This window comes from Enterococcus sp. LJL90 (genome assembly GCF_056924355.1).
Window position 1 is genome coordinate 56479 of the sequence record NZ_JBXPBQ010000005.1, and the last position, 57671, is coordinate 114149.

The window sequence follows — 57671 nt, forward strand, 5'->3', positions numbered from 1 at the left end:
GTTAATACCGGTCGTTCTAACAACAGCTACTACAATTCAATCAATATGATTGAGGTTTGACTCTGATAATTGTGCTCGTTTAGCACCTATTGTAAATAACAATGTCGCTCTTAAAATCATAAATCATACTTCTTTTTCATAAAAATTCTTCCGCTTATTTGGGGAGTAGATGCCAACGTCCTTAAAATATTATTTTAAAGAAAATTCCTCAGTAAAATGTTTACCATGGAATTAAGCTTGATATATAAAGGTCTGTAAATTTTTTCTAGTTACTGTAAAATAAAAAAAGGAAGTATTTTTCCTGGTTTTTGAAATATATTGGATGGAAAATGGGTTCAAGGATGTATTATCATGGGGGACGAATAATATGAATATTCATAACGTGTTAAAAGAAAAGAGAAAAGAATTTTCACTTACTCAAGAAGAACTAGCTGAAAAAATATCAGTATCACCAAAAACTATATCCAATTGGGAAAACGGAAAAACGAATCCGGATTTGGAAAGTCTCATTCTACTAGCCCAATTATTTCACTTATCTTTAGATAACTTATTATTGGGTGATTCCCAAACAGTCGCTGAAATGAATAAGGATTTAAAAAAAGGCAGAAAAATCTTGAAAATTATTGTTACTTCTATATTAGTGACGATATCTGCTTTTTCGATTGGGCTTCTGATATATGAAGAAAGCACTAAACACTATCGACAAGCCTATGAGGAATATGTTCGCAATCAGTATACAGGGGATAGTGTAAATGATGAATCGGCAAATAGTGACTAGGAAGCGAAATCGACAGTTAATTGAATCTTGATAAGAGTAAACAGCCTGTCTGACGAAAGTTTGGCGGATGCTTACTTTTGAAAATTCTCATCCGAAAGTCGTTCAGGTACTGAACGACTAAGATGATTAACTATATATCCAAAACTTTTCAGATAAATTTTTTAAGTTGTTTAAATATGATTTGATTGAATCAATAAAATTAGATAAACCAGAGGTCTGAGTGGAGGAACTCTGAGGGAAATAAATCGACTATTGATAGCTAAGGCTACCTAAAATTTCCCTTTATCTAAATGCAAGGAGCGCTGTAACCAATTTGCACAAAGCTCTTTTTTTGATTCATTTAAATGCTTTTTATACAACGAAGGTTTATTTAAGTGAGGATAAATAGCTGAAAAATCATTTTTATAAGAGGTGAGGATAATGTATTCGAGATTAAAAAAGACTATATATTCGAAATTGAAGTCACATCCAGTAATTTTTCTAGTGCTAATCACGCTTGTCTTGCTCTTACCACAACTAGTATCACAAAATATGATTAGCGGTTCAGATTCAGTCTTTCACTTTAATCGCTTCTACGATGCAGCAATGCAAATCAAAGAAGGCAATTACCAACCATTTATTAGCTTATATGGATTTCAGCAATCAGGCAGAATTGTCAATGCTGTCTACAGCCCCTATCTAGCTTATTTAATGGGTGGAATATTGCTATTATCACAAACGTGGTTTATTTTTCAAGTGGTCTCCAATTTAATACTCTATTTAGTTTCAGGGTTCTCCATGTATTATTTATTAAGGCGATTAGAAACACGTATACCAATCAGAGTAACTATTTCCTGTGTTTATTTAACGACCTTTGCCGTTCAATATTGGATTACTAGACAAGGATTTAGTAGTTGGGGAGCCGCAATCTTACCTCTTTGTTTGATCCCCATAATAAAAATGGTTAACGATTACGATATCAATGTCTTGGAATTAGGTTTTTTTACGGCATTGATGTTCCAGGTTCATTTTTTATCGACGCTTTTTCTAATGATGATTTATGTGCCATTTTTTATATATGCCCTTGTTCATACTCGAGAAAAATTCAAAATGGTTGGTAAGACTATCGTTTCGATTATCATTTTCTTTTTATTGACACTTAATTTGTGGGGAAATCTGTGGCAATTATACTCAAACAATCAAATTCTAGCGCCGTTTATTAATTACAACATGGCAGAGGCTACTATTACCTATCAAAGTTTCTATTGTCTGTTTACACCGTTTTTTCTTTTTTTTATCATGATAACGACGATAAGAATTTTCTTCAAATTTAGAACCAGCCTGACCCCATTTCTTAGAATTACGATATCGACAGGAATTGCTTTTTTAGTTTTGGCTTCAAATCTAATTCCTTGGACTTTTCTGTTAAGTGAAAATGTAAAAATTGCCCAATTAATTCAATTTCCATTTCGATTTGTCATACCAGCAATAGTCTTGTTTTTGCTGGCGGTGGGATTGCTTTTAAATAATTATGACTTCAAAGAATTAAAAATATTTAGTATTTCTAAAATGATAGGTTTCGCTGTTTTGCAAACCTTAATCTTGCAGATTGTCTTATTGACAACTTGGTCAAAACCTGAAGACTATATCTTCTCTGTAACCAATACATACCTTACTGCTGATTCCCCTCAGGAAATAAAAGAGTCCTTTTATAGTAAAGATCTTAGCCTTGCGTTAACCTACATTCAAAAATCGACGCCAGATTATTTACCCGTGTACGAAAACTATGAAGGCACAAAATACAAGTTGTATAAAGCACAAGTCATAGATTTGGAGGAGCATTTTGAAAAAGAAATAAAAAAAGATAAATTATTGGTTAAATGGGTAGGGGAGGATAGTGAACGTACCATGATTCCGATTGTGGGCTATAAAAATACGAGCTTAATTCTTAATGACGAACGCTTGACTGCAGATGAGGTTCAGCATAGTCAGATTGGAATTATCAAAGTGTTACAGCAGAAGGGACCCAATGTTCTTGAGGTTTCTTATCAAACACCTAGGTTCATTGCAATTGCTATCTTTTTACCGCCAGCTGTTATTGTATGTTGTCTCATTTTTTTATTATCCAAAAAAATTTTTTATAAAGTGCCGGCTAGCTATACGAGAGGTTTAATTAATAATTGAAACAACTAGAAAAATACGTGAATACCAGCATAAAAGCGATTTGAAAATTAGAAGATTCAAAAAATTCATGGTTCATCAGAGCTAATTTGTACTATCAGCTTGGATTTTTTTTTAGATTTTTTCATAGGAGTAATGTGTCAAATTTCCACACTAATTTTCTCCAGTTAGTAGCGCTTCTTGAAACATATTTCAAAGTATGAATGATTTATCCCAACAAAGTAACCTAAATGAAACACTTTTCCTTTTTTGCTTCTTGGCCACTAGTCTCTCCTAGTGGCCTTTTCTTTGTAGGTTACATAAATCACGTTATACCAAGTAATTAATTTGGCCTCGACAGACCAACATATAACGGGATTTTTTTGTAAAAAAGAGACTTGATACATTGATCTAATTCTTTTAGATTGGTTCGTCAATTATTATTCTTATAAGAACAGGTGTTAAAGATATTTTGGAAAAAAGTTGAAAAATTGTTTGTTAAGAGAAAGATTATCTTTCAGTGTAGACACAAGTGATACATAGAAGATAGACATTTCACTTTTATTGGAATAATCCACGAATTTAAGACATACTTATCAATCATTTCAGACTCACTTAAGAAATGTTAAGAAACAGCTAAGATTTTACCTTTAAGATATTAAAATAAAAGGGGGTAAATAGGTGAAAAAGAAGATTATTTTAGTTTTGGTTATACTTAGCTTTTTTATTTGCCCCCAAATTAGTTTGGCTGAAGCTGGGGCTGATACCGGCATTACTTTAACACCTGATTATACCCAGACCAAAGGGGGACAAGTGGACACTGATTTAAACTATTTTCAGGTTCAAGCTTCTCCAAACACAGTTGGTAAGCTGAGCTTTGAAATAACTAATAATTTTGACAGTGATAAGGTTGTTCAGCTAGATGTTAAAAATGCTACCACAGGACCTACAGGAGAGATTTCTTACGTTGACGGGGGTGCTTTAATCACCAACAGTTACCCGTCTTTGGAAAAAGTTTTTCCTGAAGAGAATGAAATAACCTTAGCTGCAGGAGAAAGTCAAACAATAACTTTTGATTATCAATTTCCAGAAGAAAATTTTAATGGAATATTGCTAGGATCAGTAGTTGCAACATATGAGAATCAAGAAGGCCAAACGGAAAAAACACCTTTAGTTATTATCTTTTCTAATGATTTTACCTAAGAGGTGGCACCAGAATTTGAGTTTAGTGACTTGGAACTGGAACCATTGGATACGAATAATCAGCAACTAAATCTAATAATTAATAATAATGCTGCCACGGCTACCGCCAATCAAGATATGTTTGTTCAAATCACTAGCATGGATGGTAGCCAGGCTTATTACCAAACAACAATTAGCCAATTATCTATGGCCCCCTATTCTCAATTAATGATACCGTTGCAGCTTGACAAAGAGACTCTCCAAAGTGGGGATTATAAAGTAGATATGACTATTACTATTGGAGAGTTGAGACAAACTCTCACGAAAAATTTTAATTACGAGAGCACATTAGTGGAAAAGAGAGCTGGTTTTACAGATTTCAGTGACTATTTTATCTATATTGGACTTACACTTTTAGCTATTTTATTTCTATTTGGTTCATACTTTATTGGAAGGAAGGTTCATCATGGGGAGAAAAAATAAATGGGGACTACTTTTCTTAGCACCAGCAATTATTCTTGCTACAAGTCTTAGTGAGATTAACGCTAAAGCGGAAGAGAATAATTTATCGTCAAACGAAATCACAGCTCAATCAGAGTCTTCTGTTGTAGTTGTCGAAGATTCCAGTGCAGCCAATTTATCAAATTCTTCTGAAACAGAAATGACGACATCCAGAGAAGAAACGACAAGTTCTTCGACGGAGCCTTCTGTAGCTACTGAAATTATTGAACCCGCTGTTGAAGATAAGCCTTCAATAGATGCTGCTGGGGAGTTAACTCTGGATGGCGTACCGAATTTTAATTTTGTCAAAAGTGATGGAACTCAGTTAATTGTCCAAGATTTTCTTAACGACAATCTGACTCTAGTTAATAGTTTAACACCAGTAAGCGCTAGTCAAACAGCTTTTGATGGAAATGACAATGGAACGTTATTAATTACTGATGAACGGGGAAGTGGCAGTTGGCGATTGTCCGTCCGTTTAACACCGCTAATCGATATCACGACGAACAATCAAATTGATGGGGTACTGCATCTAACAGTTGGTGAAAATCCGGTTGTAGATGTGGCGACTACTCAATCAGCAGATGTGACTGTTTATCAAATGGAAGCTGGCGGTTCACTATCTACTTCGACAGCTAACTCGACATTTGAAGTTACCCCGAGTCAGCAAGTTGCAGCAGGAACCTATCAGGGGCAAGTCACTTGGACTTTGAGCAACTCGATTCAATAAAAGTTCGAGCGCTTTATTCAATCCGTTTAATCCACCATTAAAGGTGTTTTAATAAAATAAGCAATAGAAAGAGGAGAAGAGAAAATGAAGCTTAACAAATTGTCTTTATTAGGTGTAGCTACTATTTCAACAGTCGTTTTAGGAACTGTTGGTGCAGGGACTGCTTTAGCAGCACCAAACTTCGGTTCTGGTCAAGGAACCGTTAATCCAATGGGACCAGGAACAAGTGATTTAAACTCAATCGCTGTACCAATGACTGGTCAAGGTTTTTACTCAGGAGGAACAAGTTACATTGCACCAACTGTCGGAACTAGTGCAGCTGGAGCGAACTCAACAGCTCAAGTAGCAGTGGCAGAATCTGGCGCACCTTTACGTTTAGATGCTGTACCAAACTTAAACTTCGGAAATACGGAAACTGCTAACATCATCGAGGGCGACACTGTATTGCCGTATGTTGACGGGACTGTTTCTGACAGTAGCAATTTCGATGGAAATGATTCAGGAATGATTCAAGTAACGGACGTTCGTGGCGGTGACAGTGCTGGTTGGACATTAATGGCAGCTGTATCACCATTGACTTCGATGACTAATCCATCGGCTACTTTAGATGGTACTTTAAGCATTACACCAAAAGCAAATACAACAAACAATACAACGACACCAGCAGGAACAACAACTTCAATCTCAACTGATGGTAATGCTCAAGTAGTTTGGGGAACAACTGCAACAAGTGTCGGTACGGGAGTCAACCAAGCAATGGTTGATAGCGAAACAACTTTAACAATTGCTCAAAACGGTGAAGCTGAACAAGGCACATACCAATCGAATGTAGTTTGGACTTTAGCTAATACAATCAATGCTAGTGTATCTGCAGCAAATGCTAATGCAGATCGTCAACCAACACAATAATCATTAAACGAAGGATTGTCGGAGGAAGGAACAAGATGAAAAAATTATTAAGTTTGCTTGCCATTGTTGGGTTTAGTCTGATATTTCAAGCTGAAATAGTTTTTGGATCTAGTAACCAAGCAGGAGCGGGTTATTCCATTACTGCTGAATTACCAGAAAATCAATATGACAATAGCGTCAGTTATTTTGACTTATTAGTGAAACCTGGTGAACAAGAGAGTTTAACCATTAAAATGACAAATTTAACTGCCGAAGATAAAAAAATTCAACTAGGACTGAACAATGGTTACACAAATGACAATGGTGTGATTGAGTATAACTTAGAAAATCTAGATCCTGATCCTTCGGCGGTCTATCGATTAACTGATTTCACTGAAGCTCCAAGCCAAACGGTAGATTTGCCCGCTAACGGTGAAGCTACAGCCACCTTTGAATTAACTACGCCCGAAAATCCATTTGAAGGGATTGTCATTGGTGGAATATATGCAATGGAGGAAGGTCAAGAAAGTACAAGTAGTCAAGATGATTCGATTGCATTGACTAACCAATTTGCTTTAGTGTTAGGAGTTGTTTTAAGAGAGGATACTGAGACTCAGATTGATCCTAACTTGAATTTGGTCTCGGCACAAGTAGCTGAAAAAGACGGGAAATCCGTCATCTCTGGTGTCATTCAAAATGATCAACCGATGATTTTAGGTAATTTAACTATGGATGCGACGGTGACCAAGAAAGATTCTAGTGACATCCTTTTTCAGCAAAGCTCACAAAATCTGCAAATGGCGCCCAATTCTAATTTTAATTATAGTGTGGATGCCAGTGAAGAAAACCTTGATCCTGGGGATTACACATTATCTATAAAAGCTAATGCAAACGATCAAAGCTGGGATTTGACAAAGGATTTTACGATTGAGGCAGCAGATATAGAAAAATTGTCAACCAATGAAAAGTCATCAGAAATTCCTTATGGGATTGTGAGTGCAGTCGTGATTGGTTTAATTTTATTAGGAGCTGTTGGATTCTATTTGGGCCGCCAGCGAGCCCGTAAATGAGGTGAGAAGCATGCATACTCTTAAGAAAAAAATTATTATTTTTCTCAGTTTAACAGCCACCTTAATTTTAGCTGGAAGTTTTAGTTATGCTTCTGAAAGCTTTGCTGAAACTTCAAAAGCACAAATTATTCTGGATGGGCAGAGACAACCGGGTGGTAGCAACGGCAATCAACCAAAACCGCCTATTCCTGACGGTCAATCCCATAACACTGTTGGATCGACTGATTTGTTACAGACCAATGAAATTGCTTCTAGACTAATTTCAAGTATTGGACTAATTGTTTTAACCGTTGCTGGAATAATACTATATCGGCGAAATAAATTGAGAGAATAAATGAAAAAACCAGCGTTATCTGAAGAAGCGAAGCTTAAATCAGGATCACTTCTAGGATAGTCTGGTTTTATTTTTGTATTAAAATTCAGCCATCAAGTACCTAATTTAGGCCATCTGGTATCTCCATTCGATACCCCAGACCCCAAACAGTCTGGATTTTTGGGTATAGGCCAGGATTATTGACTGCATTCATTTTTTCACGAATTCCGTGAATATGAACATTTAACGTATTGGCATCTTCAAAGAAATCCGTTCGCCAAATTTTTTCATAAAGCTCAGATTTTGAAAAAACACGACCAATGTTCAGAGCAAAAAGCTGTAATAACTCAAACTCTTTGTTAGATAAAGGTAATTCAGTGTTATTTAAGTAAGCAGAATGACGATTATTATCGATAGACAAGGCGCCAATGCAACAACTTTTTAGATTTTTATTTTGATAATAGTTGGTCCGCCTTACAATATTTTTAATGCGTAAGGCCAATTCTCGCGGGTTAAAGGGCTTGGTGATAAAATCATCAGCTCCGAGCATCAATGAATAAATTTTGTCTTGCTCGTGCTGTTGATCACTCATAAAGACAAACGGTATTTGTTCATCTAATTGTAATATAGCTTCCATCAGCTCATAACCATCTAACTTTGGCAATAAAATATCAGTCAGCACTAACTCAACTTCAGTTTCTTTAAATAAGTGCAAAGCATCGATACCATTCCTGGCAACAATTACTTCTAAACCTTCTTTCTTTAAATAACGTGTAATCGTATCAATAATTTCATGGTGTTCATCGACCAATAAGATTCGTGACATAGAATCCCTCCAATTAAAAAAAGTATATCAAGGAACAAAAATATGACTAAATAATATGATTTAAATAAACTAGTTTTTAATTCTATTTTTTATTAAAAACGAAAAAATAATTTTCGTTGTAATTTAAGTTAGTATTTTTACAACCCTTAAAAATTAACGAAAATACCTAAATTGTCATCTCTGAAATGTAACAAATAATCCATTTTTTCTATAAAACAATTATAATTTATAGTTATTAAATATATTGGACTTAGTCTTTAATAGAAAAATATTGAACTAGTTTAGAGCTAAATCTCTTATCTTTCATAAAAAGAGCTATTACTTCAATTATTTCTTTTTTTTAAGCAATTTGATTGACACTATATTTTTATAGAAACGAGATTTAATTATCTAAAAAGTTACACAAACCGTAGATGGAGTAAATAGAATTGTTTCTTGGGAAGCGAGAATCCGCCACATTAATTCCGTATATTATTTTGATTGATAATAAAGTAACAAAACTTCTATTTCACTAAAGTGCTGACTAATTATTCTAGAGATTTAAATAGTAATTAAAATAACTAGTAAAATACATAAGTGGCCACTAGGAGAGATTAGTGGCCTTTTCTTTATGTAGAGTCTCATTTTTTGAAGGGGTAGGTTATAAAAATCACGTTTTACAAAGTAAGGAAACTCATCATTAAATAACAATTAGGAGGGGATAAAAAATTGAATTACATTACTCAACAATTCAAATTAATCTAATAGTTATAGAATGTATGTTGATATTTTTTTCAATATCCTTTGAGTGTCCATAAACAAAATATTATCACAATTAGGAAAGAAAATAGATTAGAAAAAATTTGCTTACAATGGCAAACTTTCATCGAGTATTTTATAGCGTTTAAAGGGGTATTTTTTGGATGAAAAATCGTAGTTGATGAAATTTTAAACGAAAAAAATAGATAAATAAATAAGTGGGGAGAATCAAACTACAACCCATACTTATGGCATTCAGTTCTTTCTGAAGAAATTGGAGAAGTTGCTCAGGAGTTAGTGGATTACCATCTAAATGGCAACACTCAAAGACCAGAAGATGCACGGACAGAACTAATACAAGTTGCAGCTGTGGCTTTGTCTTTTGTTGAAAGTTTAGATCGAAACGAGCTTTCATAATGTGTTTTTGATTGGTTAGCTTTTTAGCTACTCTTTTTTATTAAAATAGAGCTGGAGTCTTTCAATAATTCAAAACGATTAGATTAAACTCTTACCTAGTTTACATAATTTTCTTTATGGAAGATAGAAGGCTAAAAAGCTTGCCTAATCTATCTATTCGTATAATACTTTATATAAAGTAATTAAAACTAAGGGGTGACTTCATGAAAAAGATTGTTTGGTTAATATTTGGTATATTCATATTGGCAGGATGTGATTCAATTGATGACAATCAAATAGTTGATGCAATACCACCTAATGTTTCTTCAATCGAATCCAGTTCCATTATTTCAGATGCGGATAAAGTCACAGCAATTTTAGGAGAAGAGGTAACTAATGAAAAAAGATTATCTCAATTTATCAATAATGTTAACCAAAATATTGTTGATAAAATTATTATAGAATCTTGTACTATTGAAGGGGATATTATCTTTGAAACACTAATTTATGATGGAGCACAAATAGAATTGATAGAAGATTATTCCAACGTTAGTAGCATAAAGAGGCCTGCTGTTACTCGCCAATATTTTAATAAAATTATTTTCAAAGACAATAAATATATCTTGCAAAATACGGGGAGTGAAGAGGAGTTCTTACTTATTAATTTAGCTCAAAGCTAAAGATTTATCTAACGTTTGGTGGGTATTTACTTATGAAAAAGGACTCTCAATTTATTGGTCCAAGAAGTAGAATCCAAAGATTACAGACTTTGTAGGAAAAAATAGTTAGTGAAATAAAATTCCCCATAGGTAACCAGGTGTAATTCAATTATCCTGAATCTGCTAAAGACAGTCTAAGTCGTGAGTAGATAAACTCAGGGTTTAACATACTAGCTAAATGAAAAATGTCATTTAGAGATTAGAGTTATTCCCAATAAAAAAGGTTCTTCGAATAGTCACTCGAAGAACATTTTTAGCTTTCAGTTCAGCAATTTACTGAATTTTTCTTTGTTGCTAATCGACATTTGAATCGCAAAATGAATGGTTTCTGCGCTGGCTTCAATTGCTGTTTCGTAATAAGTACATTTTTTTCAATAATATCCATAATGTCTTCGTTGGACATTTTATTTTAAAAGATTTTTTATTAGTCCGCTAATGTAAAGGTTAATAAACTAACTACGGATTTCATCTACTCAGAAAAATTATTGTCCACCAAGAATCTTTGGTGGATTATTTGGTTTTCCTTCTGTATCAAGAACGTTCGTTTCTGATTTGAAATTAAGTGTACTTCAATTTTGCATCCTAAACGACTAATTTATCAATATGCTAGTTCAATAGCATTGTTAAAAATGATTGAGAGAGCACGAGGTAAATTATTTGCATATTGTTTTTATTTATTTATAAATTAAAAAAATATTGCAATGGTTGAAAATAAAGTTTATAATGCCTTTATGAAAGCGCGCGCATTTATGTTGACAGTTTTAGAATGATACACGGTATTTTTTAGAATGAGTAGGTATAACTAAACATATTCGTTTAGGTTATTAAAATTATTTTTGGGGGGGATTTAATTTGAAAAAGGCAAAAACTTTATGGTTTAAAACTACAAAAATCTGCATACTATGTTCAACTTTATTATCAGTGATGATGCTTCCTAATACGGTACACGCAAGTGGAAACAATTTTAGTGCTGAAGAGTATGCTCAAAAGGAAAAAGAAGGATTAGATGCAGGATACTCTTTAGAACAGTTCGAACAAATTATGCAAATTCCTGATTTACCACATGAAGAAAAAATTTCTGATCGTGGGGTAACAACTTTTGCGGCAATGAGTTCAGATCAGACTAAAATCGTTCAAGTTGCAGAGGCCCAACTAGGGAAACCTTATGTAAGTGGAGCTCAAGGTCCAAATAGTTTCGATTGTGGTGGTCTTGTAAAGTACGTATATAAACAGGCGGTGAACATTGAACTGCCAATGGGCACTTATAACCAAGAAAAATACGGTCGAGATGTCAGTATGAGTGCTCTACAGCCAGGAGACTTATTATTTTATGGAAATCGTGGTTCAACATATCATGTGGCAATTTATGTTGGGAATAACCAGATGATTTATGCTCCTCAACCTGGTCAAAAGGTGAAAAGAACTAGCTTAACATACTACTATCCAAGCTTTGCAAAACGAATTCTAAAAGATACTACACCGGCGCCAACAGTAAATGCTTCATTGGACACAGTATCAATGAATACGTATGATTTTTTAATTGATGGCTGGATGACAACGACTGAAAATATTCAAAGTACAACACCATTTGTTTTCTTTATGGATAGTAATACTGGGAAAGAAATTACTCGGTTAAAGATGACTAGAAAGTCTCGTACAGATGTCTCGGCAGTTTACCCTACAGTAAATGGCTCTAATGTGGGATGGATAATAAAAGGCGGTACTCCAGAAGTATTATTAGGTCGGCAGTTTAAAATCCTCGTTCGTTATGCGACAGATAGTCAAGGGAATGCATGGAAACTAGATAAAACATTTCCAACTGTATACTCACTACCTGGAAAAGTAAATGATGGTAATCTAGATGTGATTCAGACAGAAGGCAATTTGCGTAAAGTCATTGGGTGGCATGCGGCGTGGAACTCACCCAAAGGAACGAATAGATTTGTATTCTTGTTAGAAAATGGAAAAGAAGTAGCTAGGGCCAAAATTGATAGTTCAATCACTAGAACAGATGTAGCAAGCTATGTTGGAAAAAATGTTGCAGGGGTTCAGAATAGTGGATTTCAAGCAACTTTTGATGTTACGAAACTAAAAGGGAAAAATCTGCAAATCATGCACCGGTATGCCTCTGACACATTGGGTAATCAAATTATTAATGATTTCTATTTCCCAGGGACATACAAATTCTGATAGTGCATTAAAATCTATACACCTTGTGTTGAATTTTTAATGTGTCAAATAGACAAATAAAGATTAAAAGTAAGCCGTAGATGATTAAACTCTACGGCTTTAATTTTGTACATTTTTAGTGGTTCAGCCCATACTTATATTAATTACTTTTGAGTAGTACAATATCAGGTGATTTTAGAAGGTAATTTCGATTACAAAGAAAAAATTTTTTTATCGTTTTCCTTTATGGAAATTTGAATTTATAACTATTTGTGAAACATAATTTGCTAGGAGAATTTCCATAATTTTGCTGTAAACCACATCACCACTATCATACTAATAGATTAAACAGCACGCCTGTATTGGTTAAACGATTTAGTGGAGACTTATTTATTGAATGAACCCTTACCCAGCTTTAATCAGTAAAATATTCAAGTCTTGTTATGAAATCAACAAAATCGCTTTACAACCTGTGTCTAAAAGTTTGAAAGTAGCTGTGGCTGCTGAATTTTTGAGATATACTAACCGTATTAATAAAAAAGGAGGTTATCCAAATGGAATTTTGCCCTTTCTGCAATCTTGATCGGAACCAGATTCTTTTTGAAAACAACTCTGCACAGGCATTTTTTGACAAAAATCCTGTTTCACCAGGTCACATTCTAATCGTCCCTAAAAAGCATAAAATAGATTATTTTGCATTATCAGATTCTGAAAAGCTGGACATTGAAAAGTTGCTTGAAACCTGCAAAAGTTTTCTTGATGAAACGGAAAGTCCAGATGGCTACAATATTGGCTTTAATTGCGGAGAAGTAGCGGGGCAATCGATATTTCATTGCCACTGCCACCTCATTCCCCGGTATAAGGGCGACACACCTAATCCAAAAGGCGGCATTCGAGGAGCGATTCCCGATAAAATGTTTTATTAGTTATTTGAAAAAAATGAACAGCCGTCCGCTTTACAAAACTAAAAATCCTCGAACTACCACTAAAGACTCTGTGCTATTTCTTTCTCTCCAAAAGCGGGGTTCATTCTTCCCTCACAAATTGGTTCTATGCCACTGGGCTAAAGATTTTTCCATAATCTGCCAGCTTTGGTGGTCGGCGAAGAGGTCGGCTTCCCAATCAGGCCCATCATAAAAGTTATGGATAAAGCTATGCCCGGCACGGGGATAATGAAAGTGCTGAGCATCTTGCGCTCGGTTGGCAATCTTCTGAGCCATGGCAGCGGCAGGCCAGGTCTGATCGAGCCCACCGGAAAATAATAATATTTCACCAGAAAAATTTTCGGCAGGAATTTGATAGTGCTCTAATGCATGGGTTTGAGAAAGTAGTTCTTCAAAAATAGCGATGCTAGGACGTTTCTCTTTAAAATAATTTTTTAAAATGAAACTTCTTGGCATGGGGACATGAGGCAAGGCTTGGCCTGGAAAAAAGTAGTTGCTGGGGGAAATCAAGATTAGCTGCTTGATTTCAGGATAGTAGGCAGACAAAATCAGACACAACTCGGCCCCTCTCGAAAGGCCGAGGAGCGTGATGGGCGCTTGGCGCTGTGGGCCTAAAAAAGCCAGCACTTGTGAAAAAAAGCTGATTTCGATATTGTCCAATGTTGGGGCTAAAGCAGGTCTGCCAAAATAATAAAGGGCTACAACCTGATAGCCACTCTCGCAAATTTTTTTGGCTAAGTCTAGGCGACAGCTGCCTTCAGAACCGCCAAAAATAATGACAGTACCAATCGATAGTTTTTCTTCAGGAGTCAGCTGATAACCGACAACTTGGTCTTGATTTATTTCCGCAATAGTTATATTCATAAGCTTGTCCTTTTTCGATAGTAAATTAATTATAGCAGAAAGAAGTCTGAGAAAATTTTCGTGGAAGATTCTTTTCGATTTGACAAATTTAGGTTAACGGTGTTATCGTTTTTTCGGTAACAACGTTAACCTTTTTTATGGGAGGCTTTTATGGAAGATTTGCGAAAAACAGATACGAAGGAAAGAATTTTACAACAGACCGGTTATCTTCTGCGAAAGAAGAGTTTTCAGGAAATTTCTTTGCGGGAAGTCGCGCAGGCCAGTGGGATTTCAGCGGCCAATATTTATAAACATTTTGCCAACAAAGAGGATTTGTTTCAACAAGTGCTAGATGAGCTGGCGAAGGAGGTTTTACGGGAATATCAAAAAAATTTCCCTGCTGAAAATGAGGGTAAGGCTGGTTTGCGGCAGTTGTCTGAATTTTTATTTCAAAAATTAGCGAGAGAGCCTTTGCAGATGGAGTTTCTATTTTTTAGTCCCTATAGTGAGCAAGTGGCAAACGATACTCAATCACAAACACTTTATACGGTGTTTCTAAAGTACGTCGAGGAGGCCCGTGAAGAATTTAATTTGGCGGAGATTTTGTCCTCGTTGAGTACGCGGCTGTGGGCCTTTTTACAGGGCTACTCATTGTTAGCCAGCCGTGGTGTGCTTATCGTGCAGCCGGAAATAATTGAACGAACTTTGTCGGACTTACTGGATGGAGGAGAGAAAAATGCCTAAAAAGCTAATCGTTTATTGTCATCCCTATGCGGGCAGTTTTAATCACGCTATTTTAGAGAAAGTGCTGGGGGATTTAGAGGCTGCGGGGCAAGAGTATCTGCTGATTGATTTGTATCAAGATCAATTTAATCCGAGCTATACAACTGAGGAATTGAGCCTGTTCAAAACAGGGGGAACTTGCGATCCGCTAGTCACCAAATATCAGCAGATGATTCGGCAGGCGGATCAAATTTTATTGATTACGCCGATTTGGTGGAATGATTTGCCGGCAATGCTGAAGGGCTTTTTCGACAAAGTCATGAAAATGACATTTGCTTATCAAGTCACTAAGACTGGTGTCAAAGGGCTGTTAGATAATATTTCCAGCTTAACAATTATCACGACGGCTACATCACCGACGTGGTATTTAAAATTTGTTTGCGGTAATCCAATAAAAAAAGTTTTTTTAGGAGCGACGGTTAAACAATTGGGCATCAAAAAGCAAAAATGGCTCAGCTTTGGCGGCGTGACAAAGAGCAACGCTGATCAGAGAATAGCGATGCTCAAGAAGTTAAGTATTAAAAAATTATTTCCAAGTTAAGCAGACTATTCAATAGGAAAATCAAAAATTTAGAGCCAGCCATTTTCCTTTGCTTTGGCGGCAGCATCAATGCGATTTTTAGCACCTAGTTTGCTGATAATTTCTGAAATATAATTGCGAATGGTGCCATCGGATAGATAAAGCTGGCCGGCGATGTCCTTAGAGGTTGCGCCTTGGGAAATCAAAGCTAAAATTTCCTGCTCTTTTTGCGACAAGGGATTTTTTTGATTGTTCATATAGCCGGTGATGAGGCTCGGTTCATAAAAAGTTTTGCCGGCCATCGCTGAGCGAATATGCTCGATTAATTCTTCACTGGGGGTATCTTTTAAGAGATAAGCGGCGACTTTAGCAGCGACGGCTCTTTCAAAATAGCCGTCTCGGGCAAAGGTGGTTAAAATGATGACCTTAATCGGACTGTCTTGCAATTCTGCCGCCAAGTCTAATCCTGTTTTCTGGGGCATCTCGATATCTGTCAGCAGGACATCCGGCTGATATTTGGCAAGCAGCAAGCTGGCGTCAACGCCATCTTTGGCGGTTCCCACGACCTCAATATCCTCCTCCAGATTTAAAATCATCGCCAAAGCGGAGGAGAGCACGCCTTGGTCCTCGGCAATCAATACTTTAATCATCTTCAACCTCCCATTTTTTCCGAATAATTTATTGTGATAGCAAGAAATGAAAAAATAGTTTGCAATTAAATTGCGAACTAGTATTTTCTCTAACTTTAAACAGGAGAATGCTTCGCACATGGTGGGAAATTTTTTATGAGCTAAAAACTGTTTTATTCCTCTATGCTGTCATATTCCAGCGGCAAAGAAATTCTTAATAGCGTGCCGTGGTCATCTTGAATGACCAGCGTGCCCTGCAAACTTTGGACTCGTTCCTGCATGCCTGTCAGACCATTTCCAGAAATTAAATTTTTGGCGCCGATGCCGTTATCCTGAATGCTAATCTGCAGCCATTCATCTGCCTGCTGAAAAATAATTTTGCAGTAGGTTGCTTTGCTGTGGCGGATAATATTGGTGACGGCTTCCCGTAAAATGCTACTCAATTCCGTCTGCTGATGGCTGCCTAGTGACTGAGCCAGTTCTTCGTTTTCTGTGGTTAAAATAATTTTGGCTGCGGTCAGCGCTTGGTTGATGTCAACCATTTCTTCTGGAATGGAGCGCCTGCGCATATCGGAAACAATTTCTCGGACAGTTTTCAAAGTGGAGCGGGATAAATGCTCCACCTCCTTCAGCTCGTCTTTTGCCAAGTCGGGCTTTTTACTGAGAATTTTTTGCGTTAAATCCAGTTTAATCGTCATCACAGATAAAGATTGGCCCAAGGAATCATGAAGTTCACGGGCAATCCGGTTGCGCTCTTCACCTTTTATCAGAGACTCCATCCGTTTATTTGCTTGATAAAGCTGTTTGCGTTGTTCCTGTTGTTGATAAAATTCCTGACCAGCCAGTGGCGCCACAGCGGTAAATAAACTAAAGGCAATGCTCATGATGAATTGATTGCCGCCGAAAGCCGGATTTTGCAACGGACCTAAAAGCATCCCGGAAAGCATCAGTGCCAGTTGACTGCCATAAAACAACCAAAATTGTTGTTTGCGTAGCGGGGAAAAGCCCAATTGCCACGCAGGGAACATAAAGAGATAGACATAGCCCAAATTCAAAGTATAAAACCAAGCAATCAGATATTGCAGCAGTAGCCAGTAATAAAAATATTTGCCGTGGAATAAAGTGTTGCGGTAGCACCAAGCAAATAGTAGTAATAAAACCCCGGCAAATTGCCGTTGAAATGTATCATATGGAAATAATGACATAATTGGAATCAGGAGAAAGAGCATCCAGATAATTGAGCTAACAGTTTCGCCCTTTGGGAATAAGTGAAATTTTTGCATAGGCCATCCTTTCCAGCTGATTACTTTAATTAAAAACGAAAAGCCATTTTTTCGCAATATTATTTAAATTTTTCTCCGCTGAAAGACCACTTTGGCAATCAAAATGAAGAGGGCGATGTAGACAAAATTTCCGATAACCAGTTGACCAGTGGATAATAAAGTCATCTGAGACAAGCTGCTGTCTGCCAATTGATTGGCCAAGTTTAGCATATTGAAGGGATTCCATTTGAGCCAAGCGGCCTGATCCAATACTAAGAATTGGACACCTGCTAGCATAGAGGACATGAAATAAGAAATCAGTCCTAACATTCCCGCCAGAGATTCATTTTGTACGATTAATGAAATCATCAAAGACAGGCTGGCAAATAGCCACATGCCGACAAAACCAGCACCGACTGTTGTCAGTAGTGTCTGCCAGATAGCGCTTTGTTCCAACGAAACTTCTGGGAATAAAACCAGACTGATTGCTACCGTCAAAATCATTGCCAAAATGTTTAGGTAAAGGGAATAGCCTACCAGTAGAAAAAATTTGCTGAAAAATATTTTTGAGCGGCTGCCATCTTTTTGCAGCATATTTTTGATTGTTCCAAAACGAAATTCCATCGAAAAGATTTGGCTGGCCAGATAAACCATGGAAAAGACAATCAACCAGCTACTGTTAAATAAAGTTGGGACCAAGTTTTCAGCTGTCAGCAATTCAAAATTTCCAAATTTGGTGACGAGGGCCATGCCAATAATTAAAAGAGTTAATGCAAGGCTTTGTTTTATAATTAGTTGTTGCTTTGCTAGTTTGAATACTTCTTGTTTGATAGTCGTTGTCATAGTCATCCGCTCCTTAAGCTAATTTGGCTAATAAGCCTTCTTCAAAATCATTCAACAATTCTGGATGTTCCACATTTTCGACGAGCACGCCGGCCTTTACCAAAAGCACACGATCGACGATTTGTTCCAGTTCACTTAAAATGTGACTGGAAATCAAAAAGCTGATGCCGGCTTTGCGATAAATCAAAATGGCTTCTTTTAAAAGTTTGACAGAATAAGGATCGAGTCCATTCATCGGCTCATCTAAAATGACCAACTGCGGTTTATTTAATAACGCTAAGGCAATTCCTAAGCGTTGCTTCATGCCTAGTGAGTAATCTTTCGTTTTTTGATTGATAAATTCTGTCAGGTCTAGCAGCTGAATCAGCTGGTCAATTTCCAATTGGCTACGGCTCTGATCAGAAAATAATTCCAGATGCTCAAGGCCTGTCATAAATGGATAAAGGCCAGGTTGTTCAATCAATGAGGCCATCTTTTGTTCTTGGCCTGTGATGCTGCCTTGACTCGTTGGCGTCAGACCTAAGATGGTTTTCATCAAAGTTGTTTTGCCAGCGCCATTGGGTCCAACTAGCCCGACGACTTCGCCGGCGAATAGCTCGCAATCCAAATTGGCTAAGGCCTTTTTCTTTTTAAATGTCACAGTCACTTGCTTTAGTTTGACGATTGTTTTCATTTTCGCTCCCTCATCTCTTGTTGATAAGCTAAGTTTAGCGAAATTCTGCCGCTGAATTAAGAAGCTTTCGTCATGACTATTTATGACATTAGTCATGAAGGAGGATTGTTGAGTCAGATTGTTAGGATTTAATAAGGGAATGAAGAAAGAAACACTGTTCCCCAAACAAAACCATGCATTAAACATTCTCACAAAAATCATATGCTACAATTAAATAAAAATTTGGATAACTAAAAAAGGAGAATTTATGGCAGATTATTTATTAGATTTAAGAAAAGAGATTGGCAGTCGGCCTCTGGTGGTGGCGGGAGCCTGTGGTATTGTTTTGAAGGAACAGCAGATGCTTTTTATTCAACGCAGCGATAATGGTTTATGGGGCTTGCCGGCGGGTTCTGTCGAAATCAATGAGGATCCGAAAACGACCACTTGTCGAGAATTGCTAGAGGAAACTGGCTTAGTGGCAGAGGAAAAAGATTTGACTCTGTTGAATGTTTTTGGCGGGGCGGATTTTTTCTATACTTATCCCAATGGTGACGCCTGTTCTTTTGTGACTTCCAGCTATTTGATTGAAAAATTTAGCGGAGAGATTTTGACAGAAACTGATGAAAGTACCGACTGCCGCTTTTTTCCTTTGGATCAGCTGCCAAAAGAAGTGGCGTTGCATGAGTTGCGTATTATTGAGGATTTTTTAGAAAATAAATAAAAGAGACGTCTGTTTATCAGCATCAATAAAGGACATTAAAAAAATGTCCTTTATTGCGAAGTGACCACCCCGAAAATTTAATTTTGGTGTGGTCACTTTATTGATTTGCTTTTGAACAGAGTCTCTTTTTTATTCGACTGCTGCCTCCATCAAGGCAACCGTCTGTTGGTCACAATCAATTTGGACTTCACAGCCAAAAGGTAAGCTGACAATTGGATCGGCGTGACCAAAATTTAAATTGTAGACAATCGGTAGGTTCGGCAACTGGCATTCATCGCGGATGATTTCAAGGAGAATATCTTTGTATTCTTGGTAATATTCTTCATCTTGAGGCTTACCCATCAAGATGCCGTTAAGCCGATGGAAAATTCCTTGGGCGGCTAGCCCCCGCAGAAAAATCTGCAGCCATTCAGGTGAGATTTTCATCTCAGAGGTTTCGATAAATAAAATTTTTCCCTGCCATTCAGTCGCTGATGGCCAAATTTTTGTGCCCATCATCATAAAAAAAGTTTCCAAACAGCCGCCTAAAAGGGTGCCGGAAACTGTACCACTGCCTTGTAAAAATTCGTGGCCGTGGGTTTCTGGCTGCCAGGTTCTTGGAATCAGCTGATTCTCAGGGTTGTTCCAATCGAGAAAGCCGCTTGTCCAAACCGGCGCGCTTTCAAGCTGCAACGGGACTTTTTTTTCGGCAACTAAATCAAAAAAATGTTGCGTGGTGTAGTCGCTGAGCTGAACATTTTCAGCCCATTGAGTGAAAACGGCAGGCCCATAAATGGAGGTCACGCCAGCATGGTAAAACATAAAATGATTGATGGTGGTGTCAGAGTAGCCGACAAAAATTTTTGGATGGGCTTTGATAACGGAAAAATCAATATACGGTAACAGGCGAATAGTGTCCGCTCCACCGACCATGCAAAATATTGCATCAATCTCAGGATTTTTTAGAGCGGCCATTAAATCAGCTGCCCTTTTTTCTGGGTGAGCCTGCAAAAATTCTGGCGGCTGTAAAGCGTATTCGGTCAACACAACGTGATAACCCATTTTCTCAAGACGTTCTTTGGCAATTTGCCAACGGTACGCCAGCGCCGGAATGCCGGCTAGCCCTGCTGATAAGCTAATAAAGGCGATTGTGTCGCCAATCTTTAATTGTTTTCCTTTAATCATCCAAACACCTCGCTTTTTGTCTATGATAGCAGACTGACGGTGAGGGGCAAGCTTTTTCAGCATAACAAAAGAGGCTATGACATTAGTCTTGTTAACAGATGAAATCCTGAATTATTTTGCATTTGTGAGTGTAGTCTAGTGAATCATCGAGACAGAAAGTACATGTGGGACTATATTCCAGAAGGCCTCGTTGTAAATTCTCAATATTTAGTAGTGCTCATCAGATATTGTTCGGAAAATTCAGTGCTGTTTCAAGGAACATCACAACCTCGTCTGAAAAATTTAAGAAAAATTCAATTGCTTCATCCGCCAGCAGATAATGGCGTCAAAAAGCAGCTTGGCTAATAAGAAAAAGGCTAATAAAAGGCTGATGTTGACAAGGAAATTATCTGTAAAAAAAGTTTCTCCTGAGGCTAAGGTCCGAAAGAATGTTCCGGGGTCGCCATTGTTAATCGGAAATAAGCTTAAAAATTTGGCGATAATGCCACTTTGGATAAATTCCCTCAGCAGCTGTGGAGCAAAAAAGACACCTAAAGCAATGGCCAAAGAATTAAAGGGATTTTTGGCGAAAATAGCAATTAAGCTGGTGAAGCCAACGGTTGCCAAAAGAGCGGCGAGCTGCACGCCATAACTAATCAGTAACACTTGCACTTGATTTAGCAAAATTGGAAAATCAAACAGACGCCAAGGAAAATTGGCTTGAATGCTGACTTGCCAACCAGATAGCCCATAAAGATAGAAAAAGCTCAGAAAAATCACGACCTGAAAAAGCAAATAGACACTGATAGTGATGACGCAAGCGGTGATGATTTTGGCGTAGATCATCTTGGTGGGACCAAATTTAGTAGTGGCCACCACGGGTATGGTATTGCGGGAGAATTCCATGGAAAACAAATTGGCACAAATTAAAATCAAAAATAGAGCTAGCGGTAAAAAAGCCCGGCCGACCGTTTCCAATAGTTCGCCCCAAGGTAAGTTGTTGCCCATTTGTACTGGTGAGGTACCATTTTTAGCACCATAGAAATTTAAATCCTCAATGGAATAATAATTAATATCTGAGAGGCTGAGGGTTTGATGTTCTTCAAAAGCGGCATCAATTTGCAGGGAAAATTCCCGCTTGTCTGAAATAAAAGTGTTTTGAATTTGATAAGGGAAAGCCCCAAAAAAATCATCCCGCTTGTCTTCACCAGCCGCTATTTGCTGTTTGTTTTCTTGCGTAGCTTGTAAATAGGCACTTAAAATATCGGAAATTTTTGCATCCGTTAAATCGCCGGCATAAGCGTTGGCAATTTCTGCATTGCGGTTGGCAGTTTCTTGACCGGCATAACGCTCACCTGCTGTGCCGCTAATTAAATTTGTGCCGTACAAGGTCGCCAAAATCACAGCTAAGACAACAATCAGCATAATCAAAAAGGCGCCGCCAAAAATTTTTTCCTTAGTAATTTTTGCCATTTCAAATTTTATTAAGTCAATCATCGCTTTGCTCCTCTCTAAAATAATAGAGATAAAGGTCTTCTAAGGTTGGCTGGACCGGTTTGGCATTAGTTGCAGGCGCTTTTGTAGTAAGAACCCGTAAAATTATTGTGCCGTCCTCATTTTTTTGATTACTGATGGGATACTTGGCGATGAAATTTTTTAATTCAGCTGGCGTAACAACGACTTCCCAGACAAAATTGTCAACAGAAGCAACCAGCTCCGCCGCTGTGCCGGAGTTTGCAATTTGCCCCGCCTTTAAAATAAAAATTTCATCGGCAATGTATTCAATGTCTGAGACGATATGGGTCGATAACAAGACAATTTTTTCTTGGGAAAAAGAGCTCAGTAGCTTGCGAAACTTGACTCGTTCCTTCGGGTCAAGTCCGACCGTAGGCTCATCCAAGACGAGAACTTTTGGATCATTAATCAAAGCCTGTGCAATACCCAACCGCTGTTTCATGCCACCAGAGTATTTTTTGATTTTTTTATTTTGCATACTGCTGAGGCCAACCCATTTCAATAATTCTAGGCAGCGTTTTTTGGCTACCTTTTTATTAAGACCTTTTAGCGCAGCCAAGTAGAGCATAAATTTCAGGCCGGTAAATTCTGGATAATAATTAAAATCCTGTGGTAAAAAGCCTAACTCACTGTGAAAAGCCGCTAAATTTTCCAAAATATTTTTAGAGTTGTAGAGAACTTCCCCTTGACTGGGCTTGGTTAAGCCAGTTAAAATCTGCAGCAGGGTCGTTTTTCCAGCGCCATTTTCCCCTAAAAAACCGTAGATGCCCGGGGACAAACGCATCGTGATGTCTTTTAAAACGGGCTGGTCGTCGTAGTTTTTACTGATATCGACTAATAATAATTCCATTAATTTTGCCCCCAATTCTTTTTGCGGAAATTTTGATAGAGCAGCAGCCCCAAAACTGCGACTGTCAGCAGATACGCAATACTCCAGAACAACAGTGGCTGTTGATAGATATCCGTGCGGGAAGCGATGATTTGAAAAGCACCGATAAATAAACCAACGACCAGACATTTACCAATAGTGAGAATTTTTTGTCGCCCGATTGTCAGCAGACTCAATAACAACAAAGATAATAAATTAAGAGGCACAAGGAGAAACAGTACGATTTGCCAAAATAGTAACGATAATAAAAATTCAGAAAATAAGGCAATTGCTATAGCCAATAACACATCATAGAGGCCGAAAATGATTAGTTTCATGATTAAATGTTCCCGTAAACTGTATTTTAAAGTTCGCTCTAACGGGGCCATCCCGTTAAGAAAAGGTGTAACCAGATTACCGAAAATCAAAATATTGCTAAAGAGAAACAGCAAGGTCAGCATGCTAATGCTGCTATTAATTGTGACATAGCTGGCAACAAAACCGGATTCATCGCCTTGATTGTTCAGCATTAATAATAGATAAGCCAACAAGATGCCCAAAACCAAAAGCTGGGCCAGCCAAAATTTCAAGCTGATAAAGCGGAAAGTGATTTTGAAGAGCTGCCAAAAGGAAAATCGTGTGGCTTGCTGTTGCGCCAGTTGTTGGCGACCGAGTTCCAGCAGCTGGGATTTTTTGGCTTCATTTATCGATAACTCTTGTGGCTGCAATAATTCAGTTAATTTCTTATTCAAAATGAAACTCCTCTCTATCCAGCATTTTTTTAAGTTTGCTCAGCCCTTGATTGATGCGGGACTGGGCAGTGGGAACGCTGACTTCGGTAATTTTAGCGATTTCCTTGACCTTTAGCTGATGAAAATATTTTAAAATCAAGGCTTCTCTTTGCATATCCGGCAGCTCATCTAAATAAATTTGCAGCTCTTCGGCCGTATCTGCGGCAACCAAATGCTTTAGAGCCGCCTCGTTTTCGGCCTGCTCAGCAATATTTTCATGGAGCTCAGCATAGTCAAATGTTTTCTTTTGATAATAGCTATTGCAGGTATTGACGGCAATCGTAAAAAGATAATTAAAAAACTTGCCAGTAAACTGAAAGCGCTCCAGATTTTTGATTAACTTCAAAAAGATTTCCTGAGTCAAATCCTCTGCCAGTTGCCGCTGCCCATAACAGCGGCGAAAACAATAGCTGTAAATTGTTCCATAATATAAATTGACTAACTCTTCCCAGGCCTCATCATCGCCGGCTCGGATGCGTCTAATTAGCAAATAATCCCGCAGTTGCGTCACATTATTCATCCCCTCAACTAAAAAAAAAGTCTATGCTGAAAAATCATTTAGCTTTTTCTAAAAAAATGGTATTGCCTTGGCGCCTTTTTCGTATATAACCAATTTGCAAAAGCAAGATAGGGATAAAAATCCCCAGAAATAAGCGTGTCCAACCTAAATTGGCTGTGACTTCATTGCCTGTCATGGTTAGTGTATTGAATATTTCAATTGGAAGCAAATGGACAAAGAAAATAAATTGCCCAGCTTTCTTTAACGGCTTGAGGCTTTTCTTGGCTGAGGCTTTTAACAGCAAAGGAAAACCAAAGAACAGCAGCGGCAGTAAAAAGAAGAGAAAATTCTTATCAATCCCTTGGTTGGCGTAAATCAGCGGCCCCTCAATGGCCATCAGGATAAAGCTAGTTAATAAACCAATCGTCAATACGCTTTTTTGTCGTTGGATTTTTTCAAAATGATCGGCGATGAAAAAGCCCATCAAAATAAAAATCGAACTAAAGAAAACCCCATTTCTCGTGGTAAAAAAGAGGGCAAGATAGCCGGTCAAAATATTTTTTAAAAAAGGCACGGTGATAAAAGCAGAATATGTTTCGCTGGCTCCTATTATATATAGCAATAAAAGTAGCCCAGCCAATTTTATATAGCCGAACTTTCGTAAAAGTTTCGGGACGATATAAAGGGAAAATAAAAGTGCCGGGAAATACCATAAATGATAATAAATTCCCGTATAAATTAAGCCAACCAGAGCTGCGGGAATCAGCAGCAGACCGCTGAGCTGGAGTTCTTGTTGGACAAATTGTAGCCCCAAAGGCAGATAAATCAGTGACCAGAAAAGATACGTCTGCAAAATTTTTTTCAGCCAAATTTTGCGTTCCTCAGCATTTTTCTGTCTGAAAAAGAAGGCATTCACAACGAGGAAAAAGGGCACAGTTACCCGGCATATCATCGTTTTAATCACAAAGTGAAGTTCGGGATTCTCCGTCAAAGTCCCACTGTGAACCACCACAATAAATAGCGAACAAATAAACTGCGTCACATACAGCAAATTATAATTCGGCTTCGTTTGCATTTTGACACACCCCTCTCCTTACCTAGATAAACTGGTTAGTTGGGGAAATCATTTAAGGGGAGGGGGATTTTTTTATTTTTTTCTGTTCCTTTTTATTTAAGGAGTTAAGGGATACTGGACATAGCTCAAGCCATTGCCCAATGAGATTTTTCGCAGTATTGAGAGAGGTGAAAATAGGAAGGTGTTGACAAAAGTATCTTTCATTTCTTGTGATAGACAAAAAAACATCAGGCTGCACCACCAGTTTTTTAGCAGATGAAGTCACGAATTACTTTTTATTTGTTTCTGTGGTTGTTTATTTGCTGCGTAAGATAGAAAGTATTTGTGAAATTTGAATCTGCTTTAATTGATGGGCAACCTCATGCTAATTAGTAGTTTTTGAATTTGCTGTAATCGAGAAAGAGAGGCCTAAGCCATACAAAATTCTAAGTAGAGTGTCAATTTTTGGAGTTGTATCCAGAGTCTCAATTTTGGCTAATTGTGACTGGGACATGCCAATTTTTTTTGCCAATTGGCACTGGGTAATTTTTTGCTCCCGTCGTGTACTAACAATTTTGAGAATGATTTCTTGAATTGCGGCATCTTCAGGGGATAAAGGATGTTCTTTGTTAAATTGCTGCCAAGTCATCATGAGGTTGCTCCTTTTCTTCTTAAGTAGTCATGTTTTTCACGGAGAGCTTGTTCTAGCTCCCTCACTGGTGTTTTCTGGGTTTTTTTAGTAAATAGGTGTAATAGAATAAATTTATTCTTGTTATCATGAAAAAAAATAATCCGATCACGATGGGGTCTGAGCTCCCATAATTTTTCTCTATTTAAAAATTTGATGTAAGGCATGCCGGCACTAAGTCCAAGATTTTCCAAAATATTTAGGTAGACTGCAACTTTTTTGTACTGTGTTGGATTATGAAAATACAAGTCCTCTAGCCAGTCTTTGATTTGAGAATGTCCATTGCTTTTTGTATAAAAGATTATCTCACCCATTATCTTCTCCTTAATATAGCAAGGTCTAAAAAATATATCAAGTTTGCTATAAAATTTTAGACTTCTTTACCTAAAATACGTAAGTCGAAAATGAATTCATTAATTTGCAGAGCGCAAATTTTAAAATAATCAGAGCTTTAATACTCTCAAAAAATCCTATCTTATAACCACAAATCCAAGAAAAGAGGTGCGCTATGAAATCTTTTGGCACAAGAGAGCATCGGCTGGAATACAAAAAAAGAGTCGGCGCCTATGGGATTATTCAAAATACACAGCAAAAATTTTTGACTGTTGCCGCAGAGGATGGCTATTTGTTTTTAGTTGGCGGAGGCCTCGAAGAAAAGGAAGAGCCAATTGCTGCCCTTCAGCGGGAAATTTTAGAGGAAACAGGTTTTTCAGCCCATGTTGGTAAATTTTTAGGACAGGCTGAAAAGCATTGGGTATCACCACAATATCCTGAGTGGTCACAGCATAATATCGGTTATTTTTACGCCTGTCAGCTACTGGGAAAAATCGCTGCCCCTGTTGAAAAAGAACCCATTTATTGGGCAAGCATGGTGGATTTGGAAAACAGATTATTTCATGAGCATCACTTGTATATGGTAAAACAATTTGAAAATGGCTGGCAAGGAGCAGACTAGTTACTAGAAGTTTTTTCAAAAAGATTGTTAATTTTGGAAAGTCATTTTTCTTTTGACTAGAGAGTTTAAAACCTGTGATAGCTGCTAAAAACTTTTGAGTCTAGTTACCGTGATTTTAAAAAATAGCAAAGAGTTGGCTCGTTTTGAAGGAGTTCCCTAATAATCATCATCTGCATTAGTTGATAAAAGCTAAAAAGTTTGCAATCTGATTCTCAAAATATGAGAACCAAACTGGCAGACTTTTTTATTTTTTTAAATCTAAAAAAGAATAGTCTCTGACATCATAGCGGTTGCGGCTGCGGGAATATTCAAAGGGTTGGCCGTTTTGCAGATAGACAATTTGGCGAATCTCCAAAACGGGATCATGTTCGCCGCAGTTTAAATATTTTTGATCATAGCTACTGCTTTTGTCCGCGTGAATAGTGCGATAGGCTCCGGTAATTTTAAAGCCCAGCTCATTTAAAATATATTGATAGATAGAGGACTCCAAGGTTTCTTTTTTTAAATTTGGAATCAAGTGAATCGGCATGTAGGTGTGCTCCAAAATAAAGGGCTCGTTTTCAACGATGCGCAGACGAACAATTTTATACACCGGCTCCTCTTCGGTGATATGTAGGCGCTCTTGGACGATGGCATCGGGAAATTCAACGCTGAATTCAATGACTTGGCTAATCAGTTTGCGGCCAGCTTCGGCCATTTCCTGACTTAAGCCGCCGTACTCAGAAAGCGTTGATGTGTCCTTAGTCAAAAAGGGCTGTCGCAAAACAGTCGTGCCCACTCCTTTTTTTGAAGTCAACAATCCCTCCAGAGTTAAAATATCTAAGGCTTTTTGGATAGTCATGCGACTGACTGAAAATTCTTTGACCAAATCAATTTGTTTTGGCAATAGCGAATCAGGCGGATAGATATCACTTTTGATGCGGTTTCTAATTGTATTGGCAATTTCTTCGTATTTTGGCATTTTTTCCACCTCAAAAATATTATAGCTAAATTTGTTTGTCTAGACAATCGTGAAAAAAGCCAAAGCAAAGGGATGAGCTTTGCCTTGGCTTTTAGATTTGAGACTAGATATCACTGACTTCTTGGCGGTCTAGCATCCGCATGAATGGATACCAAAGTGCTGCGACGATGAGGAAATCGACAACTTGCAAGGCGCCACCTAACCAAGAATTAGTTGCTAAAATTCCGCTGGCAATAATCGGTACCGTCCAAGGAACTGAAACGCCGGTTGGTGGCGGTACGATACCGGCCGCCATGACCAAATAATTTAGCGTGGTCACAACTAATGGTGCGAGGACCCAAGGAATAAGAATGGTAGCATTTAACACAATTGGCAGACCGAAGATAACCGGTTCGTTCACATTAAAAATTCCGGGGGCCAAAGCCAAGCGGCCAATGTCACGATATTGTTTTTTCTTCAACACGAAAGCCATAATAATGACAACGGCTAAGGTCATACCAGAACCTCCCAATCCGACGGTAAAAGTTTCCATGAAAGGTTTGGTGATGATGTGAGGTAAATCTTGCCCCGCTTTATAGGCATCCAAATTTTCCAACATTAAAGTATTCCAAATTGGATCCATTACTGAATTGACAATAATTTGTCCGTGTAAACCAAAAAACCATAAGAACTGAACTAAAAATAAAGCAATCAAAGTGGCTGGTAAACTACTGCCTAAACCAGTTAATGGTTTTTGAATGACTTCATAAACAACATCATGCAGATTGGCATTGAAAACGCCAGTCATAATTGCATTGATAATCAGAAAAACAGTTAAGGTGACAACCGCCGGAATTAACGCGGCAAAAGATTTAGTAACAGCCGGTGGCACTCCATCGGGCATTTTAATCTGCCAACCTCTTTTTGTGATGCGGCAGTAAATTTCTGTAGCTAAAAAGGCAGCAAGCATACCAATAAACATCCCTTTAGCTCCTAAGCGATCTAAAGACAACACGCCTGAAACTTCCTCGCCATTTTCTAACACCATGAAGAAGGGAGTTAAAATTAAGAAACTTGCAAACGCAACGGCCCCGCCGAAAATTCCTTCGACATCATAAGATTTTGATAAATAATAGCCGATACCAAATGTAACAAAAACCGTCATAATGCTCATGGTTGCATTTTGCCCATTGCCAAAAAGTGTAGATAGCGTTCCCTTCGTTGCATCGCTGAAAAAAGGTAAATTGTTAATTACTACGACAATTGAGCCGAACATTGTCAATGGAAATGACAACATAAAGGCATCCCTTAAAACGGCTAGATAACGATTTTGCCCAAGCTTATTTGCTAAGGGCATAATTTTTTCTGATAGTTTATCCATAAACCCATTCATTTTCTTCACCTCTAAATTTTTCTTGCAATCGATTACTTTCATAATTTAGCAGAATTTTTCGAGTATGTCTAGTCATAGTTTTAAAAATGATTGATTTAATTCCTTTTGTTAGGTATCATATACTTAAAACATAAGAGAGGAAGAATAGGATGCAATATAAATTTCCAGAAAACTTTTGGTGGGGCTCTTCAGCGAGTGGACCGCAGACGGAAGGACGTTTCCCGAATGATGGGAAAGGAGACAGCATTTGGGATTTTTGGTACCAAGAGGAGCCGAAAAAATTTTTTAACGGCGTAGGACCAGAAAAAACTTCACAGGTCTATAAAAAATATAAAGAAGATATTCAGCTGATGAAAAAAATTGGTCACAATTCTTTTCGGACATCGATTCAATGGAGTCGTTTGATTCCCGAAGGCCGGGGAGCTGTTAATCCTGAAGCTGTAAAATTTTATAACAGCTACATCGACGAACTGATTGCCAATGGTATTGAACCATTTTTCAATTTGTATCATTTTGATATGCCGATGGCGCTGCAAAAAGAAGGCGGCTGGGTCAATCGCAAAACGGTGGATGCGTATGTTGAGTTTGCCAAGACTTGTTTTGAATTATTTGGCGATCGTGTGAAGAAATGGTTTACCCATAATGAGCCGGTTGTACCAGTTGAGGGTGGCTATCTCTATCAATTTCATTATCCAAATGAAATTGATATGCGCAAGGCAGTGATTGTTGGCTATCATGAGAATTTAGCCAGCGCGAAAGCAATTGAAGTCTATCATGCCATGAATTTACCTGGTGAAATTGGAATTATTTTGAATTTGACGCCAAGTTACCCGAGGGATGAAGCAAATCCAGAAGATGTGAAGGCCGCAAAAATTGCCGATGCTTTCTTCAACCGTTCATTCTTGGACCCAGCTGTTAAAGGCGAATTTCCTGAAGAATTGGTGACAATTTTAAAAGAGTTGGATATGCTGCCGGAAATTCAAGCTGGCGATTTAGATACAATTAAAAATAATACCGTCGATTTGCTGGGAATAAATTATTATCAGCCGCGGCGCATCAAAGCCAAGGAAACACCAATCGATCATAGTCATGGCCCGATGCCGGATGATTATTTTGATAATTATGATATGCCCGGCAAAAAAATGAATCCTTATCGTGGTTGGGAAATTTATGAAAAAGGCATCTACGATATTTTGACGAATACCCGGGAAAATTATGGCAACATTCCGTGTTTTATTTCCGAAAATGGTATGGGTGTTGAAGGGGAAGAAAAATATATTAATGCTGATGGCCAGATTGAAGACGACTACCGGATTGAATTTATCAGCGGTCATTTAAAATATGTCTCCCAAGCAATCGCTGAGGGCACTAATTGCTTAGGCTATCATATGTGGACTTGCATGGATAACTGGTCTTGGATGAATGCCTATAAAAATCGCTACGGGTTTATTGCCGTTGACCTTGATCAAGATGGCAAACGGACCATCAAAAAATCCGGCTACTGGTTTAAAGAATTGGCCGAAACTAATCAATTTGAAGCTTAATTAATATCGGTTACTCAAAGAATCAACGCCGTAAAGTTAGAATTTTCTTCTGACTTTGCGGCGCTGATTCTTTTTTATTGGCTCGCATGTTTTCCAGCAAATACCATTACCTGCTGAAGATAATGCAGTAATTTTTCGTCGATAGCTTGTTGACTCTCTATTGTTCCAGTTAAGGAATAGCGCAAATGGTCTAGAATTTTCCGTTGAGCAGTCAGTTGGTGATAATCAATCAATTCTTCAGCAAAATGATAAATTTCGCGGGCCTCATGCCAATGGGCTAAACCTGCCAACTGCATGAAATAGTTCAAAGATAAATTGACCAAGTAAGGAGTTTCCAAAAGTGTCTGTTCCCGCAGATATTTTTTTCTGGCAGCGTAATAAAAAATCTGATTTTCAGCTAAAGCATAAAGATGAAAAAAAATATTATACTGTCTAAAATCCTGACTATACCAGGTGTCATTGCGCAAAAGTGTGTGGCCAGCTTGTTCTTTTATTTCTAAATAGGTCAGCGAGGGGTCCTCTCCAGCAATTAAGAGGACATAATTAGTCAGCAGAAATAAATCAGCAAAATCTAGATTTTTTTCGGCTAAGCTGGAGAGTCGGTGATTGATTTTTTTTATAGTTGCCAAATCCCCCAAAGCTTCAGCGGCGACAATTTGTCTGCGCAAGTTTTGCAGCAGCTGGTAATCAGCCGAACACAAGGCTAAAAATTCTTCCACGCTAATGTTTAAGCGCCGCAATAATTCTAATACCTTATCAAAGCTAGGGATATACAGCTCATTTTCAAAATTAGAGAGGTTTGAACGGGACATAATTCCGGCGGCTAAAGTTTCCTGACTAACTCCTTTAGCTCTGCGCACCGCTTTTAAATTTTTCCCATAATGCATCGGCTTACATCCTGTTTGTTAGTATACTGAAATTTTTAAGCGACCGTCAGCAGTTCTTTTTATACTCAGTGTAGCACAGGTCAGGGAGGTTTTTTTATGAAAGCAAAGCAGCGCAATAGCAAAATATTATTATCTGGCACGTTGATTTCTAGAGTCTGTTACTTTATGAGTGTTCCTTATCTGGCAATTTATTTGAGCCAAAAAGCTGGCTTCACTCCCGCTGAAGTGGGCTTGATTGTTGGCGTCAATCCTTTATTGAGCGTTCTGTGTTCCTTTTTTCTGGGAAAATCGTTGACCGGATAGCCTTAAAAAAGCTGTTGATGGCAGTACCAATTGTCTGGGGTGTAATTTTTTTAGGTATCTCACTGGCAGAAAACTTTTCTCAGTTTCTCCTACTAAATGCAGCAAACGGTATCTGTTATGTTCTCTATGAACCGGCTTGTAAAAAAGCCCTCAGTTTATCCGGCGGAAAAAAACGGCTACTGCTCTTCAATCTACGCTATGGCGCCATTAATCTTGGCGCTGTTTGCGGGCCCTTGCTCAACTCCTTTTTTCATCTGGAACAAACCGTTCAGCCTTATCTTTTTTTAAGCTTGGCTTATCTAGTGGTGGGAATCGAAAATCTTTTTTTAGTAGAAGATAGCTTGCAGATGCCTGCGGAGAAAAATTTTACAAAAGAAAATCCACGACCAAATTTCAAATTGAAAAAATCTTTTATTTGGCTTTTACTGGGCGTGGCCTGTTCTTATTTTGGCTATTCACAGCTCAACTCAACAATCGCCCAATTTTTGACTTGGCGCTCACCCGAAGGCGGAGAGCTATATAGCTTATTGTTATCTTTAAGTGCCATTTTAATCATTTTGCTGCAATTTCCAATTTTGAAAATCAGCAGTCAGCGGTCCTCTTCCAGTGTACTACTCCTGAGCAATCTTTTATTTGCTGGCAGTCTGCTGACAGTTCTGCAATTTCCAAATTTATTCTGGTTGTTGTTATTTATTTCTGGCTACTCACTTGCTGAATTATTATTAGGTGCTCGTTTTGATTATGCGGTGGACCAATTGGCGCAGGAGTATGAAAAAGGTGTTTACTTCAGTATTTCAGAGGTAGTCAAAATCGGCTCTACCCTCGGGCCGATTGTCGGCGGCAATTTGATTAGTCTTTGGGGATGGCACAATTCGCTGCTGATTTTTTTACTCTTAGCCGGATTAACTGTCTGCGGTAGTTTTTTTCTGGGGCGGGTGGAAAGAAAATAAAAAAAGCCTGCTAGTGATTCAGACTTTTTTCGTTTTCCAATAAAGGGCGATTTTTCTGATACTGATGATCATCAAGCTGCCTAACGATAACCAAATTCCATAGCGCTGAATTTCAGTTCCACCATACACGACCTCAATCTTATTTTCTCCAGCAGGTACATCGATACCGATAACGCCATTTTGTTCATAATAATCGGTTGGGGTACCGTTTACTTCAATCTGATAGCCAAGATAATAAAATTTTGGTAATTCTAAGGCTGTGGCGTCTGTAGTTGTGAGCTCGTAAGTATCTTTTTGATAACTGTGGGTGATAAGCGTGCGGTATTGGTGGAAATCATTGATTTTGGGATATGGATTTTGCAACAGATAATTAGCGGGTGTGTCTTTTTTGATGTATTCTTTTCCGTGCCCCAATTGACTGCTATCAAAATCAGTGTAATTTTCGTTATCTAAAAATGAACTTTGATTATATTCCGAGCGGGCATAGACATTGCCATTAAAGCTGATGGTCAAAAAGCAGATTGCCCAGATAGCTAAAATGAAATTGAATTTATTTTCTAAGTTGATTAAGTGGCTGACTAAGAGTGCCGCTAGGAGAGAGCCAAAAAAGCTGACAAAGATTAGTAAGCGCCATGGAAACTGGACCACGGCTAAAAAGGTATCTTTAAAAAGAGACCAGAAAAACAGATTGGTCGATAGTAGGATGAATACGATGGTAATGGCTAGCAGTAGTTTTTCAGTTTTTGATATTGTTTTAAAGAGAAGCAAGCCAGCAATGATAGCGATTAAAATGAGAATGCCGAAATTAGGGTCCAGTCCGTCAGCTGAACGGCCGGCATTTGAGATAGTGTTTTGTAATAACGTCCCCAAAGAAAAATCAAGGCCGGAACTCCACAAGCTGGTTTTAGAGAAATTAAACGCAATAGCTGAAACTTGTTCAAGGTATGGCAGCCAGAACCAAGCAGAGAATAAAAGCGTTGCTACAGCAGCCTTTACTAGCGTGATAAAGGCCAGCTTAATAGCAGTTTTTTTTGCATTTAGAGTCCAGATACCAAAGAAAATAATCACTGCGATGACAGTGTAAAAAGCAGTAATCAAATGGCTGGCGATTAAAAAAGTTAGACTGGAGGCCAACAGCAGCCAGTTATTTTTCTTAGCAAATAGAATTTGGTGTAGGGCATAGAAAACCAGAGGGATAAAAGCAAAGGCGATCGTTTCTCCCAGAGCGCCACGAATATTTTGGTCAATGAGGCGATATGTGGACAGAGTATAAAACGATGAAAAAAGTATGCTGACTTTAACTGGCTGGCCAAATTTTTTACAGCAAAGAAACGTAATTGCAGCTGTTATAAAACTCACAGTGAAATGAAATAAGTAAAAAGCTTGGCTAAAATTACAGCCAAGGAGCCGGAAAAGGCCATAAGGAGCCAATAAAATAGAAGGGTAAAAAAGATCAGCGGCATAACCAAAATTATTTCCCATACTGCTAAAGATTCGCGGGAAAAAATCTAAATGCTTCAGAGCTTCAGCATAACTTTCTAAGCGATTTACATGAAAATGAATGTCGTCTTGCCAGTAGACAAAATTTCCTAAAGCCGCTGGAAAAATAGACAGCAGAGCAATTAGGGCTAAAATCAATAAAATAATTAAATGCTGGTGCTTCAGCTTGGACAAGTATTTGTTCACAGGAGGCCTCTTTTCTATACTGGCAGAGTAATCGTAAAAAATAAGCTGCTAATTATTAGTATAATATAGTTTTGTTGTTGCTGGCAGCTTTTTTCCAGTAATGCACAACTTATTTCTATGGTATGATAAAGAAATATTATTTTGAAAGAAGGCGGAGGAAATGTTTGCAAGTATTTATCAAGACCCGCTTTTGCAGGACCACTATCGAAAAATTGGCGAGTTTGAAGATGCGACTGGTGGCTGGGCTTATCATAATTGGGATCATGTCAACAATGTCACTAAAATGGTGGAGACCATTTTGCAGCAGCTGACGGTGCCCCAAGATTATTTGGAGGCGGCTAAAATTGCGGCAATCTTGCATGATACGGGTGCTCTTCAAGGAAAAGAAGGACATGCGAAAAGAGGTCGAGACTTTGCGAAAGAATATTTCGCAACCCATCATTTGACGCCTCCCCATCAAGAGTTAATCTTGTCGGCAATTGAAAATCACAGCAATGGATTTAATTCAACTGAGTTAATGACTTTGGCTTTGATTTTCAGCGATAAGCTAGATATCACCACGTCTCGCGTGGCGCAGGCTGGCTATCAGGCTGTTGGGATGCGGCAGTTGCAATATATAAAAGAAATTGCGATAGCCATTTCTGAAGAAAAAGTGATGGTTACTTTTAAAGTTTTACCGCAAATAGATTTTGTTGAGTTAGCGGATTTTTATTTTATGAAAAAAGTTTATCGGGCCATTTTAGCTTTTGCTGAAAAAATCGATCGTAGTGGTAGCAATCGTTTTGAGATTTTGTCGTGAAGATGTTGTTAAGATAAAAGCAAATGGTAGAACAAAACATTTTGTGAAAAAAAGCTATAAAAAGGAGTCGTTAGATGAATTTTAGACCAGCAACGCAGCAAGATGCAGAAAAACTAACCGAACTAACTTTTGCGGCTAAAAGTTATTGGCAATATCCACAGGAATATTTGGAATTATGGCGAAAAGATTTGACTATCACGCCAGAATATCTTGAAAAAAGCACTACTGTAGTAGCAGAGAATCAAAAGCAGCTGTTAGGGTATTTTTCAATTGTTTTTGAGGAGGAATATCCAGCAGGGAAATTTTTTCTAGATAATCTTTTTGTCAATCCAACAGTGATTCGACAAGGAATTGGTGCTAAGCTTTTGCAGACAGCTTTTGAGTGGTGCAAAGCAGAAAATGTCGGTGAATTATATGTGGTATCCGATCCCCATGCTCAAGAGTTTTACCAAACATACGGTTTTGAATATCTTAGCGAACGGCCTACAAGTATTCTCGGGCGGACGCTGCCATTACTAGTCTATTCACTTGAAAAGCAGCACTGAGAAATGATTAGCAGAACTTAAACATAGGAGGTCCTCATGAAAATTAACATTCAACCCTTTAGCAATGAAAATGCACAAGAGATTGCTAAATTTATCTGTGACATTCAACGGGAAGATTTCGGCATTGCGATTGGCATAGCAGAGCAGCCGGATTTATTGCAAATTCCGCAGGTGTATCAACAGCCCGGCGGAAATTTTTGGCTGGCTGTTACGGAAGCAGGCCAGCTAATCGGGACGATTGCCCTGGCGAAATTTAACGACCAGCAAGGAGCATTGAAAAAAATGTTCGTGGCTCCAGAGTTTCGCAAGGCGAAGGTCGGAGCAGCTTTGCTGGAGGCGCTGCTGCAATTTGCCCAAAGAGAGCATTTTTCAGAAATTTATTTGGGCACAAATGAAGTTTTTCAAGCAGTCCAGCATTTTTACCAGCGCAATAACTTCATAGAAATTAAAAAAAATGAATTGCCGGCTGATTTTCCAGCTTTGGCAGTCGATAATCGTTTTTATAAACGGCAAGTGATGAAGACATAGAGCTTTCGTTGCTTGCCGCTTATTTTTATGCAGGTTATTTTTAAAAGTTTCGCAGAAAAAAATTTGCGGTTTGCTTGCTATATTTTGCACAAGTCAAGGCATAACAATGGTTCACGGTCGCTTCCCATGCTAAAGTAAAAAACGAGAGAAGAACTTTTAAGAAAAAATTAACAAGAAAGAGTTTTCAATACGACACCTGTCGTAATTTGTCGAAAAAGTGGGTTGCAGCAAGGCTTTGTCAGTTGAGGGATGCTGGGAATTCTGCTACATTTATTGAGCGATAGAATCGGTTGGCTTTTGGCAAAGAAACGTAAAGAGGGAAGACTAGTGAAACACGGAAAAGATGCTTTACAACATATAAAAAATACCTTTACCTTATATATTTTAGACTGGAAACGGATTTTCAAAAATCCGATTGCTACGTTATTAATAATTGCGCTGATGGTCATTCCATCCCTGTATGCTTGGTTCAATATCAAAGCCTTGTGGGACCCGTATTCTAATACCGGAGAATTACCGGTGGCGGTATACAGTGAAGACCAAGATGCGACCTTCAATGACCAGACGATTAATATCGGCGATCAGGTGATTGAAGAACTCCACGACAATGACCAGCTGGGCTGGGTCTTTGTTAAATCAGAAGCGGATTTAGAAGAAGGTGTGAAATCTGGTAAATATTATGCGGGGATTGTGATTCCCAGCGATTTTTCTGAGGATTTATTAAGTTTTACGACTGGCGACATCAAAAAACCGCAAATTGAGTACACCTTGAATCAAAAAATTAATGCGATTGCGCCGAAAATTACCGATAAAGGGGCGACGACGATTCAAACGATGATTTCCAGTCAATTTGTCGGCACCGCCAGTGATACTTTGGTCAAAGTTTTCAATGAAGTCGGCTATGATATTGACGCTAATTTATTAAGCATTAATAAATTAGAAAGTTTGATTTTAGATACAGATGAAAATATGGACACCATTGACGGCTATTTAAATCAAGTGCTGGAGCTGAATGATCAACTGCCAGATATTGAAAATAAATTGGATTTAGCAAATCAGTTTGTTGATTATCTGCCAGAGGTCGATGCCCTTGGGGAAAAATTAATTGATTTAAATGACAAAATGCCCCAGTTAAAACAACAGGCGAGTATTATTTTAACCCTACAGGAAAAAATCCCTGAAATTCAAAGCGCTGGTCAACAGCTGGCAGAAATCGATAGTGATTTTGATTCTGTGGCAAACACGATGACCGAAGGAATTGACGAAGCTAAACAAGGGCTGCAAATAATCCAGCAGGTGCAAACGGCTTTGCCGGAGATTGAACAACTAGGCCAACAGGCAGATGAGTTTGCGACGGCGACTAAAAATGGAGCAGAGCAGCTGCAAAATGCGCTGCCTAGCATTACTAGTAGTGTCAAAGTAGTGGTGGAATCTATCGGCAACATTGCGACTACCACGTCTTCTATTAGCGCAACGATTCAAAGTGCGATTGCCGATAATCAGCTGACTCCTGATGAAAAAGCTGCAATTAAACAAAGTCTGCAGAATTTCTCTGACAGCTTGACGCAACAGCAAACTACTATTGATAACTTAATTAGTTTTTTAAATGATTTGCAAAATGCTGCTGGGAACACAGATTTGGCCACGATTATCAGCAGTCTGCAAAATGCCAAAACTAATTTGGCAACACTGCAAACACGGGTCAATAATTTAATTTCAGCGGTGGACTCAGATGATTTCATCAATCAAGCCAATAGTCTACTGACAGAACTTCAGACAGCGGCTGATGCCGTTGCCAACGTGGCCGCAAGCATTGATGCTGACAGTATCGGCAATACGGTTAGTACAATTTTGACTGATTTAATCACAACGATTGATACCGCGCAGGGCTTGTTGAATCAGGCGCAACAAATTGATTTTAATTCGCTGCTGGCCTCGACTTCGACCACCGTCAGCAACGCCATTTCCATTTTAGAAAAATATCAAGCGCAGCTGCCGGCAATTCGCCAAGAGGTCCACGATGCCAGCACGATGCTTAACGACAACATGGATACCATTGTCGCAGCGATTAATAAAGGCGCTGATTTATATAATAATACCTTGCCAACTTTGGAAACACGGCTAAATACCGCTGCCAATTTTTTGAAAAATGATTGGCCGGGTATTGAAGCCGACATCCAAAACACACTGACGACGGTCAATGAAAAATTACCTGAATTAAAAACGGCGCTAAGCTCGGCTGTGGATTTAATCAATAACGATTGGCCGAGTATTAAAGCCGGCATTCAAAAAGCCGCCGGTGCGATTCGGCAAGGGGAAAGTGAATATGACTTAGGCGAAATTATCAAACTCTTAAAATCAGATGCAACTGCCGAGAGTGATTTCTTTGCCAATCCGGTTGACTTACAGGAAAATATTTTATATCCGATTGACAATAACGGCTCCGCCAGCACGCCGTTTTACACGGCGCTGTGTTTGTGGGTGGGGGCAGTTCTCTTCTCCAGTATCGCCACAACGGAGTATTTCTTAGATAAAAAAGACAAAGGTAAATTTTCTAAACGGGAAACCTACTCTGCCCGACTGTTGACATTTTTAACAATGGGGTTAGCTCAAGGAATTATTGTTGTCTTAGGAAATATTTTCTTACTGGGGGTTGATGTGGCGCAACCAGTATATAGCGTGATTTTTTCACTATTAATTGCCCTCGTCTTTTCAATGATGGTGTATACCCTAGTTGCGTTGTTCGGCAATGTCGGCAAGGGAATTGCGATAATTATTCTCGTACTGTCGATTTCTGGTGGTGGCGGGAACTATCCGATTCAAGTCTCTGGGAAATTCTTCCAATTAATCAATCCGTATCTGCCATTTACCTATGCGGTTGATTTGCTGCGGGAATCCGCCGGCGGTATTTATTGGCCCAATGCTATGACTTATATTGCGATTTTAATCGGCATTTTCATCGTCTTTGCGGTCATCGGCGTTTGGTTCTATCCATATATTGTTGATAAACTAAAAGTCTTAACGAAGAAATCCCATGAAAGTCATATTTTCCATTAAAAATTTATTATCTGGTTTCATGGTTTCTACCTGTAATCAAGATTGAAATTTTTGAGAATCTAAGCAGCTTGTATAAAGTCCTCGTCCAAATTAGGCGGGGACTTTTTTCAGTGGTCGAAAAATCGGCAAAATATTTTTCTGATTTGTGAAATGTCTCTCTTTGTCGCTTTTTTATTTGGTATAATGGGCTGATGAAGAGGGGGCACTTGCATGAATGAACAATTATTTATAATTTGCATTATCTTAGCGGTGATTGTGCTGCTAATTGCTTTTAGTATTTGGAATAGTATTAAACTGCGGCGGCAGGTTCGCTATGGTTGGGGGAAATTACCCAACTCCACCGCTTTTGATAAAGAAAAAAGTTTGAAGGAAGCCTATTTAGAAGCTAGAAAATATCACACTACCGATAGTGAAGTCGATGACATCACTTGGTATGATTTGGATTTAATTGATATTTTTGACCAAATCAATCACACCTATTCCAGTATCGGTTCTGAAGCCTTGTATCAGCGGCTGCGAAGTTTTAATTTCAGCGAAGCCGACCAAGCAGAGCTGGAGGAATTAATCACTTTTTATCAGGAAAATCCCCAGCAGCGGGAAGATGTCGAGTATGCCTTTGCTAAATTAGGCAAACGGGACAAAAACTTTGTTGTGCGCTATTTATCCCAAAGCGCAACTAATCGTTTAGGTTCCCTCTGGTTTTTTATTTTACTGGGGCTGCTGCCGTTTTTTGGTATTTTATTGCTATTCCTTAATTTAGGCATTGGGCTTTTTATTGCTTTAGGGGCAATTATTTTTAATATTGTCTACTACCAGACGAAAAAACAAGAACTCGATATGGAATTAAGCAGCATGTCTTATCTGGTGCAGTCGATTAGCACTGCTAAGAAAATTTCTAAAGTCGCAACGCCAAAACAAGCAGAGATTAAACAATCCCTCAAGCCGTTGCAGAGTATTTTAAAATTTGCCGTCTCCTTTAGAATTAAATCTAATAGCGAATCGGAAATGTTTTTTGAATACATTAATATTATGCTGATGCTGCCGTTTATTTCCTATCATTTTGTTGTCGACCGGATAGCCAAGCACAATCAAGAAGCGATTGATTTGTGGCAGGTCTTAGGCAAGTTGGAGGTAGCCGCAGCCGTCTTGAATTATCGCTCACTGCTGCCAGTCAGCTGTCCGCCGACCTTTCAAAAAGGCGGCATCGAAGGAGAAACAGTTTATCATCCCCTCGTTGAAAATGCAGTAGCCAATCCCGTTGACTGGCAGAAAAATACACTGGTGACCGGCTCCAATGCCTCCGGAAAATCCACCTATGTCAGAGCGATTGCCTTAAATTGTATTTTAGGGCAAACGATTTATACCTGTTTGGCGGAAGAATTTATTTTAGAGCGGGGTCATGTGTTGACCTCAATGGCGGTGGAGGATGATATTTTTGAAGGCGACAGTTATTTTGTCGCTGAAATTAAATCCATCAAGCGGGTTTTAGAAAAGGTGAAAACCAAAGAACGCTGCTATTGTTTTATTGACGAAATTTTAAAGGGAACCAATACAATTGAACGAATTTCCGCCTCCGCCAGCATTGTCAAATGGCTGAGCGACTACCCATCATTAGTCTATGTGGCCACCCACGATATTGAACTAACCGAAATTTTGAAAAACTATTGTACAGATGTCCATTTTGAAGAACAGGTGACAGAAGGCCAAGGGGTCTCCTTTGATTATGTCTTGCGCCAGGGACCAGCCAGAACCCGAAATGCAATTCGCTTATTGAAGGTTCTGGATTATCCAGATGCGATTGTTAAAAAGGCTCAAGATGAAGCTGAAAGTTTTGATACCACCCGCCAGTGGCCGATTTTTGAATAGGTTCGGCGCTGAAATTTTTGGTAAAGAGACAATTTCGTTTCACGGCTAAAAAATTTCTGAGGTGAAAGATGCAGAATAAGGCAAGTATTGAAGTGTGGCTGTATAATTCAAAAATAGCCAGCCTGCTAATTTTGCAAGTAGACAATTTCGATTATACTTTTTGGCAGCCAATCACTGGTGGCATTGAAAAAGGCGAGACCGCTCTGGCAGCGGCCATGAGAGAAGTCAATGAAGAGACAAGTATTCAACTGGCACCAGAAAAATTGATTTCTTTAGGCCATCAAAAAGTGTTAGTTGAAGCTGAGCAGTTGTTGATTCAAAAAGAAGTCTTTTTAGGGATTACTGAAGAAACGTTGGTAGTGATAGCAGCGGCAGAACATCAAGCATATCGTTGGCTACCTTGGCAGTCAGCAATTGAAAAACAGCTTTATTGGCCGAATAATCAAACGAGTTTGCAGTTGGCCAAAAAATATATTTCTAGCTTTTTAAAAAATCAATAAAAGCAATTTTGAAAAAAAGATAGCTGCTAAACCAGCGGAGCAATTTTGTAGTGGCCCCAAAATGTTAGATTTTTGGTCTAACTTTTGGACGTCGGTACATTTATCCGGGTTTAACAGCTATTTTTGTTGTCCATTATTTTTCCGTATAGGGCCTTTCAAAGTTTTGCATCAGCAAAATTCCGGCCATAAAGCCAATTAGCAATTTTTCAAGAGCCAAATCTAAAATAATAATCCGATACCCATTTGGCCAAAGAGGATTACCTTTACTGACCGTTAAGACTTTTCGACCCGCTTGCATGACGTCAAAATTTTTGGTGAGCCAGCCGGGACTGATGCTCAAAGATTCTCCCTGAATTTGATAGCTGGTGCGAAAGGCTTCGATATCTTTTTTGATGCGCACTTGTTTGAAACCGGTCATCTTAATATAGAAACGAGGTAGGAAATTGAAGCGCCGCTGACTAATTTCTCCGATTTTTTTCTCATTATGATACAGGTGATAGCTTTTAGGTGTTGGCAGCAAACTGACTTCCTTTACTTGATAAATAGCATTGCCAAAGCTATCCATAAATTCAAAATCCCGGCTAGTATTCAAAGGTTGATCCTTCACATAAAATTCTTTCATCTTCAATTCCTCCCGTAATAATTGATCGAGGGAAAGTTGAAAGAGGTCGGCAAGTTGAATCAAGCTGGCAATATCTGGTAAATTGCGGCCGACTTCCCAACCAGATAAGGCTGAACGAGAAACATTTAAATGCTGAGCAAGCTGTTCTTGCGTCAATCCATGATGCAGGCGCTGCTCTTTAATTTTTGCCCCAATATCCATCTTTGTCCCCCTGATTTTATTATGACAAGATTCTGCTAAATTACACGATGTATTGTGTGTCATTCTTATTATTCCCTTTGACACGTTGCGTGTCAAAGGGGACAGATAAAAATGGCTGAGTCAAATATCATTAAAGGAAAAAGCAAGCTAATTTTTGAAATACTTTCCTCCTTTCTTTCTTAGTTTTTATCTTTTTTTCGCTGAAACTGCCCGGGGGTAATTCCTTCAATTTGCTTAAAAACACGGATAAAAGAGTTCACGTTTTTAAATCCAACAATTTCAGAAACCTCCTGAATTAAGACATTACTAGAAGCCATAATATTTTTAGCTTTTTGGACTCTTAGATTATTTAAGTAAGTCTTAAAAGTCATATCCAGTTTTTCTTTTATTAACCGGCTTAAATAAGATTCAGTGAGACCAAACTTTTCAGAGATAGCACCTAAGTATAAATCTTCTTGATAATTTTCGTTGATGTAGTGAATAATTTCGTCGATTTTTGAAATACTTGAATTTGAAAGTTCTTGAATACTTTCAATTAAGTGACTAAAAATATTCTCTAAGGCCATATTTACTTGTTCTGGGCTTGTTCCATAACGTAATAACTCAAAGTCATTTTTGTTTTCCTTATAAAAAGTTGCTGAGTCAAGATTTTTTTCAACGATAATTCGTTTGATAGTTAAGCTGAAGGCAGTTGTAAAATCAAAAATGTTTTTTAGTTCAGCATCATGCTGCAAATTTTCGCTGAGAATATGCTCAAATATTTGAGTGGCGTGTCGAAAATCTTCAACCTTCAGGTAATGAATCAGTTGTTGCTCCTCTTCAACCGAATAAGAAAAACTTGTCCCAACATACTCTTGTTCAAAATGCGTCTGTTCAGATAACGATTCTGTGAAGGATTCAATTAACCAATCATAGGATTCAAGAAAAACAGATTTAAACGTTTGGATATTGCTAAAGGGCTTAGATAGAAAATAGTAGATATTCAAGTTTGCAGAATCAGCAATATTTTCCCGGAAATTATCGAGGGCAGATAAAATCTCTGATTGGCGATAACCAGTTATGATTACGGCGAAGTTGTTTTCATTAAAAGAAATTGTTTCAAAATTACTTTCGGGGACAATTTCCTGCAACAGTAATTTTCGAGCCCTACCGATTTCGGCTGTCTCAAGTGCTGCATCTTGAGTAGTACCTTCCAAAAAGGAAAGGAAGACGATAAAACCTTTACTATTTAAATGTTCAAGATGGAAAGATGGTAACAAATTTTTTGTTTGCATAATATCATACTGGTTAAGCAGTAGATTCTTGATAAAGAGTTCCTTGATTTCTTCTGAGACTTTTCTGTGAAAAGAATTGAGGCTGGTGGAACGCTCAATAATTTCATTCATTGCTAACGATAGGTCACTATCAGACAAATTAATACTTGAATTAGATTTTACAGTGTTAAGTGCTTGGAGATACGGTTCATAGGTGCGTTTACTTAATACAAAGAGTAAAAATGAGCCAATTATTCCCAGTAACAAGACTGGTAATAATAAAGAAGAAATTGTAGTAAGGGATACGCCGGAAAAGTTATCTTGAGACAGCAGGGCAAAGGTTAAGAATGGAAATAAATCGGATTCTTTAGTTATCCCAGCAGGTTCAAGGTTTTCGCTAGAAACAGTATTGCCAGTTGAGATATTTTGCAAATTTCCTTCTGGATTAACCGCCTGGGTACTGATTATTTGTAGATTGTTTAGAGGTAAAGTAGTCATCTCATTTTTATTCCAGTATGCCAAAAAGTAAGTTGTTTCATCAGCAATAGCTTTTTTATAAATTAAAATGAATTGATCATTTTGTGTCTCCACGACTGAAACATCGTATTCTGAATTGACAATCTCATTTAATAAAGTATCAACACTGGAATTTTTAGTTAAAAAGTTTAAGAAATCAAACTTTAAAAAATAGCCATCTGAACTAACTACAAGATTGTTCTTCAAATTCATCACAGCAACAGAATAACTAGGAGTCTTCATAAGCACATTATTGGCTTTAATTTCATCGTATACTTTTGAATACAAATCATAGTCTGTCATAGAGGTTTGACTATATTCGACCACGGATGGTTGATCAGCCAGTGAAGTAAATGAACTCATGGCAAAATTCATTTGCTGATCCAGCTGAAATGAAATGTTTTGTAAAAGAAGTTGCGACTTCATATTCTCTTCAGCGTGGTGCTGATCAATTTCATTTTTTGCAAAAATGTAAATCACAAAAATGGAATAAATAGAAATGACTAGTAAAAAAGAAAAGAAAATTTTTCGGTAGGTTTTTGATTTCATAATATTTTACTATTCCTTTCATGGAAACAAGCACAATATTGGTTGCGTTTTCACAATTATCTAAAAAAAGCGAGGGCTTGTCAATGAAGGTTATTTAATAAAAATACTCACTTTTTTACTTAGTCTACAAAAATGATAATATAGTCAAGAAAACGATATTTTTCGAGAAAATACGAATTTACGGAGGGAAGAAAACTGCGTTATTATAAAAGCGCTTACAGAGGGTAGGCTTGTTAAAAATTTAGATTTAGGAGGAAGAAGTAATGGTGTTTAAAAAGAAAATGGCATTTGCAACAGGTTTGTTTTGTGCATCACTAGCATTGGGTGCTTGTGGAGGGTCAGATAATTCCACAGCTGATAGCGGCAGTAGTGGAGATAGTTCAGGGAAAACCGAAGTAAAAATCACTTGGCGTAACACGGGTGATAACGATAAGATGACCAATTATTTAAACGAAACATTTATCCCTGAATTTGAAAAAGAAAATGATGATATTAAAATTGTTTTATCGCCAATCACCGCAAGTGAAGGAGATTATTTCTCAAAAGTTGCTCTATCTATGCAATCAGAAAGTACTGCCCCAGATATAGTAGCAGAAGATACTTTTATGTTAAATTCTGATGCCAATGCAGGTTACTTAACTAATCTAGATTCTTATTTAGCAGATTGGGATCAATGGAGCAATTATACAGAAGAATTAAAAACTGGTGTAACTGCTCAAGACGGCAGTGTCTATGCTGTCCCGGGTACTTCTGATTCGCGGGGAATCTGGTATAACAAAAATGTTTTTGAAGCGGCAGGTTTGCCTACAGATTGGCAACCGGAAACTTGGGAAGATATTATTTCGGCAGCTGAGGCAATCAAATCTTCTAACTCTGATGTGATTCCATTTGCAATGGGGGTTGCTAAAGCCAATGGAGAATCGGTTTCAATGCAAACCTTTGAGATGCTTTTGTACGGAACAGAAGATACTTTATTTGATTCTGAATCTAGAAAATGGATTGTTGATTCGCAAGGTATTATTGATTCCTTGAATTTTGTAAATGAAGTATATAACGAAAAGAGCTTAGGACCATCTCTTTCAATTGCGATTAATAGTAACTATGGTTCTGTAATTTTCCAAGATATGTTCCCTAATGATCAAGTCGGTATGGTCTTAGATGGATTTTGGAGTTCTGGTAACTGGACGGAAACAGGCTCTACACCAGTTGAAAATATGACAGAACGCTTTGGCTTTGCGGCAATGCCAACTCAAGATGGCGGCGAACCACCATTTACAACAATGTCTGGTGGCTGGACTTGGGCTATTCCTGAAAAAGCTAAAAACAAAGAAGCTTCTTGGCGTGTAATTCAAGCATTAGGTGGGGAAGAACAACAAGCCGCCCGTGCGATTGCAGAAGGCAACCTAACTGTTCGTGATGACTCAGCACAGCTACCTGAGTATACTGAACAACCGTTCATTGAAGAAGCAACTTCGTTTTTATCTTACGCACATTTCAGACCAGCTGATGATAAATATCCGAACGTTTCTGTCGAAATTCAAACAATGGTAGAGGCAGTTGCAACGGGTAGTAAAACTCCAGAAGAAGCTGCTGCTGAATATGCAACAAATGTTACAAGAATTGTCGGAGAAGAAAATGTTGAGTAGTTAGCAACGATCGATAAAGTCTGTGACATAAATTTTAAGTGAAATTATTCTAGGCAAAAAATGCATCAAAAGCTACATGCCAACTTATGTCACAGACTATTTATTTGGAGGTGGATCAGATGGAGAAATCGGCACAACTACCCGGCAAAAAGAAGGCATTTTCAGATAATAAGAAGGCAATATTTTTCTTAACACCTTCTTGGATTTTATTATTGATTTTCTTTGTGGGGCCAATTATTTTAACATTTATATTTTCATTTACCAATTTGGCTTTAACTGGTGCAGCGGCAAGTGAGTTGAAATTTATTGGTTTTGAGAATTTTACCCGGATGTTTGGTGATCCGGACTTTAGGACTAGTGTAGTAAAGACAATTGTCTTTGTTTTGTTTTCAGCCGTGATAGGCCAATGTTTTTTAGGCTTTTTAATTGCTTTTATGATGAAAGAAAAAAATAAAACCTTCAGACGAGTTGTCGGCTTAATTATTATCGCAGCTTGGGTGACTCCAGAAGTGGTTGTTTCCTTTTGTTGGGTGGCTTTTTTAAGTGACAATGGAACTGCCAACTGGTTAGTCGGTTTAATGGGCTTTGAGCCAATAGCCTGGTTATTTACTTTTCCAATGGCCAGTGTTGTCATTGCCAATATTTGGCGGGGAACAGCTTTTTCAATGATGGTTTTTCAGTCTGCATTAGATGATATTCCAAAAGAAGTCGAAGAAGCAGCTATTATGGATGGTGCTTCTAGATGGCAAGTCATTCGGAAAATTACTATTCCAATGGTAAAAGGGACTATTTCGACAAATCTAATGTTAGTAACTTTGCAAACATTAGGCGTCTTTACATTGATTTACACAATGACAGGTGGTGGACCGGGTAATCAAACTTCGACTTTACCAGTGTTCATGTATAAGCAAGCCTTTGTCAGTTATCAACTTGGCTACGGAACAGCAATTTCCCTAGTTCTTTTAGCATTAGGGGCGGCTGCTAGCCTAATTTACATGAAAACTCTAAAAGTGAAGGTGTAGGTGAAAGAGATGGTTAAACGCTCTGAAAAAATCGAAACGATTGTTCATTATGTATTACTTTCAGCGTTGGCACTTTTATTTTTATTACCACTATTATGGATGCTTTTTGCCTCAGTTGATACAGGTGCCATCCAGTCATTAAAAATCCCTGAATCAATTACTTTTTCAAATTTTACTTCGATTTTAACTGATCCAAGTATCATTCGCTCTTTTGTAATTGGAATATTAATTTCAGGTTGTCAGGCATTGTTTGTCGTCATCTTATGCGTACTGGCGGCCTATCCGCTATCACGCTATCAATTAAGATACAAAAAAAGTTTTCTGATGACAGTTCTTTTTATGACCTCATTACCAATGACGGCCGTAATTGTGCCAGTTTATCAGCTATTTATTTTCTTAAAATTTCAGGATTCATTGATTGCAGTCACATTTTTCCTAACTGCTTCTTCACTTCCTTATGGTATTTGGATGATGAAAAACTTTATGGATTCAGTTCCTATTGACTTAGAGGAATCTGCTTGGATTGATGGAGCATCTACTTGGCAAGGAGTGAGAAAAGTCGTTGCGCCATTGATGGTACCGGGGATTTTTACAGTCGCCATTTTTACCTTTACAGGCAGTTGGGGGAACTTTTTTGTTCCTTACATTTTAATTCAAACGCCTGATAAAATGCCGGCGTCTGTGACCATCTTCCAGTTTTTCGGGAATTTTGGCATGGTCAATTATGGCAGACTAGCAGCCTTTTCCGTTCTATACACGATTCCGGTTGTCGTGTTATATGCTTTATCGCAAACGTATATGTCTAAAGGATTTAGTATGGGAGGAGCAACAAAAGGATGATTGAACAGTATCTAACGATAAAAAAGCTGAGGAAAAGAATTGATGAGCTTAAGAATTATCGCTATTCACAACTAATTAACTTGCAGGAGTGGCAAGCTCAGGAAGATATTTCAAAAGAAGAGCTTTTCCCACCGAAAGATTTTTCTGGAAAGATTTCATTAGGAGAGCAGTGGCGCGGACGAGATTTATATTTATGGGTTCAAAAAGAGGTTGAAATCCCTGATGATGAAAATTTATGGTTCATCTTTGACTTTGGTCGAACTGGCGGAGGCTATAATGATGGCTTTGAATCTTTAATGTTTATCAATGGTGAGCCTTATCAGGGAGTCGATTCGAATCATAAGGAAGTGTATGTTGACCCAAAATATCGCAACCAAAAAATTAATGTGTCCTTGAAACTTTGGTCTGGACTTGAAGGTGGTGGCCCGGAAATTATTCAAGTACATGAGTTTCGGACAGCCGAATTAGCTAAGCAAAGGCCAACTGCCGACGATTTATTTTTCCTAAGCGACATGGTTTTAAAGACTGCCCAACAGTTAGCAGATGATAATCCAAATAAATATCTGCTAGTTAAGCAGCTAAATAATGCTTTTAACCTAATTGATTGGTCCTCTCCTGGAAGTGAAATTTTTTATCAGTCAGTTAAAGAAAGTGATCATTTTTTAAACCAAGAAATTGATAAATTACCGAAAGACGCCAAAGTAGAAATTACGGCTATCGGACATACCCATATTGATGTTGCATGGTTGTGGCGTTTGAAACATACAGGCGAGAAGGCTGCTCGAAGTTTTTCAACAGTACTTCGCTTGATGGAACAATATCCTGAATACGAATTTTTGCAAACTCAGCCGCAAATTTACAAATATATCAAACAAGCCTATCCTGATTTGTATAAAAAGATTAAAGAACGAATTGCTGAAGGACGTTGGGAAGTCGACGGTGCAATGTGGCTTGAGGCTGACTGTAATATTCCTTCGGGAGAATCACTAACACGACAAATTTTGCATGGTAAAAAATTTGTCAAAGAAGAGTTTGATAAAGACATGCATTATTTGTGGTTGCCTGATGTTTTTGGCTATTCATGGGCTTTACCACAAATTCTGAAAAAATCAGGAATTGAAACCTTCATGACAACGAAAATTAGTTGGAATCAATTTAATCGGATGCCCCATGATACTTTTTATTGGCGGGGGATTGATGGGACTGATATTTTAACTCATTTTATTACGACACCAGTTGTAGGCGAAAATAATGATTGGGCAGAAGAGTGGTTCTATACCTATAATGGCGAGTTGGAACCGGAGTCCGTCTTAGGGATTTATAAAGGTTATGCAGATAAGGAATTGAATAGTAATCTATTGCTTTCCTATGGACATGGCGATGGCGGCGGTGGTGTGACCCGCGATATGCTTGAAAATCGACGGAGAATGGACCGAATACCTGGCTTACCAGCAGTCAAAACAGGAAAAGCAAATGACTATTTTACTAAACTACATGAGACAATTGATCACGCAACAGATCCTGTGCATATTTGGGATGGCGAATTATATCTTGAGTATCATCGGGGGACGTATACCTCTCAAGCCTTTGTTAAAAAAATGAATCGTAAAATTGAATTGGCCTTACGAAAACTAGAAATTTTATATAGTTTTAAAGAAATGCAAGAAGCACAGACTTATCCGAAAACACAACTTTATGATATCTGGGAGGTTTTGCTGCGAAACCAATTCCACGATATTATTCCCGGATCCTCGATTAAAGAAGTCTATCAGGATCACAAAAAAAAATTGCGGAAGTTGTTACAGAACTTGAGCAGTTAACAAATGAATTTACCACTGCTAATCAAGATAAGCTTACGCTAATCAATACAGCTAACTGGCAAAGAAATACTTTAGTGACCATTCCGGAAAAACGAACAGGAATCTACAAAGACGCCACTGGAAAAGTAATTCAGAGTGTGAAAGAAGCAGATGGCTACACGCTGCTCATTGAAAATATTGAGCAGTTTGCTCAAGTAAAGCTTGAATTTGAAGAAGGGACAACAGCCGAAACTCAGCAAAAAGCAGTCAACCAAGTTGCTGAGAACAGTTTAGAAACTGATTTTTATTATCTATCTTGGAATCAAAAAGGCCAGTTGACCAGTATTTTCGATAAAGAGGCAAGTCGTGAGGTTTTAGAAGGTAAAGGGAATGTGCTGCAGCTGTTTGAAGATAAGCCATTAAATTACGATGCTTGGGACATTGATATTTTTTACAAAGAAAAAGTAATTGAACTTGAAGCGGATTCTATCACTATTGTGGAAAATAATTCAATCTACACTTCAATTCTTTTTGAATATAGCTTTGGAAAATCTACTCTGTCGCAAGAAATGAGAATTTATAATCATACAAAACGGATTGATTTTCTGACAAAATCTCATTGGGAGGAGCGGCAGCGATTGCTAAAAGCCCGCTTCAACGTTAATATTCGCAATACCGAGGCAACTTTCGATATTCAATATGGCAATGTTAAACGACCTACCCATAGCAATACCAGTTGGAATTTTGCTCAGTTTGAATCTGTCGGCCATCAGTGGGCTGATTTTTCAGAAAGAAATTATGGAGTCAGTCTATTAAATGATAGCAAATATGGTTATGACATTAAGGATAATGTTATGGGATTGACGCTTCTAAAAGGAGGCATTTATCCAGATCCAACAGCAGATATCGGTGATCACGAGTTTATCTATAGTCTCTTACCACATCAGGGGGATTTTGTTGCCGGGAAAACTGTTGAAGAGGCTTGGGAAATCAATGATTCTTTAGCTGTAGCTAATGGTGTAGATCTTGAGAGTCTGAATTTTAAACTCGAAGCAGCTGACCAATTACCACTTATGGTAGATGCTTTGAAGGTGGCTGAAGATGGTAATGGCTGGATTTTAAGAGTACATGACCATACTGGTGGCTCCAGAAAAGTGAAACTTTCAATACCTGCTAAAGAAATTATTGCTACAAATTTGATGGAAAAAAATGAGGAGAAACTTGGAAATAACGCTATTGAGTTTGATTTAACTCCTTATGAGATTAAAACCTTTAGGATAGTTAAATAATTTTTTTTAACAAATAGTAAAGCCTGTGATTAAGATTGCCGTGAAGGTCTTTAATCACAGGCTTTTAAAATTTCACCAAATAACTCTCATCATTTTGCCACAAGACATTAAAACGAGGCGACAGGCCTTGTGAGATATCTTTTGAAGAATAATTTTGGCTTGAACTGATGCACAGCAAATTAGTTAATTGAGAGTCAAATTTTAACAGGAAGTTCTGTGAATTTACGAATATCGAAAATTTTGGAACAAGAAAAAATTTTTTTCACAAATGAATAGATGCAGGTCTTTTGAATATTGAATTTGTTAGATAAAATAATGAGAATCCGCAACAAGACACAGATATCAATTGACTTTAAACCTCGCTAGCAGTAGTATTAGTCGTTGTTTGAGAATGAAAATTTTTAGAGAGAAAATTTCAGAAAGAGGAGTAAAAATTGGATTACTTGAAACGCCTTTTAGTAGGTAAACCGTTAAAATCAGGCGACAACGACGAGCAGAAATTAAGTCGTTTTGCTGCCTTGGCCTTATTATCGTCCGATGCCTTGTCCTCGATTGCTTATGGGACAGAACAAATTGTTTTGGTGCTGGTCACTTTATCAGCCGCTGCTATTTGGTATTCATTGCCGATTGCTGCCTTTGTTATTATTCTTTTAATTTCGTTGACCTTATCTTATCGGCAAATTATTCATGCATATCCCCATGGCGGTGGTGCTTATGTTGTCAGTAGTGAAAACCTCGGGAAGAATGCTGGACTGATTGCCGGCGGTTCATTATTAGTGGATTATATGCTAACGGTGGCGGTTTCGGTTTCGGCCGGCTCCGAAGCCATAATTTCTGCGATTCCTCCGCTTTTTGCTCATCGAGTGGCGATTTCAATTGTAATTGTATTATTGATTATGCTGATTAATTTGCGGGGCCTACGGGAATCTGCCAGCTTTTTGATGTTCCCAGTTTACGCTTTTATCGCTGTGATCACATTATTGATTTTAGTTGGCCTATTTAAAATATTTACCGGCCAAGAGCCGCTAAATGCAACAGCCATTCCGGGAACCGTGATTCCGGGCATCTCAGTGGCTTTGATTTTACGGGCTTTTTCTTCTGGCTCGTCTTCTCTGACAGGAGTGGAGGCCATTAGTAACGCGGTGCCGTTTTTCAAGAAGCCAAGAGCCAAAAATGCGGCGGGCACGCTAGCAATGATGGCGGCAATTCTAGGCTTTTTCTTTGTCGGTATTACTTTTTTAAATTATTGGTACGGCATTGTGCCTGAAACTGAAGTGACGGTCTTAGCGCAGATTGGCGAAGCAGTCTTCGGCGGTAAAAATATTTTATTTTATCTACTGCAATTTGCGACAGCGCTAATTTTAGCGGTGGCTGCCAACACAGGTTTCTCAGCTTTTCCAGTGCTGTCTTACAATCTATCTAAAGATAAATTTTTACCCCATATGTATCAAGACCGCGGCGATCGCTTAGGCTATTCAAATGGTATTATCACTTTGGCGGCTGGCTCCATTGTGCTGTTAGTTATTTTTCAAGGCGCCACAGAACGCTTGATTCCGCTGTATTCAATTGGCGTCTTCATTCCATTTGCCCTATCGCAAACCGGTATGGTTATTCATTGGCGCAAACAAGGAGAGAAATGGCTGAAAAAATCGATTGCCAATTTAGTTGGTGCATTTATTTCTTATAGCATCATTGTGATTTTATTTGTCTATCGGTTAAATGATATCTGGCCATTTTTCATTATTATGCCAATTTTGATCTTCATATTTTATAAAATTCATGACCATTATAAAAAAGTTGCGGAACAGCTGCGCTTGGAAAAAGAAGTTGGCCAGCTTCATGATTTTGAAGGAAATACGGTGATTGTACTAGTCGGCAACGTCACAAGGGCGAATATCGGTGCGTTGAATTACGCCCGTTCAATTGGCGATTATGTCGTTGCAATGCATGTTTCTTTAAATGAAGACGTTGAAAAGGAAAAAGAAATCGAAGCGGAATTCAAATCACATTTTCCAGATGTACGCTTTTCTGTGGTTCACTCTTCTTATCGTTCGATTGAAAATCCGATTATCCGTTATGTCGATTTTGTCAGCAAGCGGGCTGCCCAGCGGAATTTTACGACAACCGTCTTAATCCCGCAGTTTGTCCCCAATAAACGTTGGCAAAATATTCTCCACAACCAAACAAGTCTGCGGCTGCGCTTGCGGCTAGCTTGGCGGGAAAATATTATTTTAAGTACCTATAGTTATCATTTGAAGAAGTAGTAATTTAGTTGAGAGAGTCAGAAAAGCGGTGAAGGCTTCTGACTCTTTTTTTGTGTTGAAATTTATAAAAATGGGTTTGAAAAACTTAATTTTTTTTCTGCAGATTGAGCTATGATAAAGCTAATAAAACGTGCAGGAGTGACTTGCTATGATTCTAAAAAATGGTGTTTTTTCTATTAATATTTCAGATACAGGGAATGTGAAAGAACTGTACCTCTTAGATGATCCTCGCCGGATGAATTGGGTAATCAGCGATGTGTATTTACAAAGCGTCCAATATAACTCAGTGGATAAACTATTCGGCAATTTTGAAATAGAAGTCGAGAATCGTTGGTTTAAGAGTTATAACAATTCTCCTTCAGTGATTAAGAAGGGAAATTGCTGTAGTCTACGCTATGAATTTGATCTCATTGAGGTGTTAGTCAGCTATGATTTAACTGTAACTGATCAATTGGTTTGGAAAATTCAAGTTGAAAATAAACATGGGCTTCCAATAAAAATTCAAAATTTTATTCTTTGGGCTTCTTTTGCATACGCTATGTTTAGAGATATCAATGTTGAAAAAAACATATTTCATTCGGCTGCGTTTTTTCCATCGATTTCAAAAGATTTTTTCAAAGCAGCTATCATGCGACGTACAACTCAGCTAGCGAGTTTAGGTCTGTATCAGCTAAGTGGCCAGACTTTTTCAGTAGGCTCATACTGTGATTTTTCAAACCAGTTTTTTAAAGCGGTCTCACCTTCTTTAGATGGAGTGATTTACCATAATTTTATTTTGGCCGGTGAGTCAATGAGAGACACTGAAAGTTGGTTATATCCTTTTGAGCAAATTACTATCCCTGTTGCTGGCAGTCACGAATGGAGCTTTTGTTTGAAGGAAGTTCAAAATCAAGAAGATTTCTATCAAACTGCTGAACAATTAGGACAGCCTCGCTACAAATACGCAGCCAGTACTTTAAAAAATCAGGATTTTAGTTTTGATTATTCTGGTTTAGTCAAAATTGAAAGAGCTACAATCGAATGGATGGAAAAAGGTGAAAAACAGAAAAAACTTTTTGAGAAAACAGGAAGAAGTTTATATAAGATTCACTTGAATTATGCAGGGGAACATAAGATCACTATCTTTTTTGAAAATGGTAAACAAGACACACTAATTATTAATGTTTTAGGGGACTTAAAACAAATGATTGAAGAACGGGTGACTTATCTTTGCGAAGTTTCTTATGATGAAGAGAGCGGAGCCTTTAAACCTTTTTCCAATCAAGGTGAATCTTTAGGGAAAATGAGTTTAATTTTGAAGAAAAATTTGCTGGGGGATGTGAACCGAAATCAAATAGAGAAAGTCGAAGGAAGCTTGCAAACATACGTATTGCCTAAATGGTTTAAAGACAATGACTTTTATCAACCCAGACAGGTCTATGGTGATTTTTATAGAGTGATGGATTTTGAATATTTAGGACATCTGTTATATTTGCTTTCTCAATTTCCTGAGGAGTATCTAACTTATGAAAAACCAGATACTTATTTGAAATGGGCAGCTCAAGTTGTCGAAGTTCGAATTAACCCTGAAACGCATGTGGGATTTCGGGAAAAAGAGGAATCAGAAATGCTTGGGGTGTTTTTCCTGTATATTGACGATTTATTGTCAGCTTTAGAAAAAAAAGAGCCAACCGCATATTCCAAGTTGAATCGCTTATGGGAAAATAATCTCTTTAAAATACTAGAGGAGAAACAAAGCTTCTCTGCGGCTAAAACTGAACATTATTTTGATAACGCCGGCTTTGGACCTGCAGCAGCATCTTTAGTAAACGCTGGCTATGATAAGGCAAGTTATATATATAGTGATCTATTGTTAGCTAATATTGGTTTTTCCAATGACTTTAGGATGCAAAATCCAGACCGCTGGTGGGAAGCTTTGTCCTACATGATTCATTCATTATGGGGAGGGATTAGTGCAGCAGCAGCGCTAGATGTTTTCCATGGCACGAAAGACCCACGTTACTTAGAAGCTAGCTATCGTGCTTTTAGCGGGGTGTTATATTGCTATGATACTCATGCGACGGCAACGAACGAACTAAAAAAGGGCGAAGCAGCTTCAACTTTTTCCTGTGTTAATCCTCATATAAATCGACCAGATTTGGCACATAAACGATTTGGCCAAGAAGTATTTGCCAAGGATGGTGGTATTTTCTCAGAGATTTTTTCAGACGATGTAGCGACTGGCGATTGGGATATGGGGGAAGAATTAGTCGCTTATTTAGATTGCTTTGGTCAAGATGCTTATGGATACTTTGATGCAGATAATTATTTGCGCCTAGTCAATTGTCACTTTGAATTTGTTGAAGGGGAGGAATGCATTATTAATGATGCCCCATTCCCACGGCAGATTTACATTTTATTGGATGATGACTTTAAAATTTTTACAACGAAATGTTTACCACTCGCGATAATCCAAAAGGTGCGACAAGATTGAGTTGCTAGGCGTTTGAAAGATGGTTAGCCGGAGTGTGCTTTGCGGTAGCCCATCGGTGAAATATTGAATTTTTTTTTGAAGCAAAGAGAAAAATAATTGCTGCTTTGAAAACCGCAATTAAAAGCGATCTCTGCGATTGATTGGTTGGTTTTAATTAAAAAGCCGGCTGCTTTTTCTAAACGATAATTTGCTAGATACTCTAAAGGAGTCAGATGAAACACTTGCTTCACACAACGGATGATGTAATTTTCATGGAAATGGAAAGCTTTAGCCAACTGCTTATTCGTAATATTTTTTGTGAAATTTTGTTTAAGATACAGCTCGACATTTTCAGCTAACTCAATCACACCAGTCTTAGCATAGCTTTGTTCTTCTAGAGTTTTTAATAGTTGTGTAAAACGTTTTTGGTTATCCCAAAAGACAATCGATTTTTTTTCACCAGTTGTTCCTAAAAGTAGGCGATCAAGTAAAGCGTACACAAATTTTGGATCGGCTAATTTTTGAAATTTGTTGAGATGCAGTGTGTAGTCTTCATTATGATAATGAAGGTCAGGCATGTGAATATTTGAAGATAATACAAGGGGTTGCTTAGCCATCTGCCAGTTTCCTTCATAAGAAAAGTGTAACCAAAAAAAATCTGTCTCACTGGTGCAAGCTTTGGTAGCGAAATGGTGTTGTAGCGGATTTAAAATTAGCATCTCATCTGCTCGAACTTCATACTCTCGATCTTCTTCCGTTAGGTATAGGCAGCCCTTGATGACAAAAAGCAAATCAAAATAAGGTAGACCACTTCTGTTAGGATGCTTTTGATCTTTTAAATATGAAGTGAAATTTCCCTCAACAAAAGTTGGAAAGGGGGGAACAACTATAGATAATACTGCTTCTTGATTCATCTTAAAACTCCTTAGTGTCAAATAATATAAATTGTAGTTGGATTTCTATAATTCATAAAAGCGATTTCATAATATAATATACACAAAGATAAGGACAAAAACAATGTCAAATAATATCCGGGAGGGAGAAATGAAAGCTAGAAT

At 38.0% G+C, this 57671-nt stretch carries 53 protein-coding genes (1 of these 53 running past the window's edge); 32 read left to right on the plus strand and 21 right to left on the minus strand.

Translation table 11 applies throughout. The features are described from left to right. The first annotated feature begins 367 nt into the window (after window positions 1–367). From AC1Z3S_RS12135 to AC1Z3S_RS12170, 8 genes are all read left to right on the plus strand, one after another. On the plus strand, window positions 368–778 hold the full coding sequence (locus AC1Z3S_RS12135; protein ID WP_461740574.1) for a helix-turn-helix transcriptional regulator: 411 nt from the start codon (window positions 368–370) through the stop codon (window positions 776–778). Window positions 779–1198: 420 nt separating this feature from the next. Next, entirely contained in the window at window positions 1199–2941 is a 1743-nt protein-coding gene (locus AC1Z3S_RS12140; RefSeq protein ID WP_461740575.1) for a hypothetical protein, read from the plus strand. A gap of 657 nt (window positions 2942–3598) precedes the next feature. After that, window positions 3599–4120: a WxL protein peptidoglycan domain-containing protein gene (locus AC1Z3S_RS12145; protein ID WP_461740576.1), complete on the plus strand. Its 522-nt coding sequence runs from the start codon at window positions 3599–3601 to the stop codon at window positions 4118–4120. Window positions 4121–4123: 3 nt separating this feature from the next. Then, window positions 4124–4582, plus strand: coding sequence for a WxL protein host-binding domain-containing protein (locus AC1Z3S_RS12150; protein WP_461740577.1), 459 nt, complete (start codon window positions 4124–4126; stop codon window positions 4580–4582). Beyond that, the gene (locus AC1Z3S_RS12155; protein ID WP_461740578.1) at window positions 4566–5330 is read left to right on the plus strand and encodes a WxL domain-containing protein; all 765 of its coding nucleotides are present in this window, start codon (window positions 4566–4568) and stop codon (window positions 5328–5330) included. Before AC1Z3S_RS12150 ends, AC1Z3S_RS12155 begins: the two co-directional genes overlap by 17 nt. Window positions 5331–5414: 84 nt before the next feature. Further along, on the plus strand, window positions 5415–6239 hold the full coding sequence (locus AC1Z3S_RS12160; RefSeq protein WP_461740579.1) for a WxL domain-containing protein: 825 nt from the start codon (window positions 5415–5417) through the stop codon (window positions 6237–6239). A gap of 35 nt (window positions 6240–6274) precedes the next feature. Next, the gene (locus AC1Z3S_RS12165) at window positions 6275–7288 is read left to right on the plus strand and encodes a WxLIP family cell surface protein (RefSeq protein ID WP_461740580.1); all 1014 of its coding nucleotides are present in this window, start codon (window positions 6275–6277) and stop codon (window positions 7286–7288) included. A 10-nt stretch (window positions 7289–7298) separates the two neighbouring features. Then, entirely contained in the window at window positions 7299–7622 is a 324-nt protein-coding gene (locus tag AC1Z3S_RS12170; RefSeq protein WP_461740581.1) for an LPXTG cell wall anchor domain-containing protein, read from the plus strand. Window positions 7623–7722: 100 nt separating this feature from the next. Here AC1Z3S_RS12170 and AC1Z3S_RS12175 read toward each other — a convergent pair whose 3' ends face one another. After that, window positions 7723–8427, minus strand: coding sequence for a response regulator transcription factor (locus tag AC1Z3S_RS12175; protein WP_461740582.1), 705 nt, complete (start codon window positions 8425–8427; stop codon window positions 7723–7725). A 1358-nt stretch (window positions 8428–9785) separates the two neighbouring features. Between AC1Z3S_RS12175 and AC1Z3S_RS12180 the strand changes: the two genes are divergently transcribed. The 3 genes from AC1Z3S_RS12180 (at window position 9786) to AC1Z3S_RS12190 (ending at window position 13375) form a co-directional block, all read left to right on the plus strand. Continuing rightward, window positions 9786–10241, plus strand: a complete 456-nt coding sequence (locus tag AC1Z3S_RS12180; RefSeq protein ID WP_461740583.1) for a DUF4362 domain-containing protein — start codon at window positions 9786–9788, stop codon at window positions 10239–10241. 891 nt (window positions 10242–11132) lie between these two features. Further along, window positions 11133–12470 (plus strand): C40 family peptidase, encoded by a 1338-nt coding sequence (locus tag AC1Z3S_RS12185; RefSeq protein ID WP_461740584.1) that lies wholly within the window; start codon window positions 11133–11135, stop codon window positions 12468–12470. A 533-nt stretch (window positions 12471–13003) separates the two neighbouring features. Beyond that, the gene (locus AC1Z3S_RS12190) at window positions 13004–13375 is read left to right on the plus strand and encodes an HIT family protein (RefSeq protein ID WP_461740585.1); all 372 of its coding nucleotides are present in this window, start codon (window positions 13004–13006) and stop codon (window positions 13373–13375) included. 111 nt (window positions 13376–13486) lie between these two features. Here the strand turns inward: AC1Z3S_RS12190 and AC1Z3S_RS12195 are convergent, their stop codons facing one another. Beyond that, window positions 13487–14257 carry an acyl-CoA thioester hydrolase/BAAT C-terminal domain-containing protein gene (locus tag AC1Z3S_RS12195; protein WP_461740586.1) on the minus strand — a complete coding sequence of 257 codons (771 nt, stop codon included), beginning with the start codon at window positions 14255–14257 and terminating at the stop codon, window positions 13487–13489. Between the two features lie 150 nt (window positions 14258–14407). On the opposite strand from AC1Z3S_RS12195, the gene AC1Z3S_RS12200 reads away from it, so the two are divergent. Together AC1Z3S_RS12200 and AC1Z3S_RS12205 are read left to right on the plus strand one after the other, a co-directional pair. Beyond that, entirely contained in the window at window positions 14408–14980 is a 573-nt protein-coding gene (locus AC1Z3S_RS12200) for a TetR/AcrR family transcriptional regulator (RefSeq protein WP_461740587.1), read from the plus strand. After that, window positions 14973–15560 (plus strand): NAD(P)H-dependent oxidoreductase, encoded by a 588-nt coding sequence (locus tag AC1Z3S_RS12205; RefSeq protein ID WP_461740588.1) that lies wholly within the window; start codon window positions 14973–14975, stop codon window positions 15558–15560. The genes AC1Z3S_RS12200 and AC1Z3S_RS12205 overlap by 8 nt, the downstream gene beginning before the upstream one ends. Before the next feature lie 29 nt (window positions 15561–15589). Here the strand turns inward: AC1Z3S_RS12205 and AC1Z3S_RS12210 are convergent, their stop codons facing one another. The 4 genes from AC1Z3S_RS12210 to AC1Z3S_RS12225 all read right to left on the minus strand — a co-directional run bounded on the left by AC1Z3S_RS12210 (window position 15590) and on the right by AC1Z3S_RS12225 (window position 18946). Beyond that, on the minus strand, window positions 15590–16189 hold the full coding sequence (locus tag AC1Z3S_RS12210) for a response regulator (protein ID WP_461740589.1): 600 nt from the start codon (window positions 16187–16189) through the stop codon (window positions 15590–15592). Between the two features lie 152 nt (window positions 16190–16341). Further along, window positions 16342–17451 carry a sensor histidine kinase gene (locus AC1Z3S_RS12215; protein WP_461740590.1) on the minus strand — a complete coding sequence of 370 codons (1110 nt, stop codon included), beginning with the start codon at window positions 17449–17451 and terminating at the stop codon, window positions 16342–16344. Between the two features lie 63 nt (window positions 17452–17514). Further along, complete coding sequence (locus AC1Z3S_RS12220; protein WP_461740591.1) at window positions 17515–18273, minus strand: ABC transporter permease; 759 nt, start codon at window positions 18271–18273, stop codon at window positions 17515–17517. A gap of 13 nt (window positions 18274–18286) precedes the next feature. Next, window positions 18287–18946 (minus strand): ABC transporter ATP-binding protein, encoded by a 660-nt coding sequence (locus AC1Z3S_RS12225; RefSeq protein ID WP_461738145.1) that lies wholly within the window; start codon window positions 18944–18946, stop codon window positions 18287–18289. 247 nt (window positions 18947–19193) lie between these two features. Here AC1Z3S_RS12225 and AC1Z3S_RS12230 point away from each other — a divergent pair, with 247 nt between their 5' ends. Continuing rightward, window positions 19194–19649 carry an NUDIX domain-containing protein gene (locus tag AC1Z3S_RS12230; RefSeq protein WP_461740592.1) on the plus strand — a complete coding sequence of 152 codons (456 nt, stop codon included), beginning with the start codon at window positions 19194–19196 and terminating at the stop codon, window positions 19647–19649. A 129-nt stretch (window positions 19650–19778) separates the two neighbouring features. Here the strand turns inward: AC1Z3S_RS12230 and AC1Z3S_RS12235 are convergent, their stop codons facing one another. The 8 genes from AC1Z3S_RS12235 to AC1Z3S_RS12270 all read right to left on the minus strand — a co-directional run bounded on the left by AC1Z3S_RS12235 (window position 19779) and on the right by AC1Z3S_RS12270 (window position 26521). Continuing rightward, the gene (locus tag AC1Z3S_RS12235) at window positions 19779–20813 is read right to left on the minus strand and encodes a S66 family peptidase (protein WP_461740593.1); all 1035 of its coding nucleotides are present in this window, start codon (window positions 20811–20813) and stop codon (window positions 19779–19781) included. 282 nt (window positions 20814–21095) lie between these two features. Then, complete coding sequence (locus AC1Z3S_RS12240) at window positions 21096–22289, minus strand: hypothetical protein (RefSeq protein WP_461740594.1); 1194 nt, start codon at window positions 22287–22289, stop codon at window positions 21096–21098. Beyond that, entirely contained in the window at window positions 22282–23157 is an 876-nt protein-coding gene (locus AC1Z3S_RS12245) for an ATP-binding cassette domain-containing protein (protein ID WP_461740595.1), read from the minus strand. The genes AC1Z3S_RS12240 and AC1Z3S_RS12245 overlap by 8 nt, the downstream gene beginning before the upstream one ends. Further along, window positions 23157–23927, minus strand: coding sequence for a hypothetical protein (locus AC1Z3S_RS12250; RefSeq protein WP_461740596.1), 771 nt, complete (start codon window positions 23925–23927; stop codon window positions 23157–23159). The genes AC1Z3S_RS12245 and AC1Z3S_RS12250 overlap by 1 nt, the downstream gene beginning before the upstream one ends. Further along, a complete protein-coding gene (locus AC1Z3S_RS12255; protein ID WP_461740597.1) occupies window positions 23920–24486 on the minus strand; it encodes an RNA polymerase sigma factor in 567 nt (188 codons plus the stop codon). Before AC1Z3S_RS12255 ends, AC1Z3S_RS12250 begins: the two co-directional genes overlap by 8 nt. 34 nt (window positions 24487–24520) lie before the next feature. Continuing rightward, window positions 24521–25540, minus strand: coding sequence for an acyltransferase family protein (locus tag AC1Z3S_RS12260; protein WP_461740598.1), 1020 nt, complete (start codon window positions 25538–25540; stop codon window positions 24521–24523). A gap of 364 nt (window positions 25541–25904) precedes the next feature. Beyond that, window positions 25905–26171 carry a helix-turn-helix domain-containing protein gene (locus AC1Z3S_RS12265; RefSeq protein ID WP_461740599.1) on the minus strand — a complete coding sequence of 89 codons (267 nt, stop codon included), beginning with the start codon at window positions 26169–26171 and terminating at the stop codon, window positions 25905–25907. After that, entirely contained in the window at window positions 26168–26521 is a 354-nt protein-coding gene (locus tag AC1Z3S_RS12270; protein WP_461740600.1) for a type II toxin-antitoxin system RelE/ParE family toxin, read from the minus strand. Before AC1Z3S_RS12270 ends, AC1Z3S_RS12265 begins: the two co-directional genes overlap by 4 nt. Before the next feature lie 194 nt (window positions 26522–26715). On the opposite strand from AC1Z3S_RS12270, the gene AC1Z3S_RS12275 reads away from it, so the two are divergent. Continuing rightward, window positions 26716–27162, plus strand: coding sequence for an NUDIX domain-containing protein (locus AC1Z3S_RS12275; protein ID WP_461740601.1), 447 nt, complete (start codon window positions 26716–26718; stop codon window positions 27160–27162). 244 nt (window positions 27163–27406) lie between these two features. Here AC1Z3S_RS12275 and AC1Z3S_RS12280 read toward each other — a convergent pair whose 3' ends face one another. Then, complete coding sequence (locus tag AC1Z3S_RS12280) at window positions 27407–28123, minus strand: GntR family transcriptional regulator (RefSeq protein ID WP_461738154.1); 717 nt, start codon at window positions 28121–28123, stop codon at window positions 27407–27409. A gap of 103 nt (window positions 28124–28226) precedes the next feature. Continuing rightward, window positions 28227–29495 carry a PTS cellobiose transporter subunit IIC gene (gene celB / locus AC1Z3S_RS12285; protein ID WP_461740602.1) on the minus strand — a complete coding sequence of 423 codons (1269 nt, stop codon included), beginning with the start codon at window positions 29493–29495 and terminating at the stop codon, window positions 28227–28229. Window positions 29496–29644: 149 nt separating this feature from the next. Here celB and AC1Z3S_RS12290 point away from each other — a divergent pair, with 149 nt between their 5' ends. Next, complete coding sequence (locus AC1Z3S_RS12290) at window positions 29645–31039, plus strand: glycoside hydrolase family 1 protein (protein WP_461740603.1); 1395 nt, start codon at window positions 29645–29647, stop codon at window positions 31037–31039. 74 nt (window positions 31040–31113) lie between these two features. Here AC1Z3S_RS12290 and AC1Z3S_RS12295 read toward each other — a convergent pair whose 3' ends face one another. Beyond that, window positions 31114–31926: a helix-turn-helix domain-containing protein gene (locus AC1Z3S_RS12295; RefSeq protein ID WP_461740604.1), complete on the minus strand. Its 813-nt coding sequence runs from the start codon at window positions 31924–31926 to the stop codon at window positions 31114–31116. A gap of 96 nt (window positions 31927–32022) precedes the next feature. Here AC1Z3S_RS12295 and AC1Z3S_RS12300 point away from each other — a divergent pair, with 96 nt between their 5' ends. Together AC1Z3S_RS12300 and AC1Z3S_RS12305 are read left to right on the plus strand one after the other, a co-directional pair. Continuing rightward, entirely contained in the window at window positions 32023–32229 is a 207-nt protein-coding gene (locus tag AC1Z3S_RS12300) for an MFS transporter (protein WP_461740605.1), read from the plus strand. A 17-nt stretch (window positions 32230–32246) separates the two neighbouring features. Continuing rightward, window positions 32247–33179: an MFS transporter gene (locus tag AC1Z3S_RS12305; RefSeq protein WP_461740606.1), complete on the plus strand. Its 933-nt coding sequence runs from the start codon at window positions 32247–32249 to the stop codon at window positions 33177–33179. 18 nt (window positions 33180–33197) lie between these two features. On the opposite strand, the gene AC1Z3S_RS12310 is transcribed toward AC1Z3S_RS12305, so the two are convergent. Continuing rightward, window positions 33198–34865, minus strand: coding sequence for a 6-pyruvoyl-tetrahydropterin synthase-related protein (locus AC1Z3S_RS12310; RefSeq protein ID WP_461740607.1), 1668 nt, complete (start codon window positions 34863–34865; stop codon window positions 33198–33200). Window positions 34866–35025: 160 nt separating this feature from the next. On the opposite strand from AC1Z3S_RS12310, the gene AC1Z3S_RS12315 reads away from it, so the two are divergent. From AC1Z3S_RS12315 to AC1Z3S_RS12340, 6 genes are all read left to right on the plus strand, one after another. Then, window positions 35026–35664, plus strand: a complete 639-nt coding sequence (locus AC1Z3S_RS12315) for an HD domain-containing protein (RefSeq protein WP_461740608.1) — start codon at window positions 35026–35028, stop codon at window positions 35662–35664. A gap of 74 nt (window positions 35665–35738) precedes the next feature. Next, window positions 35739–36209: a GNAT family N-acetyltransferase gene (locus AC1Z3S_RS12320; protein ID WP_461740609.1), complete on the plus strand. Its 471-nt coding sequence runs from the start codon at window positions 35739–35741 to the stop codon at window positions 36207–36209. A gap of 36 nt (window positions 36210–36245) precedes the next feature. Beyond that, window positions 36246–36737: a GNAT family N-acetyltransferase gene (locus tag AC1Z3S_RS12325; RefSeq protein ID WP_461740610.1), complete on the plus strand. Its 492-nt coding sequence runs from the start codon at window positions 36246–36248 to the stop codon at window positions 36735–36737. Window positions 36738–37064: 327 nt separating this feature from the next. Continuing rightward, the gene (locus AC1Z3S_RS12330) at window positions 37065–39794 is read left to right on the plus strand and encodes a YhgE/Pip family protein (RefSeq protein WP_461740611.1); all 2730 of its coding nucleotides are present in this window, start codon (window positions 37065–37067) and stop codon (window positions 39792–39794) included. A gap of 210 nt (window positions 39795–40004) precedes the next feature. Next, window positions 40005–41660 (plus strand): MutS-related protein, encoded by a 1656-nt coding sequence (locus tag AC1Z3S_RS12335; RefSeq protein ID WP_461740612.1) that lies wholly within the window; start codon window positions 40005–40007, stop codon window positions 41658–41660. A 68-nt stretch (window positions 41661–41728) separates the two neighbouring features. Further along, window positions 41729–42160 (plus strand): NUDIX hydrolase, encoded by a 432-nt coding sequence (locus AC1Z3S_RS12340; protein ID WP_461740613.1) that lies wholly within the window; start codon window positions 41729–41731, stop codon window positions 42158–42160. 133 nt (window positions 42161–42293) lie between these two features. On the opposite strand, the gene AC1Z3S_RS12345 is transcribed toward AC1Z3S_RS12340, so the two are convergent. Both AC1Z3S_RS12345 and AC1Z3S_RS12350 read right to left on the minus strand, forming a co-directional pair. Next, the gene (locus tag AC1Z3S_RS12345) at window positions 42294–42983 is read right to left on the minus strand and encodes an LURP-one-related family protein (protein WP_461740614.1); all 690 of its coding nucleotides are present in this window, start codon (window positions 42981–42983) and stop codon (window positions 42294–42296) included. 179 nt (window positions 42984–43162) lie between these two features. Next, on the minus strand, window positions 43163–45301 hold the full coding sequence (locus tag AC1Z3S_RS12350; RefSeq protein ID WP_461740615.1) for a helix-turn-helix domain-containing protein: 2139 nt from the start codon (window positions 45299–45301) through the stop codon (window positions 43163–43165). A gap of 263 nt (window positions 45302–45564) precedes the next feature. On the opposite strand from AC1Z3S_RS12350, the gene AC1Z3S_RS12355 reads away from it, so the two are divergent. From AC1Z3S_RS12355 to AC1Z3S_RS12385, 7 genes are all read left to right on the plus strand, one after another. Beyond that, window positions 45565–46947: an extracellular solute-binding protein gene (locus AC1Z3S_RS12355; protein WP_265459683.1), complete on the plus strand. Its 1383-nt coding sequence runs from the start codon at window positions 45565–45567 to the stop codon at window positions 46945–46947. Window positions 46948–47066: 119 nt separating this feature from the next. After that, window positions 47067–47969, plus strand: a complete 903-nt coding sequence (locus tag AC1Z3S_RS12360) for a carbohydrate ABC transporter permease (RefSeq protein ID WP_265459684.1) — start codon at window positions 47067–47069, stop codon at window positions 47967–47969. A 9-nt stretch (window positions 47970–47978) separates the two neighbouring features. Beyond that, entirely contained in the window at window positions 47979–48809 is an 831-nt protein-coding gene (locus AC1Z3S_RS12365; protein ID WP_461738189.1) for a carbohydrate ABC transporter permease, read from the plus strand. Beyond that, window positions 48806–50629 (plus strand): alpha-mannosidase, encoded by a 1824-nt coding sequence (locus AC1Z3S_RS12370; RefSeq protein ID WP_461740616.1) that lies wholly within the window; start codon window positions 48806–48808, stop codon window positions 50627–50629. Before AC1Z3S_RS12365 ends, AC1Z3S_RS12370 begins: the two co-directional genes overlap by 4 nt. Before the next feature lie 74 nt (window positions 50630–50703). Continuing rightward, window positions 50704–51897: a glycoside hydrolase family 38 C-terminal domain-containing protein gene (locus AC1Z3S_RS12375; protein ID WP_461740617.1), complete on the plus strand. Its 1194-nt coding sequence runs from the start codon at window positions 50704–50706 to the stop codon at window positions 51895–51897. 434 nt (window positions 51898–52331) lie between these two features. Then, entirely contained in the window at window positions 52332–54161 is a 1830-nt protein-coding gene (locus tag AC1Z3S_RS12380) for an APC family permease (RefSeq protein WP_461740618.1), read from the plus strand. A 148-nt stretch (window positions 54162–54309) separates the two neighbouring features. Next, a complete protein-coding gene (locus AC1Z3S_RS12385) occupies window positions 54310–56634 on the plus strand; it encodes a hypothetical protein (protein ID WP_461740619.1) in 2325 nt (774 codons plus the stop codon). Between the two features lie 23 nt (window positions 56635–56657). Here AC1Z3S_RS12385 and AC1Z3S_RS12390 read toward each other — a convergent pair whose 3' ends face one another. Then, window positions 56658–57527 carry a helix-turn-helix transcriptional regulator gene (locus tag AC1Z3S_RS12390; RefSeq protein WP_461740620.1) on the minus strand — a complete coding sequence of 290 codons (870 nt, stop codon included), beginning with the start codon at window positions 57525–57527 and terminating at the stop codon, window positions 56658–56660. 130 nt (window positions 57528–57657) lie between these two features. Between AC1Z3S_RS12390 and arfA the strand changes: the two genes are divergently transcribed. Beyond that, window positions 57658–57671, plus strand: the beginning of a protein-coding gene (gene arfA, locus AC1Z3S_RS12395; protein ID WP_461740621.1) for an arabinosylfuranosidase ArfA. The gene runs 1510 nt beyond the window's last position; 14 of the gene's 1524 nt are visible here — the first part of the coding sequence; the start codon lies at window positions 57658–57660; its stop codon lies off the right edge, out of view.

Coding starts and splice junctions, on each gene's coding strand:
- AC1Z3S_RS12135 (WP_461740574.1), top strand. CDS start 368: ATGAATATTCATAACGTGTTAAAAGAAAAGAGAAAAGAATTTTCACTT.
- AC1Z3S_RS12140 (WP_461740575.1), top strand. CDS start 1,199: ATGTATTCGAGATTAAAAAAGACTATATATTCGAAATTGAAGTCACAT.
- AC1Z3S_RS12155 (WP_461740578.1), top strand. CDS start 4,566: ATGGGGAGAAAAAATAAATGGGGACTACTTTTCTTAGCACCAGCAATT.
- AC1Z3S_RS12160 (WP_461740579.1), top strand. CDS start 5,415: ATGAAGCTTAACAAATTGTCTTTATTAGGTGTAGCTACTATTTCAACA.
- AC1Z3S_RS12165 (WP_461740580.1), top strand. CDS start 6,275: ATGAAAAAATTATTAAGTTTGCTTGCCATTGTTGGGTTTAGTCTGATA.
- AC1Z3S_RS12170 (WP_461740581.1), top strand. CDS start 7,299: ATGCATACTCTTAAGAAAAAAATTATTATTTTTCTCAGTTTAACAGCC.
- AC1Z3S_RS12175 (WP_461740582.1), bottom strand. CDS start 8,427: ATGTCACGAATCTTATTGGTCGATGAACACCATGAAATTATTGATACG.
- AC1Z3S_RS12180 (WP_461740583.1), top strand. CDS start 9,786: ATGAAAAAGATTGTTTGGTTAATATTTGGTATATTCATATTGGCAGGA.
- AC1Z3S_RS12190 (WP_461740585.1), top strand. CDS start 13,004: ATGGAATTTTGCCCTTTCTGCAATCTTGATCGGAACCAGATTCTTTTT.
- AC1Z3S_RS12195 (WP_461740586.1), bottom strand. CDS start 14,257: ATGAATATAACTATTGCGGAAATAAATCAAGACCAAGTTGTCGGTTAT.
- AC1Z3S_RS12200 (WP_461740587.1), top strand. CDS start 14,408: ATGGAAGATTTGCGAAAAACAGATACGAAGGAAAGAATTTTACAACAG.
- AC1Z3S_RS12205 (WP_461740588.1), top strand. CDS start 14,973: ATGCCTAAAAAGCTAATCGTTTATTGTCATCCCTATGCGGGCAGTTTT.
- AC1Z3S_RS12210 (WP_461740589.1), bottom strand. CDS start 16,189: ATGATTAAAGTATTGATTGCCGAGGACCAAGGCGTGCTCTCCTCCGCT.
- AC1Z3S_RS12215 (WP_461740590.1), bottom strand. CDS start 17,451: ATGCAAAAATTTCACTTATTCCCAAAGGGCGAAACTGTTAGCTCAATT.
- AC1Z3S_RS12220 (WP_461740591.1), bottom strand. CDS start 18,273: ATGACAACGACTATCAAACAAGAAGTATTCAAACTAGCAAAGCAACAA.
- AC1Z3S_RS12225 (WP_461738145.1), bottom strand. CDS start 18,946: ATGAAAACAATCGTCAAACTAAAGCAAGTGACTGTGACATTTAAAAAG.
- AC1Z3S_RS12230 (WP_461740592.1), top strand. CDS start 19,194: ATGGCAGATTATTTATTAGATTTAAGAAAAGAGATTGGCAGTCGGCCT.
- AC1Z3S_RS12235 (WP_461740593.1), bottom strand. CDS start 20,813: ATGATTAAAGGAAAACAATTAAAGATTGGCGACACAATCGCCTTTATT.
- AC1Z3S_RS12240 (WP_461740594.1), bottom strand. CDS start 22,289: ATGATTGACTTAATAAAATTTGAAATGGCAAAAATTACTAAGGAAAAA.
- AC1Z3S_RS12245 (WP_461740595.1), bottom strand. CDS start 23,157: ATGGAATTATTATTAGTCGATATCAGTAAAAACTACGACGACCAGCCC.
- AC1Z3S_RS12255 (WP_461740597.1), bottom strand. CDS start 24,486: ATGAATAATGTGACGCAACTGCGGGATTATTTGCTAATTAGACGCATC.
- AC1Z3S_RS12260 (WP_461740598.1), bottom strand. CDS start 25,540: ATGCAAACGAAGCCGAATTATAATTTGCTGTATGTGACGCAGTTTATT.
- AC1Z3S_RS12265 (WP_461740599.1), bottom strand. CDS start 26,171: ATGATGACTTGGCAGCAATTTAACAAAGAACATCCTTTATCCCCTGAA.
- AC1Z3S_RS12270 (WP_461740600.1), bottom strand. CDS start 26,521: ATGGGTGAGATAATCTTTTATACAAAAAGCAATGGACATTCTCAAATC.
- AC1Z3S_RS12275 (WP_461740601.1), top strand. CDS start 26,716: ATGAAATCTTTTGGCACAAGAGAGCATCGGCTGGAATACAAAAAAAGA.
- AC1Z3S_RS12280 (WP_461738154.1), bottom strand. CDS start 28,123: ATGCCAAAATACGAAGAAATTGCCAATACAATTAGAAACCGCATCAAA.
- celB (WP_461740602.1), bottom strand. CDS start 29,495: ATGAATGGGTTTATGGATAAACTATCAGAAAAAATTATGCCCTTAGCA.
- AC1Z3S_RS12290 (WP_461740603.1), top strand. CDS start 29,645: ATGCAATATAAATTTCCAGAAAACTTTTGGTGGGGCTCTTCAGCGAGT.
- AC1Z3S_RS12295 (WP_461740604.1), bottom strand. CDS start 31,926: ATGCATTATGGGAAAAATTTAAAAGCGGTGCGCAGAGCTAAAGGAGTT.
- AC1Z3S_RS12300 (WP_461740605.1), top strand. CDS start 32,023: ATGAAAGCAAAGCAGCGCAATAGCAAAATATTATTATCTGGCACGTTG.
- AC1Z3S_RS12305 (WP_461740606.1), top strand. CDS start 32,247: ATGGCAGTACCAATTGTCTGGGGTGTAATTTTTTTAGGTATCTCACTG.
- AC1Z3S_RS12315 (WP_461740608.1), top strand. CDS start 35,026: ATGTTTGCAAGTATTTATCAAGACCCGCTTTTGCAGGACCACTATCGA.
- AC1Z3S_RS12320 (WP_461740609.1), top strand. CDS start 35,739: ATGAATTTTAGACCAGCAACGCAGCAAGATGCAGAAAAACTAACCGAA.
- AC1Z3S_RS12325 (WP_461740610.1), top strand. CDS start 36,246: ATGAAAATTAACATTCAACCCTTTAGCAATGAAAATGCACAAGAGATT.
- AC1Z3S_RS12335 (WP_461740612.1), top strand. CDS start 40,005: ATGAATGAACAATTATTTATAATTTGCATTATCTTAGCGGTGATTGTG.
- AC1Z3S_RS12340 (WP_461740613.1), top strand. CDS start 41,729: ATGCAGAATAAGGCAAGTATTGAAGTGTGGCTGTATAATTCAAAAATA.
- AC1Z3S_RS12345 (WP_461740614.1), bottom strand. CDS start 42,983: ATGGATATTGGGGCAAAAATTAAAGAGCAGCGCCTGCATCATGGATTG.
- AC1Z3S_RS12350 (WP_461740615.1), bottom strand. CDS start 45,301: ATGAAATCAAAAACCTACCGAAAAATTTTCTTTTCTTTTTTACTAGTC.
- AC1Z3S_RS12355 (WP_265459683.1), top strand. CDS start 45,565: ATGGTGTTTAAAAAGAAAATGGCATTTGCAACAGGTTTGTTTTGTGCA.
- AC1Z3S_RS12360 (WP_265459684.1), top strand. CDS start 47,067: ATGGAGAAATCGGCACAACTACCCGGCAAAAAGAAGGCATTTTCAGAT.
- AC1Z3S_RS12365 (WP_461738189.1), top strand. CDS start 47,979: ATGGTTAAACGCTCTGAAAAAATCGAAACGATTGTTCATTATGTATTA.
- AC1Z3S_RS12370 (WP_461740616.1), top strand. CDS start 48,806: ATGATTGAACAGTATCTAACGATAAAAAAGCTGAGGAAAAGAATTGAT.
- AC1Z3S_RS12385 (WP_461740619.1), top strand. CDS start 54,310: ATGATTCTAAAAAATGGTGTTTTTTCTATTAATATTTCAGATACAGGG.
- AC1Z3S_RS12390 (WP_461740620.1), bottom strand. CDS start 57,527: ATGAATCAAGAAGCAGTATTATCTATAGTTGTTCCCCCCTTTCCAACT.